Origin of the sequence: Rathayibacter tanaceti (assembly GCF_001634385.1) — a bacterium.
Classification (GTDB): domain Bacteria; phylum Actinomycetota; class Actinomycetes; order Actinomycetales; family Microbacteriaceae; genus Rathayibacter; species Rathayibacter tanaceti.
In genome coordinates, this window is record NZ_LIIN01000003.1 from 1 (window position 1) to 57217 (window position 57217).

The window sequence follows — 57217 nt, forward strand, 5'->3', positions numbered from 1 at the left end:
CCGGGCTCGCGATCGCGACTGCGGCGACGGCGTTCCCCTCTGGCGGGGCGCTCGCCGCGACGGCCCGACTCGGCCGGCTGCTCGTCGGCGGTCTCGACGGGCGCCGTCGACTCCTCGGGAGCCTCCGCTGCCCCGGCGGCGTCCGTCGCATCCTCGACGAGAGCGGCGGCCTCCTCGGCCGCCTGACGGACGGCCGGGGGCTGGATCGTGCTCGCCGCGATCTGAGCGAGGGCGTTCTTGGCGTCGTCGGTGATCGCGTGCGTGCTGATCGGCTTCGTCGCCGGCGCGGAGGAGCGACCGGAGGAGGCGGACGGCTGGTCGCCGCCCTTTCCCCGACGACGCTGTTCCTGCTGCGGAGCGGCGGCGGACCGGTGTTTGAGGACCGGATCGTGGTGCACGATCACTCCGCGGCCGGCGCAGACCTCGCAGTTCTCGCTGAAGGTCTCGAGCAGGCCCAGACCCAGCTTCTTGCGGGTCATCTGGACGAGTCCGAGCGAGGTCACCTCCGCCACCTGGTGCTTCGTCCGGTCGCGGCTGAGGCACTCGACGAGTCGACGCAGCACGAGGTCGCGATTGGACTCGAGAACCATGTCGATGAAGTCGACCACGATGATGCCACCGATGTCGCGCAGACGCAGCTGGCGGACGATCTCCTCGGCCGCCTCGAGGTTGTTCTTGGTGACCGTCTCCTCGAGGTTTCCGCCCGAGCCGACGAACTTACCGGTGTTGACGTCGACGACGGTCATCGCCTCGGTGCGGTCGATGACGAGCGAGCCGCCGCTCGGGAGCCAGACCTTGCGCTCGAGCGCCTTCTCGATCTGCTCGGTGATGCGGAACTCGTCGAAGGCGTCCCTGTCTCCGGTGTAGACCTCGACCCGCTCGAGCAGGTCGGGGGCAACCTGACTGAGATACAGCTCGATCGTCTCGCGGGCGTCGTCGCCGGCGATCACCATCTTCTCGAAGTCCTCATTGAACACGTCGCGGACGATCTTGATGAGCAGGTCAGGCTCGCTGTGCAGGAGCGCCGGCGCCTGCCCGGTCGCCGCCTTGGCGCTCAGCGCGGTCCACTGCGCGGTGAGGCGCTCCACGTCGACGGTGAGCTGCTCCTCGGTGGCGCCCTCGGCCGCCGTGCGGACGATGACGCCGACGTTCTCGGGGAGCACCTCCTTGAGGATCTTCTTCAGGCGAGCGCGCTCGGTGTCGGGCAGCTTGCGCGAGATCCCGTTCATCGAGCCGTTCGGCACGTAGACGAGGTAGCGGCCGGGTAGCGAGACCTGGCTGGTCAGTCGCGCACCCTTGTGCCCGACGGGGTCCTTCGTGACCTGGACGAGGACCCGGTCGCCCGGCTTCAGCGCGAGCTCGATCCGGCGGGGTCCACCGGCATTGTTCGCAGCGTCCCAGTCGACCTCGCCCGAGTAGAGCACGGCGTTGCGGCCTCGACCGATGTCGACGAAAGCCGCCTCCATACTCGGTAAGACGTTCTGCACGCGGCCTAGGTAGACATTGCCGATGAGGGACGCCTCCTGCGAGCGGGCGACGTAGTGCTCGGCGAGGACACCGTCCTCGAGCACGCCGATCCGGATGCTGTCCTCCTTGGATCGGACGACCATCACCCGGTCGACGGCCTCGCGGCGCGCGAGGAACTCGGACTCGGTGACGACTGTGCGTCGGCGCCCGGCGTCGCGGCCGTCGCGGCGACGCTGCTTCTTCGCCTCCAGGCGGGTCGAGCCCTTGATGCGCTGGGGTTCGGTGATCAGCTCGGGCTCGCGCGGTTCGCGGGGCTCGCGCGGCTGCCGCACACGGACGACGGTGTTCTGGGGGTCGTCGGAGCCGGTGCGCTCGCTCTCACCGCTCCGGCGGCGCGAACGGCGGCGGACGGAGCCCTGCTCCTCCGGGGAGCTCTCGCGCTCGTCCTGGAGGCCGAGGGGAACCCCGCGAGGGGGCAGCGGGGCCAGCTCGACATAGTCGGGCAGGATCGGGGCCTGGAACAGGAGCGACGTGCTCGGCAGAGCGGGGCGCCGCGGCTCCTCGGGCTCGACGCTCGACGGCAGGGCGTCGACGACGGCGGCGACCGTCGAGGCGTGGTCCGGCTCGTCCACGGATTCCGCGCCGGAGGGCTCGGCGCTCGTCCGCGCGGCCTCCACCGCTGCGTGCTGCTCACCCGCCGCGGCGGTCTCTGTCCGGTCGGTCTCGGTCTGGTCGGTCTCGTTGCTGTCGATGATCGTCTCCCCTGTCGCTGGCGCGCTCGAGTCGGTGCGCCGGGAAGCCCGGCGACCACCGAAGAGGCGGCTGATCTTCCTGGCCCCGCTGCGGGGCTCGTCGCGGTCCGGATCGGATCCGCTCGTACTGTTGTCTTCCACCATTCCTGGTGCACTCCTCGGCCGGGTCGTTCGCCGCGCCTTCTCCCCGGATGCTTCTCTCGTGCGAGGGGCCTCGGCCCGTCGCGAATCCTTCCGCTCCCCCGGTCCCGTCGCTCACAGGCGCGGGACTCCGGTTGCAGCTTCACTCGGAACTGACTATCCGACACGCGCTCCCCCGCGGTGCGACCGGTGGTCGTCTCGCAGTGGAGCGGAGACCCGGCGCGTCCATTCGCGGAACGCTGTCGATCTCCTGTGGCCCGGTGCTCGCCCGGTAAACCTTCTTCGCGTCGGTGCGGGATCCCCCGGACCGACGGCTCCGATTATCGCACGCATTCCCAGAGGCGCTGATCCGGCGCGTGCCATAATCCCCCGGTGTCCAGCGATTCCGGGGTGCGCGACGCCCCTACCCAGCCGCGCCCCGTCGTCTTCGCCGTCCTGCTGATCGTCCTCGGCGTCATCGGCTGGATCGCGGCGTTCGCCCTGACGAACGACAAGTTCGCGGCCCTGGAGAGCCCGGAGGCGGGCCTGGGCTGCGACTTCAGCCTGCTGGTGCAGTGCAGCGCCAATCTGGACTCGCCACAGGGCGCGATCTTCGGCTTCCCCAATCCGCTGATCGGAGTCGCCGCGTGGATCGCCCCGATCGTGGTGGGTGCCGGCCTGCTCGCGGCGCCCGTTTCGACCGCTGGTTCTGGGCTGTCTTCAACCTCGGCTTCGTGCTGGCGCTGGTGTTCGTCGGCTGGTTGATCGCGACGAGTGTCTTCGCGCTCGGGACGCTCTGCCCCTGGTGCATGCTGACCTGGTCGGTCGTGATCCCGGGGTTCTGGCTCGTGACGCTGCGCAATCTGCGTGAGGGCGTGTTCCCCGTCCCTGCCGCTGTCCGCCGGGCCGCAGGCGCCGCCTACGGCTGGATCCCCTTCATCACTCTGGTCTGCTACCTCGGGATCGCGGTCATCGCGCAGCTCCGCCTGAACGTGCTCGCCTACCTCTGAAGCAGCGCTTCGGGAGGAGTGAGCGCGTCCTGCAGCGCGGGTCGCCGACGGCGGAGGGACTCAGGCGAACCAGAGTGCGAGCTCGCGCTCGGCGGACTCGACGCTGTCGGAGCCGTGGACCAGATTCTGCTGGACCGCGAGGCCCCAGTCGCGGCCGAGGTCACCGCGGATGGTGCCGGGAACGGCGGTCGTCGGGTCCGTCGTGCCGGCCAGAGCTCGGAAGCCCTCGATCACGCGGTCGCCCGCGATACGGAGGGCCACGATCGGGCCGCTCTCCATGAACTCGACGAGTGGCTCGTAGAACGGCTTCCCCTCGTGCTCGGCGTAATGGGCCGCGAGCAGCGCACGGTCGGCCTCGACGAGCTTCACGTCGACGAGCGAGTAGCCCTTCGCCTCGATCCGGCGCAGGATCTCACCGGTCAGGTTGCGGGCGACACCGTCGGGCTTGACGAGGACGAGGGTCTCCTGGGTAGCCATGGTTCAGCGTTCTCCTTCGATGGGGTCGGTGGGCTCCCCCGCCCGACGCGCCTGGGCGTCGAGACGGGTGCCGGTCACCATGCAGTACGTCCACAGAGCGACGAAAGCGGCGCCGATGACGTACATGATGGGTACCAGCAGGCCCGACGCCACGATAACGAACTGCAGCGCCCAGCCGAGGCGGAACCCGAGCGGACGGCTCAGCAGCCCCAGGGTGGCTACGAGCGCGAGACAGACCACCGCGCCTCCCACCAGGACGATCACCGGATCGGCGACCTTCAGACCGAAGGCGACGAGCGTCGCGAGGAAGACGATGACCGACTCGAAGCCGAGCACGATCGAGCCCAGGCTCTCTCGCACGGTCCGGGCTCGGCGTGGGCGGCCGGCCCTCACGAGCCCAGCCAGCCCTCGTCGCGGGAGACGGTGAGCGTGTGGCCGACAAGGGTGATCGAGCCGGTGACCAGGAGAGCGCCCTTCTCGGTGCGGGCCGCGAGGAGCCGACCCGCCGTGAGAGCGCCGCGCGGATCCTCCGCGACCCGCACCGCGTCCGCGGGGAAGATCGTGCGTGCCAGGGCGGCGAGGTCCTCGGCAGGCAGTGCGCGCGCGCTCGGAGCCGTGGTGACGATCAGCTCATCCACGACCGGCAGGAGCTCTCGGAGGATCCCCTCGGCGTCCTTCTCGGCCAGCACGCCGAGCACGACCGTCACCCGGTCGAAGTCGAAGTAGCGGCCGAGTGCAGCGGCGAGCGACGCTGCTCCGTGCGGGTTGTGCGCGGCGTCGACGATCGTCCGCGGGGCGAGGCCGACGAGCTGGAGGCGCCCGGGCGAGCTCGCTGCCGCGAAGCCCTCGTCGAGCACATCGCCGGTGAGCTCCTGCGTACCTCCGCCGAGGAAGGCTTCGACCGCCGCGACCGCGACGGCCGCGTTCTCTGCCTGGTGGTCGCCGAAGAACGGCAGCAGCAGGTGCTCGTAGGTGGCCGCCAGGCCGCGGACGGTGACCACCTGGCCACCGACGGCGACGGTCGTCGAGTCGACGTCGAAGTCGGCGCCCTCGATCGCGATGGTCGACTCGGTGACCGCGGCCGCGTGTCGTAGCACCGCCTCCGCCTCGGGCGCTGCCGTGCCGAGACGACGGACGCGAGCGGCTTCACGATGCCCGACTTCGTCCGCGCGATCTCCTCGACGGTGGAGCCGAGCCGATCGGTGTGGTCGAGCGCGATCGGCGTGAAGACGGCGACCTGCGCATCGGCGACGTTGGTGGAGTCCCACTCGCCCCCCATGCCGACCTCGATGACGGCGACGTCGATGGGAGCATCGGCGAAGGCCGCATAGGCGAGGACCGTGATCGCCTCGAAGAACGAGAGCGGAGCCTCGTCCTGCTCCGCGAGCTCGGCATCGGTCATGCGCAGATAGGGCTCGATGTCCTGCCAGTTGTCCGCGAGGCTGCGGTCCGAGATCGGCTCGCCGTCGATCACGATGCGCTCGTTGACGCGCTCGAGGTGCGGGCTGGTGAAGAGGCCCACGCGGAGCCCGTGAGCCCTCAGCAGGCTCTCAATCATCCGGCTGGTGGAGGTCTTGCCATTGGTGCCGGCGATCTGGATGACCGGATAGGCGCGCTGCGGGTCTCCGAGGATCTCCACGGCGCGACGGGTCGGCGCCAGGCGCGGGCGGACGCTCGCCTCGCCGAGGCGATCCAGGAGCGCCGCGTAGACGGCGTTCGCGGCGTCGCGGTCGGCGGAATCGCCCTCGACCGGATCAGACATCGGCGGCCTCGACTTTCTCGACGCGGATGATAGCGGTGCCCGCGGGTCCGAACGTGATCGCACCCTCGCCGCCCTCGAGCGCGACAGTGAGCGGGGTGAACGAGCAACCGGTGGCGAGGGTCTCCTCGGCGATCCAGAGCGCGTGCGGCTCGAGTGCGCGCAGGCTCGGCTCGTCCAGCACGACCTCCAGGACGATCCGATCGCTGACCTCGAAGCCCGCCGCCTTGCGAGCGTCCTGCACGGCGCGGATGAGATCGCGGGCGAGGCCCTCCGCCTCGAGCTCGGGCGTGGTCGCGGTGTCGAGCAGGACGAAGCCGCCGTGCGGCAGCAGGGCGATGGCGCGGTCGTCGCCGGCCGAGCCGCCGACCTCGAGCGTCAGCTCGTACTCCCCCTCGACCAGGTCGACGCCGCCTGCGGTGACGACACCCTCCGTCTCGCTCCAGTCCCCCGTCTTCGCCGCGCGGATCACGGCCTGCACCCCCTTGCCGAGTCGTGGACCGGCAGCGCGCGCATTCACGGCGAGCCGGGAGGTGACTCCGTAGGCGGCGGCGCTGGAGTCGACGAGCGGCACCAGCGACACCTGCTTGACGTTCAGTTCGTCGCGGAGGATCGCCTCGAAGGGCGCCAGCTCGGCGGCGTCGGTGACCACGACCGTCAGGCGCGCGAGGGGCAGCCGGACGCGGAGCCCGGCCTGCTTGCGGAGCGAGAGGGCCGTCGACGAGATGGCGCGCACGGCATCCATCGCGTGCACGAGCGCGTCGTCGACGGGGAACTCGTCCGCCTCTGGCCAGTCGGTCAGGTGCACGCTGCGACCGCCCGTGAGGCCCTGCCAGACTTCCTCGGTGACGAGCGGGAGGAGCGGCGCGGCGACCCGGCACACGGTCTCGAGGACCGTGAAGAGGGTGTCGAACGCCTCAGAGCCGCGGCCGTCGGCGTCGACGCCCTGCCAGAACCGGCCGCGCGAGCGGCGGACATACCAGTTGGTGAGTACGTCGGCGAAGTCGCGCAGCGCGGCGGCCGCGAGTGTCGAGTCGAGGCCCTCGAGGTGTGCGGTGACCGTGGCCACGAGGTCGTGCGTCTTGGCCAGGAGGTAGCGGTCGAGCACATCCTCGGAGTCGGTGCGCCGGGTCGCCTGGTAGCCGCCGCCCGCCGAAGCGTTGGCGTAGAGCGAGAAGAAGTACCAGGTGCTCCACAGCGGCAGCAGCACCTGGCGCACGCCCTCGCGGATCCCTTCCTCGGTGACCACGAGGTTGCCTCCGCGCAGCACCGGGCTCGACATGAGGAACCAGCGCATCGCGTCGGAGCCGTCGCGGTCGAAGACCTCCGCCACATCGGGGTAATTGCGCAGCGACTTCGACATCTTCTGTCCGTCTTCGCCGAGGACGATGCCGTGGCTGACCACGTTGCGGAATGCGGGCCGGTCGAAGAGCGCGGTCGACAGCACATGGAGCGTGTAGAACCAGCCGCGGGTCTGCCCGATGTACTCGACGATGAAGTCGGCCGGGTTGTGGGTGTCGAACCAGTCGGCGTTCTCGAACGGGTAGTGCACCTGCGCGAAGGGCATCGATCCGGAGTCGAACCAGACGTCGAGGACGTCGCTGATCCGCCGCATGGTCGAGCGACCGGTGGGGTCGTCCGGGTTCGGCCGGGTGAGCTCGTCGATGAACGGGCGGTGCAGGTCGTCGGGGCGCACGCCGAAGTCACGCTCGAGCTCGTCCAGGGAGCCGTACACGTCGATCCGCGGGTACTCGGGGTCGTCGCTCTTCCACACCGGTATCGGCGAGCCGAAGTAGCGGTTGCGGCTGATGGACCAGTCGCGCGCTCCCGAGAGCCACTTGCCGAACTGGCCGTCCTTGACGTTTTCGGGGACCCAAGTGATTCCCTGGTTGAGCTCCTCCATCCGGTCGCGGATCGCGGTGACCCGGACGAACCAGCTCGAGACCGCCTTGTAGATCAGCGGATTGCGGCAGCGCCAGCAGTGCGGGTAGGAGTGCTCGTAGCTGGCCTGGCGGAGCAGGCGGTGCCCTGCTCGCAGCAGCTGCGTGAGCGGCTTGTTCGCCTCGAACACCTGGAGGCCCGCGACCTCGGCGATCTGCGGCAGGAATCGCCCACCGTCGTCGACGGAGATGATCACGGGGATGCCCGCCGCCTCGCACACCTTCTGGTCGTCCTCGCCGTAGGCAGGGGCCTGGTGCACGATGCCCGTGCCCTCGCTCGTGGTGACGTAGTCGGCGACGAGGACTCGCCACGCGTTCTGCGTGCCCCAGGCCTCGGTGTCGGCGTAGTGGTCCCACAGGCGGTCGTAGCTGATCCCCTCCAGCTCGGAGCCGCGGTGGGTGCGCGAGACGGCGGCCAGGGCCGACTCCGGGTCCGGATAGCCGAGGTCCTTCGCGTAGGCGCCGACTGGTCGATGGCCAGGAGGTACTCAGCCGAGAGCTCGCGCTCCTCGGGCTCGCCCCTGCCGTCGGCCGCGCCGTCCGGGCCGGCGGGCACCACGGCGTACTCGATGTCGGGGCCGACGGCGAGAGCCATGTTGGTGGGCAGCGTCCACGGAGTCGTGGTCCACGCCAGCGCGCGCACCGCCGTGAGCTGCAACGCCTCGGCCGTCTCGCCCACCAGGGGGAAGGTGACGGTGACCGTCTGGTCCTGGCGGGCCTTGTAGACGTCGTCGTCCATCCGCAGCTCGTGGTTCGACAGCGGGGTCTGATCGCGCCAGCAGTAGGGCAGGACCCGGTGGCCCTCGTAGGCGAGGCCCTTGTCGTAGAGCTGCTTGAACGCCCAGATCACCGACTCCATGAAGGAGGGGTCGAGCGTCTTGTAGTCGTCGTCGAAGTCGACCCAGCGCGCCTGACGGGTGACGTACTCCTGCCACTCCCCCGTGTAGCGCAGCACCGACTCCTTCGCCGCGGCGTTGAAGGCCGCGACGCCCATCTCCTCGATCTGGGACTTGTCGGTGATGCCCAGCTGCCGCTCCGCCTCGAGCTCGGCGGGCAGCCCGTGGGTGTCCCAGCCGAAGCGGCGGTGCACCTGCTTCCCGCGCATCGTCTCGAAGCGGGGGAAGACGTCCTTCGCGTAGCCGGTGAGGAGGTGCCCGTAGTGCGGCAGACCGTTGGCGAAGGGCGGGCCGTCGTAGAACACCCACTCCGGTGCGCCCTCGCGCTGTCGGATCGACTCCCGGAAGGTGTCGTCCGCCTTCCAGTAGGCCAGCACATGCTCCTCGATCTCGGGGAAGCGCGGCGACGGAGTCACCCCGAGGCCGAACGCGGAGCCCTCGGCGGGCTCGGCACCGTGCGGGGTGGGCGGGGTCAGGGGGTAGGTCACGTGCGGTCTCCTGGCAGTGCTGCTGGTCTGCACGAGGACGGCCCGCCCGGATCTCAGACCCCGGGCCGGGTCGCGGTACCACCTCGCTTGGACCGGTCGGCCGGATCCTCCCGGAGGAGCTCCCGCTGACGCGTTCCCACTCGATCGGCTGTCACGGGCCGCACCCGTCCGGTTCTACTGGGCGCAGGCCGGGACCGGCGCCGTTCTTCCGGAGACTCGCCGGTGATGGCCGGGTCGAAGTCGTCCAGTCGATATCCTAGCGCGTCGACGGATGCGGAGCAGGAGCGGTCATGGTGCCAGGAATGCAGCGGGGACGGCCGCGCGCGTCGTCGCGCTCGATGCTCGAGGACGCGGCGCTGGACCTGTTCGTGGAGCAGAGCTACGCAGGCACCACGATCGAGCAGATCGCCCAGCGCGCCGGGGTCTCACGGAATACGTTCTTCAATTACTTCGACTCCAAGAGCGACGTCTTCTGGGTTCTGGTCGACGACAGGCTGGCCGAGCTCCCGGATGCTCTCGCCGCGGTCCCGACGGAGCGTCCGGTGATGGAGGCGCTCCGCGAGGCCCTGCTCGCGATCGGCGCCGGCTTCGGACCCGCGACGGTGCCGTGGGTGCTCACGCAGTCCGAGCTGATCGGGAGTGTGCACGAGCTGCAGGCGTCCGCCCTCTCGAGGCTCGCGCGGCAGGCCGCGGTCATCGCGCGGTTCGTCGAGGAGCGCGCGGCGCGTCCGCTGCCCTCCCACCTCACCCGGGCGATCGCCTACGCGAGCGTCGGAGCCGCCGTGGCGGCCGTGCAGGCGTGGGCCGGCGCGGGAGCGACCCGCGGGGAGCTGGTGCCCTACCTCGACGAGGCGCTCGCGCCCGTGTGCGCCGGCTTCGCCGCTTCGCTCGGCTGAACTCCCTCCCTCGCTCGCCCGACCCGCCTCGGGAGGCGACTCCGAGGCTCGCGGTAGGATCGGGACGGCCGGTGAGCGCCCCGCTCCGGAGCCACCATCCAGGCACCATCACCACCGACACGGTGCCGCCCATAGCGAACCGGAGCATCATGAACCACGCCGACCGCCTCCCTGCGAAGCCCGCCCTCGAAGGCCTCGAGAGCACGTGGGGGCTGCGCTGGCAGACCGACGGCACCTACCGGTTCGACCGCACCGGGCTCACCCGCGAGCACGTGTACTCGATCGACACCCCGCCGCCCACCGCGTCCGGCTCGCTCCACATCGGGCACGTGTTCTCCTACACGCACACCGACGTCGTCGCACGATTCCAGCGGATGAGCGGCAAGCACGTGTTCTACCCGATGGGCTGGGACGACAACGGCCTGCCCACCGAGCGCCGCGTGCAGAACTACTACGGCGTGCGCTGCGACCCGACCCTGCCGTACGATCCCGGATTCACACCTCCGTTCGAGGGCGGCGACACCAAGAGCAGCAGGGCCGCGGATCAGAAGCCGATCTCGCGCCGCAACTTCATCGAGCTCTGCGAACGCCTCACCGTCGAAGACGAGAAGCAGTTCGAGGACGTCTGGCGAACGCTGGGGCTCTCGGTCGACTGGTCGCAGAGCTACCGCACCATCGGAGACGAGTCGCAGGCCGCCTCCCAGCGCGCCTTCCTCCGCAACCTCGCCCGCGGCGAGGCGTACCAGGCCCAGGCTCCCACCCTCTGGGACATCACGTTCCGGACCGCCGTCGCGCAGGCCGAGCTCGAGGACAAGGATCAACCCGGCGCCTACCACCGGCTCGGCTTCCACCGCGACGGAGCCGAGGACGTCTTCATCGAGACGACCCGACCGGAGCTCCTGCCCGCCTGCGTCGCGCTCGTCGCGCATCCCGACGACGAGCGGTATCAGGCGCTCTTCGGCACGACCGTCCGCACGCCGCTCTTCGACGTCGAGGTGCCGGTGCTCGCCCACCACCTCGCGCAGAAGGACAAGGGCTCGGGCATCGCGATGATCTGCACCTTCGGCGACATCACCGATGTCGTGTGGTGGCGCGAACTCGACCTGCCGAACCGCGCGATCATCGGCTTCGACGGCCGGCTCGTGTCGGAGGCGCCCGCGGTGATCACCAGCCCGGCCGGCCGCGAGGCCTACTCCCAGCTCGCCGGCAAGACGGTCTTCTCGGCCAAGCAGGCTGTTGTGGCGCTGCTCACCGAATCGGGCGAGATGGTGGGCGATCCCCGCCCCATCACCCATCAGGTGAAGTTCTTCGAGAAGGGCGACAAGCCGCTCGAGATCGTCTCGACCCGTCAGTGTACATCACCAATGGCGCACGTGACGCCGCCCTCTCGGAGCGTCTGCTGGAGCTCGGCCGGGACGTACGCTTCGTGCCCGAGTTCATGCGCGTGCGCTACGAGAACTGGGTGAACGGACTCTCAGGCGACTGGCTGATCTCACGCCAGCGCTTCTTCGGCGTGCCGATCCCCGTCTGGTATCCGCTCGACGGCGACGGCAACCCCGTCTTCGACTCGCCGATCGTGCCGGACGAGGCGGCTCTGCCGGTCGATCCGTCCAGTGACCCGGCCCCCGGCTACTCCGAGGACCAGCGCGGAGTCGCGGGTGGGTTCCAGGGCGAGCTCGACGTGATGGACACCTGGGCGACCTCCTCGCTGACCCCGCAGCTCGCAGGCGGCTGGGAGCGCGACGACGAGCTCTGGCAGCTCGTCGCTCCCTACGACCTGCGCCCGCAGGGTCAGGACATCATCCGCACCTGGCTCTTCTCGACCCTCCTACGCTCGCAGCTGGAGGACGGTAGGGCGCCGTGGCGCACCGCCACCGTCTCGGGCTTCATCGTCGACCCCGACCGCAAGAAGATGTCGAAGTCGAAGGGCAACGTCGTTACCCCCGCCGCGATGCTGGAGCAGCACGGCTCCGATGCGGTGCGCTACTGGGCCGCCTCCTCGCGTCTGGGAACCGACGCCGCGTTCGACCCGCAGAACCCGACGCAGATCAAGATCGGCCGCCGCCTGGCGATCAAGATCCTCAACGCCGCCAAGTTCATCCACGGTTTCCCGCTCGCCGAGAGCGCCGGAGTCGCCGACCCGCTCGACCTCAGCATGCTCGCCACGCTCGACACAGTGATCGCCGAGGCGACGAGCGCTCTCGAGAACTACGACCACGCCCGCGCTCTCGAGACGATCGAGGCGTTCTTCTGGACGTTCTGCGACGACTACCTCGAGCTGGTGAAGGAGCGCGCGTACGGCGAGGACGGTGTCTCCGCTGCCGCTGCCCTGCACCGGGCGCTCGACGCTCTGCAGCGCCTGTTCGCGCCGTTCCTGCCCTTCGCGACGGAGGAGACGTGGTCGTGGTCGCACGACGACTCGGTGCACCTGCGACCGTGGCCGACCGTCGCAGGCCTCGGCGGCGACCCGGCCGTGCTCGCCGCGGCGAGCACCGTCCTCACCGCCGTCCGCCGAGCGAAGACCGACGCGAAGGCCTCGCAGAAGACACCGGCACGCTCGGCCGTGGTCACCGCTCCGGCGCCGCTGGTCGCCTCTCTGCGCCTCGCCGCAGGCGACCTCGCCGCCGTCGGACGGATCGCGCAACTCGAGTTCGCCGAGGGCGACGAGCTCACGGTGAGCGTCGAGCTCGAGACCGAGGCGTAGGAGGCTCCCCCGGGAGGCGGGACGACCCGCCTCCCCCCGCAGCGACGAGAGGAAGACCGATGCAGCTCGGAACCCGGTGGACGCTCGGCGGCACGCCGCCGCAGACCCTGCCCGAGATCGTGGTCACCGCGATCCGCGATGTCGAAGGAGAGCTGGCCGCGGCCGGCACCACGACGACCGACTGGCACTGGACGCTCACGTGGCTCGAGGGCCGCCCGGTGCTCGAGCTCGATGACGGCACGACCATCACCCACCGCGCCGACGAGGATGCCGCGTACATCACGCAGCCGCAGGGGCGTGTCGATGACGAGGACGACGACTGGGGCTGAGCCCCACGGCGCGGGGCCGCGCCGTCCGCCTCCCTCGCAGCCCTAGGCTCACAGGGTGAGCGCTCCCGATCCCGTCGCCGTCCTGCTCGAGCCCAGCGTCCTCCCGCACGGCCTCCCCAACTTCGCCTCCGTCGATCCGGAGGCGTACCGGCCGGCCTTCCTTGAGGCGATGCGGAGGCACCGGGCCGAGATCGAGGCCATCGCCGGGTCGTCCGAGTCCCCGTCCATCGAGAACACTCTCGTCGCCCTGGAGCGCGCGGGCCGCGAGCTGCGCCGAGTGAGCGCCGTCTTCTTCACCGTCAGCGCCTCAGACCGCACACCGCTGACCGACGCTCTGGAGGCGGAGCTCGCGCCGCTCCTGTCGGCCCACGACGACGCTGTCACTCTCGAACCCCGCCTCTTCTCGCGCTTGCGCGACCTCGCCGACAGGGCGCCTCGCTCGGGCTGGACGCCGAGACCGCCTACCTCCTCGAGCGGCGGCTCGCCGGATTCGAACGGGCGGGTGCCCTTCTCGACGACGACGGCAAGGCGCGGCTCCGCGAGCTCAACGAGCAGCTCTCGAGCCTCACCACGCGCTTCGAGAAGAATCTGCTCGCCGAGTCGAACGATCGCGCCGTGCTGATCACCGACCCGGCCGAACTGGACGGGCTCGACGCCTCCGACCTTTCGTCCGCCGCGCGCGCGGCCGAGAGCCGCGGCGAGACGGGATGGCTGATCGCCCTCCCCCTCTACTCGGGGCATCCCTGGCTGTCGCGACTGCGCGACCGCGGCGTCCGCGAACGTCTCCTGCGCGCCTCGACGGGTCGCGCCTCCGAGGGCGGACAGCACGACAACGCCGCTCTGGTGCAGCAGATCGCCGGGCTCCGCGCCGAACGGGCCGGACTGCTCGGCTTCTCCTCGCACGCGGACTTCGTGATCTCGGGACAGACCGCAGGCTCACCCGAGCGGGTCCTCACCCTCCTGCACACGCTCGCTGCTCCTGCCGCTCGCAATGTTCGCGTAGAACTCGAGCGCATGCAGGAGCTCGCCGACGCCGAGCAGGACGCGGCGGGCAGCCCGCGCTTCACGCTCGAGCCGTGGGACCGTGCCTACTACGAGGAGCGGGTGCGCACCGAGAGCTATGCGGTGGACTCAGGGGCCCTCCGCCCCTACTTCGAGCTGGAGCGCGTGCTGCACGACGGCGTCTTCGCCGCCGCGACGGCCCTCTACGGCATCCGCTTCGTCGAGCGGCCCGACCTCCTCGGCTACAGCGCGCACGTCCGCGTCGTCGAGGTGCTCGAGGAGGACGGTGCGCCGCTGGGACTGTTCCTGTTCGATCCGTTCACCCGCGACAGCAAGCGAGGAGGCGCGTGGATGAACTCGCTCTCCTCGCGGACGTCGCTCCTGGGCGACTCGGCCGTCGTCGTCAACAACCTCAACCTGTCCGCCCCGGCCCCGGGCGAGCCCGCCCTGCTCGGCCTCGACGAGGTCAGGACCCTCTTCCACGAGTTCGGCCACGCGCTGCACGGGCTCTTCGCGAGCACGCGCTATCCGCGTTTCGCCGGCACCGCCGTCTTCCGCGACTTCGTCGAGTTCCCGAGCCAGGTGAACGAGATGTGGGCGCTGCGGCCCGAACTGCTCGAGTCGTACGCCCGGCACGTCGAGACCGGCGAGCAGCTGCCGTCCGGGACCGTCGAGCGGCTGGAGGCGGCCACCCTCTGGGGCGAGGGCTTCTCGACAAGCGAGTACCTCGCCTCTGCCCTGCTCGACCTCGCCTGGCATGCGCTGCCCGCCCCGGTCGAGCCGCGTGACGTGGCTGCCTTCGAGGAGGAAGTACTCGCCGGAGCCGGACTCCTTCTGCCTGCGGTACCGCCCCGGTACCGCAGCACCTACTTCGCCCACGTGTTCTCGGGAGGCTACTCGGCGGGGTACTACTCGTACATCTGGAGCGAGATACTCGACGCCGACACCGGCGAGTGGTTCGAGGAGACCGGGGGCCTGACGCGCGAAGCCGGGGAGCGGTTCCGACGAGGGCTGCTCGCGCTCGGCGGATCCCGCGACCCGCTCGACGCGTACCGTGCCTTTCGTGGCCGTGACGCTCGCACCGAGCCCCTTCTCGAGCGGCGCGGGCTCGTCTAGAGACGACGCGCGGGGACGACCCAGGCGAGGACCACGAGTCCGACGACGAGTCCCCAGAACGCGGATCCGATCCCGGCGATCGACGTGCCTGAGGCGGTGACCAGGAGAGTGGCGGCGGCTGCGAGCCGCAGCCGGGGCTCCTCGACCGCGGACTGAACGGCAGAGACGAACACTCCCAGGAGCGCGAGTCCGGCGACCGCTTCGATCAGCAGAGGGCTTGCCGACGAGACCAGTGCGGCGGCCGCTCCCGCCACGAGGCCCAGCACCAGATAGGAGGCGCCCGCCGACACCGAAGCGATCCAGCGCTGTTCCGGCCGCGGCGAGGCCTCGGGCCCTGCGGTCAGAGCCGCGCTCAGAGCAGCGAAGTTGACCGGTACTCCCCCGAACACGGCGGCGACGCCCGAAAGTGCTCCCGAAGACACGATGCCCGCTCGGGCGTGCGCGTCGTAGCCGAAACTCGACAGCACGGCGATCCCCGGGATGTTTTGCCCCGCCATCGTGACGACGTAGAGCGGCAGACCGACGCCCACCATCGCCCCGATCTCGAACACCGGTGCGACGAACTGCGGCACAGGGAGAAGCGGCGCACCCGCCAGTGCGGAACCGTCGGTCACCAGGAGCAGCACGATCGCGAGCGCGATCGCGGCCGGTACCGCCCAGCGCGGCAGCAGCCGCACGAGCAACAGCCAGAGCACGATCACCGGGACCGCGAGGACGGGGATCTCGACTGCGGCACGGACCGGCGCCAGAACGAGGGGGAACAGGATGCCGGCGAGCATCGCGGTGGCGAGCGGTCGCGGGATGCGCGCCACGAGCCTCCCGAGTGCCGGCCAGAGCCCGGTCACGACGAGCAGGGCGGAGGCGACGAGGAATGCGCCGACCGCGCGGTCGAACCCGCCGGGCAGCGTCGCCGTGGCGGCGAGGAGGGCTGCTCCCGGGGTGCTCCACGCGAAGGTCATCGGCACTCGGTAGCGCAGGCTCAGCAGAATGCAGAGCAGTCCCTGCAGCACGCAGACCGCAAGGAGCCCCGAGGCCGCCTGCGAGTCGGTGGCACCGACCGCGACGACTCCCGCGAGGACGATCGCGAACGAGCTCGAGAAGCCGGTGAGGGCGGCGACGACTCCGGCGAGCAGCGGCTGGACGATGGCGGAGCCTCCGGTCGGGACGAGCCGCGGCCCTCGGCCGTCGGGCGCACCGGGGGCGCGCCCTGCCAGAGTAGGGACGGTGCCGCGCCGGGCTCAGCGATCAGGCGGGCCAATCTCGGCCAACTGGCGCGCAGCCGGACGTGCTCAGCGCCGGGTTTTGCGGTTCAGGCGCTCTTCTCCTGGCGGCGCGGAGCGTGCGGCACGATCGTCGGAGCGGCGTTGTCGAGCACGGCCTCACGGGTCACGACGACGCGGGCGACCTCGTCCGACGAGGGCACCTCGAACATGATCGGCCCGAGGACCTCCTCGAGGATCGCGCGGAGCCTCGGGCCCCGGTCTGGCGCAGCACGGCCAGATCTGCGATCGCTTCGAGCGCGCCGCGGTCGAACTCGAGCTCGACTCCATCGATCTCGAACATCCGCTGGTACTGCTTCACGAGCGCATTGCGAGGTTCGGTGAGGATCTGCATCAGCGCATCCTGATCGAGCTGCGTCACCGTGGTCACCACGGGGAGGCGGCCGATGAACTCGGGGATCAGCCCGAACTTGTGCAGGTCCTCCGGGAGGACCTCGCTGAAGATGTTGATCTCGTCTTCCTTGTTGTGCAGGGGGGCACCGAAGCCGATGCCGCGCTTCCCCGCTCGAGAGGAGATGATGTCCTCCAGCCCGGCGAACGCTCCCGCCACGATGAAGAGGACGTTCGTCGTGTCGATCTGGATGAACTCCTGGTGCGGGTGTTTGCGCCCGCCCTGCGGCGGCACCGAGGCGACCGTCCCCTCAAGGATCTTGAGCAGCGCCTGCTGCACGCCCTCACCGGAGACGTCACGGGTGATCGAGGGATTCTCGGCCTTCCGCGCGATCTTGTCGACCTCGTCGATGTAGATGATGCCGGACTCTGCCCGCTTGACGTCGTAGTCTGCGGCCTGGATGAGCTTCAGGAGGATGTTCTCGACGTCCTCGCCGACGTAGCCCGCCTCGGTGAGGGCCGTGGCGTCCGCCACCGCGAAGGGCACGTTCAGCCGCTTCGCCAGGGTCTGCGCGAGGTACGTCTTGCCGCAGCCCGTCGGGCCGATCAGCAGAATGTTGCTCTTCGCGATCTCGACCTCGTCATGGATCGCGTCGGCCGCCGTGATGGTGTTGCGGGCGCGGACACGCTTGTAGTGGTTGTAGACCGCGACCGCGAGCGCCCGCTTGGCCTGGTCCTGCCCGATCACGTACTCCTCGAGAAAGCCGTAGATCTCCTTCGGCTTCGGCAGATCGAACTCGTGGCTCGTCTCTTCGCTCGACTCCGAGAGCCGCTCCTCGATGATCTCGTTGCAGAGCTCGACGCACTCGTCGCAGATGTAGACACCCGGCCCTGCGATCAGCTGCTGGACCTGCTTCTGGCTCTTGCCGCAGAAGGAGCACTTCAGCAGGTCGGCGCTTTCGCCAATACGTGCCACGGGGATGCCCCACTTCCTTGTCGTGCGTTGATCGGTCGTGCGTCGGTCGAGTCGTGCGCGGAGCGACGACGCCCCGGCAGTGAGAACAGTGCCGTCCCACCGAGCTGTGCTCCGAGCCTAGCCGCTGAGGCACGACGCCTCGGCAGGCGGGCCGGATTGGCCGCGCCTTGCGCTGAGTGTGGCGCTTTGCTACGGCACGACAGCAGACACGGAGGGGCCGGGCGGCGGATCGCTCCGACGCCCGGCCCCTCCGAACGGTGCTCAGACCGTGAGAGCCGGAAGGCTCTTGCGGCTGGTGAGGACCTGGTCGATCAGTCCGTACTCGAGCGCATCGCTCGCGCCGAGGATCTTGTCGCGGTCGATGTCCTTCTTCACCTGCTCGATCGAGCGGTTCGAGTGACTCGACAGGGTCTCCTCCAGCCACTCGCGCATACGCATGATCTCGGCCGCCTGGATCTCGATGTCCGAGGCCTGGCCTCCGCCCTGCTGGACGGCCGGCTGGTGGATCAGGATGCGCGCGTTGGGTAGAGCGAGCCGCTTGCCGGGCGTTCCCGCGGCGGTCAGCACAGCAGCGGCCGAAGCGGCCTGGCCGAGGACCACGGTCTGGATGTGCGGACGGATGTACTGCATCGTGTCGTAGATCGCCGTCATCGCGGTGAAGGATCCGCCGGGCGAGTTGATGTACATCACGATGTCGCGGTCCGGGTCCTGGCTCTCGAGCACGAGGAGCTGGGCCATGATGTCGTCCGCGGACGCGTCGTCGACCTGCACTCCGAGGAAGATGATGCGGTCTTCGAAGAGCTTGGCGTACGGATCCTGGCGCTTGTAGCCGTAGGCCGTGCGCTCTTCGAAGGTGGGGAGGATGTAGCGCGAGGACGGCGCGGCTCCCGAGCCGAAAGCCGTTCCGCCGAAGGTGGGTGTGGTCATTGTCTGTTCCTGATCTCTCGGCGCGTTCGCTGGACTAGTCGGCGATGGCGGTTCCGCCACCGCCGGCGACGTCGGTCGCCGAGGAGCGGATGTGGTCGACGAAGCCGTACTCGAGAGCCTCCTCGGCACTGAACCAGCGGTCACGGTCACCATCCTCGTTGACCTGCTCGACAGTCTTGCCGGTCGCCTTCGCGGTGATCTCGGCGAGGCGCTTCTTCATGTCGAGGATGAGCTGCGCCTGGGTCTGGATGTCGGAGGCGGTGCCACCGAAGCCACCGTGCGGCTGGTGCAGGAGCACGCGGGCGTTGGGCGTGATGTAGCGCTTGCCCTGGGTACCGGCGGTGAGCAGGAGCTGGCCCATCGAGGCCGCCATCCCGATGCCCACGGTCACGATGTCGTTCGGGACGAACTGCATCGTGTCGTAGATCGCCATGCCCGCGGTGATCGAGCCACCGGGCGAGTTGATGTAGAGGTAGATGTCCCGCTCGGCGTCCTCAGCCGCGAGCAGCAGGAGCTTCGCGGCGATCTCGTTGGCGTTCTCGTCGCGCACCTCGGAACCGAGCCAGATGATCCGGTCCTTCAGGAGGCGGTCGAAAACACTGTTGGGCATAACCATGTCGGCCATGTATTGCTCCGTTTCAGTTGTCGCTTCGGAGGCGAATCTATCGGACGCCGCCAGGCCGATCCGCCCGTGTTCGCCGGGGGCGGAGCGGGAGGGGTCCGTGTTCGCCCGGGGCGGACCGAGCATCCGGAAACGGCAGGAGCCGCCCTCCGACGGATCGGGGGCGGCTCCTGGTCGTGCTCGCGGCGACTACTCCGCGGCCGGGGTCTCCTCGGCGGGAGCTGCGGCCTTCTTCTTGGCCGGCGCACGCTTCTTCTTCGGAGCCGGGGCGGGCTCCTCCTCGGCGGCGATCTGCTCGGCGTCGGGCTCGGCGGGCACCTCGCGTCGGCGGCGGCCTGGGCCTCCTCGACGACCTCGGCCTCGTCCGAGGCGACGGCCTCGTCGGCGGAATCGCCCGCCTCGCCGTCGCCCGGCACCGCGGTGAACGCAGTCAGGTCGACGGCGTTGCCCTCGGTGTCGGTGACCTTCGCCTTGCCCAGGACGATCGCGAGTGCCTTGTTGCGGGCGACCTCGCCGACCATCTGGCCGATCTGGTTGTTCTCGGAGAGGATCTTGATGAACTCGTTCGGCTCCATGCCGTACTGCGCCGCACCCTGGATGAGGTACTGCGTCAGCTCGTCCTGGCTGACCTGGACCTTCTCCTGCTCGACGATGTGGTCGAGGAGGATCTGGGTCCTGAAGGTCTTCTCGCTGGCCTCGGCCACCTCGGCGCGGTGCGCCTCGTCCTCCAGGCGGTTCTCGCCCTCGAGGTGGCGGTGCACCTCGTCCTCGACGAGCGCCGCCGGGACGGGGATCTCGACGAGCGCGAGGAGAGCGTCGACGAGCTTCTCGCGCGCCTCGCCGCCCTGGCTGAAGGTCTTCTGTTGAGCGGCCTGCTCCTTGAGCGACTCGCGCAGCTCGGCGATGGTGTCGAACTCGCTCGCGATCTGCGCGAAGTCGTCGTCGGCCTCGGGGAGCTCGCGCTCCTTCACCGCTGTGAGCGTGACGGCGATCTCGGCCTGCTCGCCGGCGTGGTCGCCGCCGAGCAGCGGCGCGGTGAAGGTGGTGCTCTCGCCCGCGGTCAGCGAATCCAGCGCCTCGTCGATGCCCTCGATCAGCTCGCCCGAGCCGAGCTCGTACGAGATCGCGTTGGCGGTGTCGACCTCGACGCCGTCGATCGAGGCGACCAGGTCGATCTGCGCGAAGTCGCCGGTGGTGGCGGGGCGGTCGACGGTGACCAGCGTGCCGAAGCGGCTGCGGAGCTTGTCGAGCTCTGCGTCGACGTCGTCGTCGGCGATCGCGGCCGCCTCGACGGTGAGCGCGATGCCCTCGTACTCCGGGACGGTGATCTCGGGGCGCACGTCCACTTCGATGGCGAGCTCGAGGTCGCCGGTGAAGTCCTTGTCGTTCGGCCAGGTCACGATGTCGGCCTGGGGGCGGCCCAGCGGGCGCACCTCCGACTCGCGGACGGCCTCGCGGTAGAAGCCGTCGAGGCCCTCGTTCACCGCGTGCTCGAGCACGGCGGCCTTGCCGACGCGCTGGTCGACGATCGCCGGCGGGACCTTGCCCTTGCGGAAGCCGGGGACGTTGATCTGCTCGGCGATGTGGCCGTAGGCGTGGGTGATGCTGGGGCCGAGCTCGTCCGGGGTGACCGAAATCGCGAGCTTCACGCGCGTCGGGCTCAGCTTTTCTACCGTGGTCTTCACGTGAGGGGATCTCCTGTGCTGGTTGGTGTCGGCGCCGGATGACCGGTCGTCACGGGTCGATGTCGTCACGATGAGTTCTCGTGGTCGGGGCGACAGGATTCGAACCTGCGACCTCCCGCTCCCAAAGCGGGCGCTCTAGCCAAGCTGAGCTACGCCCCGGATGCGCGGGCCTGGGGACCGTGCGGTGAGACTCTCGTCGAGCCGTCCCCGCACGTCCGCTCGCGCGACACGCCGAAATGGCCTTCGCAAGTGTACTGCACAGCAGCCGCGGCGGCCGGAACTGCGCGACGGCTCCGGCAGCGGGCGTGTGCGATGTCGGCGACGGCCGACGGATGTACTACTGTGTTCTGGTGCCCGTTCGCGAGAGCGGGTCATCCAATCCGAGATCCGGAGCCTGAGGCTCTCGGCCTCGCGATTCGGGGCTGTAGCTTAGTGGTAAAGCCTCTGTCTTCCAAACAGATGATGCGAGTTCGATTCTCGTCAGCCCCTCCGTTTTCCTCTTGCCTGGCACGAACGGGTCCGCGCGCGAGCGGGTCTTTCTGGCACGAACGGTTCCGTCTGGCACGAACAGAGCCGCTGTGCACGAACGGGGCTGCCCGGCGCGACCGTGTTCGGCAAGAACGGCCTCCTTTCCTCGAACCGTCCCTCACCCTCCCGCGTCAGTGGTCCGCTTCCCGGTGCTCCTGCGCGAGTCCGAGGTAGGAGGCGGCGTTCCGGCGGATGTCCGCCCGCTCCTGCTCCGTCAGCTCCCGACGAACCTTCGCCGGGGACGCCGGCGACGAGGGAGCCGGGCGGCACGACCGTCCCCTCCAGCACCACCGCGCCGGCGGCGACGAGGGAGCCGGTGCCGATGACGGCGCCGTTGAGGACGGTCGCGTTCATCCCCACGAGCACCTCGTCCTCGACGGTGCAGCCATGCAGGACCGCGTTGTGACCGACCGAGACGCCCGCACCGATGACGGCGTCCCTGCCCGCGTCGACGTGCACGACCACCCCGTCCTGCAGGTTGCTGCCCTCTCCCACCTCGATCCGCGCGTGCTCGGCGCGCAGGACGGCGCCGTACCAGACGCTCACGCGCTCGCGGAGGCCGACCGAGCCGACGAGCGTCGCGCCGGGGGCGATCCAGGCGGACGGCGCGATCTGCGGTGTCCGGCCGCCGGGCAGGGAGAGCACGCGTGCGCCCTCGGCGGGAATCGATGCCATCTCGATGGTCCTCTCGGGTCGTGAAACGTGGACCACGGCGTCAGCGCCGGGCGCGGAGCCAGGCCAGGACGGCCAGGACGCGCCGGTGGTCGGAGCCCGAATCCTCGAGCCCGAGCTTCTGGAAGATCGCGGTCACGTTCTTCTCGACAGCCCCCACTCCGACGAAAAGAGCGGAGGCGATCCCCGCGTTGGTGCGGCCCTGCGCCATCTGCTCGAGCACCTCTCGCTCGCGAGGCGTGAGCGCGGCCAGTGGGTCGCGGTTGCGCTGCAGCAGGGAGGCGACGACCTGCGGGTCGAGGACCGTCCCGCCTGCCGCGACCCGCTCGACAGCGTCGCGCAGCTCCTCCAACGAGGCGACGCGGTCCTTGAGCAGGTAGCCGAGGCCGCCCTCGCCCGAGCCGAGCAGCTCCTGTGCGTAGGTCACCTCGACGTACTGGCTGAGCAGAAGAACGGCGATGCCCGGGTGGCGACGACGGATCTCGAGCGCAGCACGGACGCCCTCGTCACGGAAGGTCGGCGGCATCCGCACATCGAGCACGGCGACATCCACGGAGCCCGGGTCGCGGACGAGGACCGCGAGCAGGCTGTCTGCGTCGCCGAACGCGCCGACCGAGGCGAAACCGGCGTCCTCGAAGAGACGGACCAGGCCCTCGCGGAGAAGCACAGAATCCTCGGCGATGGCGACGCGGATCACGGACACCACCTCAGGATAGGACGGGCCGGTACGGCACGTGGACGCCGATCGCGGTGGGGCCGCCGACTGGGGACTGGACGGCGATCACCCCGCGCAGTCCCCGCACGCGACCGCTGACCCCCTCGAGGCCGTGTCCTGTGACCGGTACGGCACCGCCCACTCCGTCGTCGACCACCCATGCATCGAGCCAGCGCTCCCCCGCTGCACCCGCCTCCCGGGAGTCGAGGTGCACCTTGATCGAGCGCGCAGACGCATGCTTGGAGGCGTTCGCGAGCAGCTCTGCGATCACGAAGTAGACGCTGCGCTCGACCTCCGGGGGCAGATCGGTCACCGGGTGCTCGGTGACGACCTCGACCGGGGCCGGGCTGAGGGCGGCGAGCGACTGCACGGCGGCCTCGAGGCCTCGGTCCTGGAGGATCGGCGGCGCGACTCCGCGGGAGAGTGCGCGCAGCTCGTCGAGGGCGGTCCCCACGTGCTCGCGCGCCTCGTCGACGAGCCGGGCGGCCGAGTCCGGATCGCTGGCGAGGCGGTTCCGAGCGGAGGCGAGATCCATCTGCACGCGGATCAGACGCTGCTGCGGGCCGTCGTGGATGTCGCGCTCGAGCTGCCGCAGCCCCCGGTCCTCGGCGGCGACGGCTGCGCCGCGCGACGCACTGAGCTCGGCGACCTCGCGCTGCAGCGCCTCCGACTCCCAGGGCCCGAGCAGCAGGCGATCGACGAGGTAGCGCGCCAGGGTGAGCCCGCGGGTGGCGAACGGGAGGGTGGAGATGAACAGGACCGTCATCGCGACCGCCGCCGCCGAGACGAACCCGGCCGGCGGCCCCGGCAGGCCGAGGACGGAGGTGCCGACACCGAGGACGAGTTCGACCGGGCTCACCGCGGCGGTCCCGTCGAGGGCGGAGACCAGCGTGCCGATCCCCGTCCAGCTCCACAGCGCGAGAACGGCGCCGAAGACGAGGGCGAGCATCGGGGCGACGAGGATCGTGTGCAGCAGTGCCAGCCAGTAGTGCCCGTCGATGACCGGGCCGTAGAAGGCGAAGGTGGCGGGCGAGACCGAGGCGGGCGGACGGCGCCACTGCGGATCCGGCACCGCCGGTCTGCCTGCCAGGACATCGAGCCGCCGAGCTCCGCGCGAGAAGAAGCGACCGGTGTGCAGGGCGGCGGGGAAGAAGGCCAGGCCGATCAGCACTCCGACGAGACCGACCGCGAGAGCGAGCGCGACGGTGGCGCAGAAAGAGCCGACCAGTGCGAGCGGAACCGCGAGCACCAGCGAGAGCGCCTCCCGCGGCATCCGACGCCAGAGCTGCAAGTACCCGCGGATCGCCTCACCGAGGGCCGTCGGTGCCGCGCTCATCCGATCCTCCTCGCACCCGCGACCGCCGCGGTGACCGCTCGAGCGTAGCGGCGGAGGCCGCGCGAGACCCGGGGTGGGCCGCCGGATCAGTGCTCCTCGCGGCCAGGTGAGCCTCTCCTTCTCCCGACTGAGCCGAGCCTGCGCTTGCTTGCGACGCCCCAGGATCTGCGTACTGTTGACGATCAGTCACCCCCTCTCGAAAGGAACAGACGATGTCCACCACATCCGTCACGTCGCTCACCTCGTCGAACCCGGATGTCGCATCCGGAGTCGCGCAGTTCCTCAGCCCCGTCGTCGTCGAGATGACGGCTCTCGCGGTCAACGGCAAGCAGGCGCACTGGCACGTCCGTGGCGCCAACTTCATTGGCGTGCACGAGCTGCTCGACACGATCGTCGCGCACTCGATCGAGTGGGCCGACCTCGCGGCCGAACGGGTCGTCGCCCTCGGCCTGCCCGTCGACGCACGCATTCAGACGGTCGCGTCCGCTACGCAGTCCGAGCCGCTCACCCCAGGATTCCAGCGCTCCGAGAACGCGATCGTCGAGATCATCCGCCAGATGGACGTCGCGATCGCGACCGTCAACACGGCGATCGCCGAGCTCGCCGAGATCGACGCGAGCAGCCAGGACGTCGCGATTGAGATCGGCCGCGGCCTCGAGAAGGACCGCTGGTTCCTCTTCGCTCACGTCAGCGAGAGCTGAGAACCGGTCCCCCGCACGGCCCGCTGGATCCACGGATCCGGCGGGCCGTGCGTCGTTCCAGGACGTGCCTGGCGCGGTGAGCGGCCACCCGCGCCGCTGGTGCGTCGCCCGAGGCGACAGTTCGCTCCCCGCGGGACAGCTCGAGGGATGCTCCGTCAGTCTCCGTGGGTGAGGCGTCCCGCCAGCAGGGTCGCGGCGACCGGCATCGAGCGCAGGCCCTCCGCATCGGCGCTGAGCGGATCACGGTCGAGCACGACCAGGTCGGCGGGATCGCCGGCCCGCGGGCGGAGACGGCGCACCCGCGTGGAGGACACGATCGCCTCTTCGACGCTGACCCGCTGTTCCGGGTGCCACGGCTCCTCCCCCGGCCGCGCCCGAGCGACCGCCGCCGAGACAGCGACCCAGGGGTCGAGCGGGGCCACCGGCGCATCCGAGCCGAACACCACGCTCGCACCGGAGTCGAGCAGGGAGCGCAGCGCGAAAGCGCGTCCCGTGCGCCCCGGCCAGTAGTGCTCCGCCACGTCGCGATCGTCGAGGGCGTGCGCCGGCTGGACTCCCGCCTCAACGCGGAGCGCGGCGAAGCGCGGCAGATCGGCGTCGGCGACCAGCTGGGCGTGCTCGATCCGGCCGCCGCCGATCCGCCCCAGGGCGTCGAGCGCCACCGTCGCCGCTGCGTCTCCGATCGCGTGGACGGTCGCGCGGATGCCGCCGTCCGCGGCACGGGCGAGCAGGGCGTCCAGCTCACCGGGGTCGACCGTGAGCGTGCCGCGGCTTTCGTGCCCTGGGTAAGGGTCCGCGCAGTACGCCGTCCGCGTGTTCAGAGAGCCGTCGATCAGGACCTTCAGCGGGCCCATCCGGAGCAGCCCCTCTCCGGCCGGCAGTTCGTCGCCCGAGCGCAGCCCCTCGGAGAGCGCGCGGTCGAGATGGTCTCGGTACACGCCCGTCTCGACCCGGAGGGCTCGGGTGCCCCGGGCGACCCGACGCGTCCAGTCTCCGACGTTCCACCGCATCTCGAGGTCCACGACTCCGACGACGCCGCGCGTCGCCGCTCGACGCGCCGCCTCGTCGACGAGGAGGTCGAGATCGTCGTCGCTGAGGGCGCCGAGCGCCGTGACCAGTTCGAAGCACGGATCCTCGCGGAGCAGATCGTCCTGCCGCCCGAAGCCGTAGCGGTGGTAGGCGGCCGTGTTCAGCCAGGCGCAGTGCAGGTCCCCGCTGATCAGCACGATCGGGCGCTCGAACGACACCTCGTCGAGGAGCGCCGTCGTCGGCGGCTCCGGCCACAGGCCGTCGCGGAACCCGAAGCCGACGAGCGTGGCCGGCCCGCTGGTCTCCGCCAGCCGACGGCGCACCGTGACCGCCACCTCGCGGGCGGAGGAGGCGGCAGACAGGTCGAGTCGCGGTGCCGTCATCGCCCACTGCGAGAAATGCACATGCTCGTCCCAGAGGCCGGGCATCAGCCAGCGCCCGTCGAGCTCGCGCACGTCGTCTCCCGGTGAGGCCTCGGCAGCGGCGCCGACCGCCTCCACCCGGCCGCCCCGCAGAAGCACGGGCACCGGTCCGGAGGAACCGAGCAGGCGCGCGTCGCGCAGCAGGAGCCCGGGGGTCATCGCTCGTCCCGCCCGTTCGCCCAGTGGTCGTCGTGGAGCATGCGGTCCTCTCCTCGTGCTCAGCCGGTCACGACTGGCACACCGGGCACCAGTAGAGCTTGCGCGCGCCGATCTCCTCGAGCAGGACGTGCGTGCCGCACACTCGGCACGGCAGTCCCTCGCGCTTGTAGACGTAGTTGCGCTCGGCATGGCTGCGCACGGCCTTCGCGCGCTCCGGCGCGGTCAGGTCGCGCCGGGTGATCATCATCCCCGTTCGGATACCGTCCTCGAGCAGGTGCGCCCAATCGCTCCAGAGCTCGCGGGCGACATCAAGCGGCACCTGCTTGCCGGGGGTGTGCGGATCGAGCCCGGCGCGGTAGAGCAGCTCGGCACGGTAGATGTTCCCGATCCCGCTCACGATCGACTGGTCCATCAGCACCAGACCGACGGGCGTCGCCGTCCGGCGCAGCCGGTTCACGAAGCGGTCGCGGGCCTCGTCGGAGTCGTCCGCCGCCGGGTCCGGTCCGAGCCGGGCGAGCAGAGCGTCGACCTGGGCGGGGTCCATCACCTCGCAGGCGGTGGGGCCGCGCAGGTCGGCGACCGTCTCCTCCGTCCGGATGCGCACGCGCACAGCGCCGACGGGGGGGCGGCGGGAACTCGTCGAGGTCGCCGTCGGTCTCATGCTCGGTCTCGGACAGGCGCACAGCCCGGCGGCGGCGGGGCGCTCCGATGCTGCTGCCCGCCGTGCCGTCCGGGAACAGCGGCGACACCCTGCCGAGGAAGTCCCAGGCGCCGTAGAGGCCGAGGTGGACGTGCAGCGTCAGCTCGCCCTCGAAGCGGAGGAGGAGGTGCTTGCCGACGGCTGTCGACTCCAGCACCAGGCGGCCGTCGAGCAGCGCCGCCCCTTCGGCGAAACGGCCCTGGGGGCTGCTCGTGGCGACGCGGTGCCCGACGACGTCGCGCTCGAACTGGAGTGCGATCCGGTGGACGGAGTGCCCCTCGGGCACTCAGCGGCCCTTCTCGGCGGAGTCGATCACGCGACCCGCGATGGCGCCGGTGGCCTCGTACTCGGCGAGCTGGGCGATCCGGCGCGCGTGACGCTCCTCGAAGCTGAAGGGCTCGGCGACGAACGCGTCGATGAAGCCGGTCGCTTCCTCGACCGAGTGCTGGCGGGCACCGATGGAGATGACGTTCGCGTCGTTGTGCTGGCGAGCGAGGACCGCGGTGCTCAGATTCCACACGAGGGCGGCGCGCACGCCCGGGACCTTGTTCGCCGCGATCTGCTCGCCGTTGCCGGAGCCGCCGAACACGACGCCGAGCGCCTCGACGCCCGCCTGCTGATCGCGCACGACGGCGGCCGCCGCGTTGATACAGAACGAGGGATAGTCGTCGAGCGGGTCGTACGACGTGGGGCCGTGGTCGATCACGTCGTGACCGGCGGCGCCGAGGTGCTCGATCAGGTGCCGGCTGAAGTCCAGCCCTGCGTGGTCCGTGGCGATGTGGATGCGCACGCGCTCGTCCTCCCGGAAAGCCGTCTGAGGCCCGTGATGCCGGGGCCGGGAGTCAGAGTACCGCGGGTCGGCTCAGTCGAACTGCGGGTCGCGGGTGCGCGAGCGCTTGAGCTCGAAGAAGCCGTCGTAGGAGGCCGCCGCCACGACGCCGTCCCAGAGCGCCAGTGCCTGCTCACCACGGGGAGCGGGCGAGATGACGGGACCGAAGAAGGCGACGTCGCCCAGGGCGATCACGGGAGTCCCGACGTCCTGGCCCACCCGGCCGATGCCGTCGAAGTGGGACGCACGCATGGGCCCGTCGTACTCGTCCGAGTCGGCGTAGGCGGACAGCTCGGCGGGGAGGCCGACCTCGGCGAGCGACTCCGCGATGATCGCCTCGGCGTCGGAGCGTCCGCCGACGTGGATCCGCGTGCCGAGAGCGTCGTACAGCGGCTTCACGTGCTCGCGGCCCTCGCGCTCGGCGACGGCGGAGACGAGGCGGGTGTAGCGCAGCGCCCGCGGGAAGAAGGCGCGGTAAGCCTCGTCGACGTCGTTGTCCTCATTGAGGACCGCGAGGCTCATGATGTGCCACTGCACGTCGAGCTCGCGGGCGGGGGTCACCTCGTCCACGAAACGCGAGGTCATCCAGGCCCAGGGGCAGGAGGGATCGAACCAGAAATCCACGGAGGTCATGCCTCCACGGTACGCCGCCGTGCGGGGCCGCGGTGACGCTCAGGGACCCCCTGGGCGATCGGACGGTCCACGCCTCCGGAAACCACCGACGGCTCTAGGGTGGATCGGCGGCGTCCGCACCCAGGCGCCCGCGGCAGCGCCCGAGACGAACGGATGGAGCACCCCGTGCCAGGAGACAACCTCACCCGGAGCGAGGCGCAGGAGCGCGCCTCGCTGATCCAGGTCCACGACTACGACATCGTCCTCGACGTGACGCGAGGACCGGAGACCTTCCTCAGCACCACCACCGTGCGCTTCTCAGCGACCGAGGGGGCGTCGACCTTCCTCGACGCGATCACCAGGACCGTGCACTCCGTGACGCTGAACGGAGCGGAGCTCGACCCCGCGGACGTCGCCGACGGCGTGCGCATCCGCCTGGACTCGCTCGCCGCCGACAACGAGCTGACGGTCGTGGCGGAGGCGATGTACACGAACACCGGGGAGGGCCTGCACCGCTTCGTCGATCCGGTCGACGGCGAGGTCTACCTGTACTCGCAGTTCGAGGTGCCGGACTCGCGTCGCGTCTTCGCGGTGTTCGAGCAGCCCGACCTCAAGGCGGCCTTCCGCTTCACCGTGACGGCGCCCGAGGCGTGGCAGGTCGTCTCGAACCAGCCGACGCCGGAGCCGGTTCCCGCGGGCGAGGGGACGGCGACCTGGCGCTTCGCGCCCACCCCGCGCATCTCCTCGTACGTCACCGCCCTCATCGCGGGACCCTACGTCGTCGAGAGGGACTCGCTGGTCTCCTCCGACGGGCGCACGATCCCGCTGGGTGTCTTCGCGCGTGCCTCGCTCGCGCCCTTCCTCGACGCCGGCTACGTGTTCGAGAAGACCAAGCAGGGCTTCGCCTTCTACGAGGAGAAGTTCGGAGTCCCCTACCCGTTCGCGAAGTACGACCAGCTGTTCGTCCCCGAGTTCAACGCCGGGGCGATGGAGAACGCCGGAGCGGTCACCTTCACCGAGACGTACGTGTTCCGCTCGAAGGTGACCGAGGCGGTCAGGGAGCGCCGGGTCGTCACGATCCTGCACGAGCTCGCCCACATGTGGTTCGGCGACCTCGTGACGATGAAGTGGTGGAACGACCTCTGGCTGAACGAGTCGTTCGCCGAGTACGCCTCCACCCTCGCAACGGCCGAGGCGACCGAGTGGACCGAGGCGTGGACCACTTTCGCGGCGATGGAGAAGAGCTGGGCGTACCGTCAGGACCAACTGCCGTCGACGCACCCGATCGTCGCGACGATCAACGATCTGGAGGACGTCCAGGTCAACTTCGACGGCATCACCTACGCGAAGGGCGCCTCGGTTCTGAAGCAGCTCGTCGCGTGGGTCGGCGAGAAGGAGTTCCTCGCGGGCGTGCACGAGTACTTCGTGAAGCACGCGTTCTCGAACACCGAGCTGAGCGATCTGCTCGTCGAGCTCGAGGCCACGAGCGGGCGCGATCTCACGCAGTGGTCGGCGCAGTGGCTCGAGACCGCCGGGGTGAACACGCTGCGTCCCGAGATCGTGGTCGACGAGAGCGGATCGATCGCGTCGTTCGCGATCCTGCAGAGCGCTGTCGAGGACTATCCGACGGTCCGCCCGCACCGCCTCGCGATCGGCCTCTACGACTTCGAGGGCGACCGCCTCGTGCGGGTGCACCGCCTGGAGCTCGACGTCGACGGCGAGCGAACCGAGGTGCCCGAGCTGATCGGCCGGACCCGGCCGGCGCTCGTCCTGCTCAACGACGACGACCTCGCCTACGCGAAGATCCGTCTCGACGACGCGTCGCTCGCCGTCGCCATCGAGCATCTGGCGAGCATCGAGAACCCGCTCGCCCGCTCGCTGGTCTGGGGTTCGGCCTGGGACGCGACCCGGGACGCAGAGTCAGCGCCACGCGACTTCGTGCGCCTGGTGCTGGGGAACATCGCGACCGAGACCGAGTCGACCACGCTGCGCACCGTGCTGAACCAGCTGGTGACCACCGCCGGCCAGTACGTCGCCCCGGAGCACCGGGCCGAGGTCGTCGAGGAGGTGGGCGACCAGCTGTGGACGCTCGCCCAGCAGGCGGAGGCCGGCAGCGACGCGCAGTTCCAGTTCGTGAGGTTCTTCGCGGCGATCGCCTCGACGCCCGCTCACCTCGAGGCGGTCCAGGCGCTGCTCGACGGCGGCACGGCGCTCGACGGGCTCGACATCGACACCGACCTCGGCTGGGAGCTGCTGATCGCGCTCGTCGCGGGCGGGCGGGCCGGTGCGAACGAGATCGACGCGGCACTCGACTCCGACACCACTGCCAGCGGGCAGCAGTCGGCCGCGCACGCACGCGCGGCGCTGCCCACGGCGGAGGCGAAACTCGCAGCCTGGGAGTCGGTCACCGCCGACGACTCGGCACCGAACACGATCGTCCGCTCGACAGGGCTCGGCTTCCAGCGGGTCGCGGACCCGCACCTGCTCGAGACGATGGTCCCGGTGTACTTCGGCGCACTGCGCTCGCTGTGGGAGTCGAAGAGCTACAAGATCGCGGAGTACCTGGTCGTGGGGTTCTACCCGGCAGCCGCACCGTCGCAGGAGATCGTCGACGCGACGCGGGCGTGGCTCGACGCGAACCCCGAGGTACCCGCGCTGCGGCGCCTCGTGATCGAGAACCTGGCCGGTGTCGAGCGCGCGCTGCGGGCGCAGGCGCGCGACGCGCAGAGCTGACCCGCACCACCGGCCCCGTCTGCTCGACGCTCAGGTGCTCGCGCAACCGGGGCGGGTCGAGGCTCCGGTCGGCTCGGTGCTCCGATCGGGTCAGATCCCCGGCACGGAGCGCCGCGCCGGCCCGTCGTACGCGGACAGCGGTCGGATGAGCGCGTTCGAGGCGCGCTGCTCGATCACGTGCGCCGTCCACCCCACCACCCGTGCTGCCACGAACAGCGGTGTGAAGATCTCGGTGTCGAAGCCGATCAGCCGGTACGCGGGTCCGGACGGGTAGTCGAGGTTGGGCAGGATCCCCGTGCGCTCCGCCATCGCGGCGGCCAGCGCGTCGTACAACTCGATCAGCTCGGCGGCGCCCTCGTGCTCGGCGAGCCGGCGCAGCGCCGCCTCCATGGTGGGCACCCTCGAATCGCCGGACTTGTAGACCCGGTGCCCGAAGCCCATCACCTTGCGGCGCTCGCCGAGGGCGCCGGCGAGCCACTCCTCCGATCGACACGCCGCGTCGGGACCCTGTCCGATCTCGTCGAGAACGTGCAGCACAGCCTCGTTCGCGCCTCCGTGCAGCGACCCCTTGAGCGCGCCGACCGCGGCCGTGACCGCGGAGTACACGTCCGAGAGGGTGGAGGTCACCACGCGCGCGGTGAAGGTAGAGGCGTTGAACGAGTGCTCGGCGTAGAGCACGAGCGAGACCCGGAACGCATCGACGACGACCGGGTCGGGAACCGCGCCGAACGTCATCCAGAGGAAGTTCTCGGAGTAGTCGAGATCATCGCGGGGCTCGATCGGCCGCAGCCCGCGTCGCCGGCGCTGCGCCAGGGCGACGATGCCGGGCAGAGCCGCCCACAGGCGCACCGAGCGCTCGAGCACCGCCTCCGGCGCGTCAGCGTCCGGATCCGGGTCGAGCGCGCCGAGGACGCTCACTGCGGTGCGCACGACGTCCATCGGATGCGCGGAGACCGGCAGCAGGTCGATCACCGCGCTGACCTCCGGTGCCGGCGCCCGATGCGCCCGCTCGACGGCGGCCAGCCCGGTCGCCTGCTCGCGGGTCGCAGCTCGCCGTTCCAGAGCAGCCAGGCGACGTCCTCGAACGCCTCGCGGCGGCCAGCTCCTGCACCGGGTAGCCGCGGTACAGCAACGAGTTCGACGCCGGGTCGACCTTCGAGACCGCCGTCGTGTCGACGACGACCCCCACGAGGCCTTTGCGGATGTCCTGGTCTGTCGTGCTCATCCTTCGCTCCTTCGCGAGAGGGGACGTCGGCGCCGGGGAGCGCCGCCGGGTCATGCCGGACGCCCGTCCGACGGGCGCCGACGAGTTCAGGCGCCGTAGTGCTCGGCGAGCGAGAAGTCGAACACGCCCTCGTCGAAGCGGCTGTAGGAGGCGTAGTCGAGCAGCTCGTACAGCTCGGCGCGCGTCTGCATACCCGGCACCTCCGCGCGGAGGGACCCCTCGGTTTTCAGCGTGTCGAGCGCCCGCATGGCGGCGCCCATGGCGATCCGGAGCAGCGAGACCGGATGGATCACGACGTTCACGCCGATGTCGGCGAGCTGACGAGCGGTGAAGAGCTCGCTCTTGCCGAACTCGGTCATGTTGGCCAGGATCGGCACGTCGATCGCGGCGCGGACTGCCTCGAACTCGGCGAGATCGCGCATCGCCTCGGGGAAGATCGCATCGGCACCGGCGTCGACGAGGCGCTGGGCCCGCTCGATCGCGGCCGGCAGGCCGTCCAGCGCGCGGATGTCGGTGCGGGCATGATCACTAGATCCGGGTCGCGCCGAGCGTCGACCGCGGCGGCGATCCTCCTGACCGACGTCGCCTCGTCGACGACCGCCTTGCCGTCGAGATGACCGCAGCGCTTGGGGTTCACTTGGTCCTCGATGTGCAGGCCCGCGACTCCCGCGTCCTCGAGCGTCTGCACCGTGCGCGCGACGTTGAGCGGCTCGCCGAAGCCGGTGTCGGCGTCGACGAGGACCGGCAGATCGGTCATCCGCGCGATCTGCTGAGACCGGGCGGCGACCTCGGTGAGTGTGGTGAGGCCGATGTCCGGGAGGCCCAGCTCGGCCGAGAGGACGGCGCCCGAGACGTAGACGCCGTCGAAGCCCTTCGCCTCAATCAGGCGCGCCGAGAGCGGAGTGAAAGCGCCGGGCAGCTGCAACAGCTCCTGTGACGCGAGGCGCTCACGGAACAGGCGCCGCTTCTCGGCGGGAGTCCGGGTGGAGTGCAGCATCGGGCGTCCTTCCCCTGGGGGCGGTTCGTGGGGCCGGGCGGGCCCTGCTCTGAATCTATATGGCGGCGACGGCGGGGGCTCGGACCGCCTGCGCCCAGCCTCGCGCTCGCACTCCCGCGGGAGGCGTCCCGTAGCCTGGAGGAGTCATGCTGCTTCTCGAGACCTCGACCCCGGATCCTGTCGCCGCCACCGTGTCGTTCTTCGACTCCCCCGCCTTCTGGAAGGTGGTCTGGGTCCTCGCGATCGTGCTCGGCGCGCTGATCGTGCGCGTCATCGCGCACGTCCTCATCGGGCGCGTGGTCGATCAGATCGTGTCGGGAGTGAAGCGCCGTCAGCGCGTGGAAGACACGCAGGCCATCGCGGCCTCACCGCTCGCCGCGGTCCGGGTGGTGCAGCGCACCCGAACCCTGGGCTCGATCCTCAACAACATCAGCTCGATCCTCATCGTCGTGATCGCCCTGGTGATGATCATCAGCACCATCGACAAGGACCTCATCGGCTCCTTCGCGCTGCTCACCGCCGCGCTCGGCGCGGGGCTGGGCTTCGGTGCCCAGAACATCGTCAAGGACGTGCTCAACGGCCTCTTCATGGTCGCGGAGGATCAGCTCGGGGTCGGCGATGTGGTCGACACCGGGCAGGCCACGGGGGTGGTCGAGTCCGTCGGGGTGCGCGTGACCCAGATCCGCGACGTCAACGGCGTGCTCTGGTTCGTCCGCAACGGCGAGATCGTTCGCGTCGGCAACATGTCGCAAGGCTGGTCGCGCGTCATCGTCGATCTCGCCGTTCCGTACGAGACCGATCTCGAGCAGGTGCAGTCGACGGTCCTCGCCACGGCGAACGAGCTCGCGGCGAGCAGCCGGTGGCGAGCACGGATCATCGACAGGCCCGAGCTCTGGGGGCTCGAGTCGATCGCCGACGACGCCCTCGTCGTCCGGGTGGTCGTCAAGACCCGCACCACTGCGAAGGACGATGTGGCCCGCGAGCTGCGGCTCCGCGTGAAGAAGGCGCTCGACGCGCTCGACGTGAAGCTGCCCTCGCTCTCGACCGTCGTCCTCGAGGGCTTCGACGGCGCGACGAGCGTCGGAGGCGCGAAGCCGCCACGGACGACGCCGTCGCCCACGATCACCACAGAGCACGGTAAGCCGGTGCGCCTGCCCCGCGCCGTGCGGCGACCCAGGGAGCAGCGCCCGCCCGGCGACAGCGGCGCGACGTCTCCCGTGCAGGGGCCGCAGTCGTGAGCGGCCTGCAGATCGGCGGCACGCCTCCGCTGCGCAGCTTCTGGGAGCACGTGGGCGGCAGGCCCACCTTCGAGCGTCTTGTGCGCCGCTTCTACGAGGGCGTCCGCGAGGACGACCTGCTCTGGCCGATGTACCCGGCGGAGGATCTCGAGGGAGCGATCCAGCGGCTGACCGGCTTCCTCGAGCAGTACTGGGGCGGGCCGGGCACCTACAGCCAGGAGCGCGGGCACCCGCGGCTGAGGATGCGGCATCAGCCGTTCCGCATCACTCCCGACGCGCGCGACCACTGGCTCCAGCACATGCGGGTCGCGGTCGACGAGCTCGAACTCGCGCCCGCTGACGAGACCCTGTTGTGGGACTACCTGGAGCGGGCCGCACACGCGATGGTGAACAGCATCGGCCAGTAGCGTCGTCAGCCGGGCGTGCGCACCAGAACATGACCGCGACGCGACGTGAGGCGGCGCCAGGATCCGCTCTCGAGCAGTGCCACGGGATCGTCCCCTCCGAGGAAACCGAGCGCGAAGAGTGCGAAGGCGGCACCGGCGGGCACGTCCTCGAGACCCTCCATCGGCCGCCCCCAGACCGTCGTCCGCACGCGCCCCACGATCTGCTCACCGGTCTCGGAACCCACTGCGGCGGCGATCTCGTCGATGCCCGCTCGGGCGACGGCCTCGAGGACGGCGGGGTCCACGGGCTCACGGCGCGTCCAGCCACCCCGCGGAGGCGAGATCCCCGCCCAGGCCCCGGCCGTCGCGTCATCGCCGTCGGGCAGGACGACCGGCTTGCCGTCGGCACCGCCCGGCTCCCACTGCAGGCGGGCGAGGCGGTCCGAGAGAGCGCGAATCGGGACGACCCGGTCGAACCCGGCGGCCTCCTCGAGCGCGAAGACCCGCAGCCCGAGGATCGTCGCCGAGCGGTCGAGCAGCCCCCTCGGCTGCAGCACGGCTGTGTAGGCCGCGAGCACGTGATCCTCGGCGAGGAGGCGGACGGCGCCGTCCTCGACCCGTGCCGATCGGCCGAGGAAGACGCGCAGATCCGAGAGGCTCGGCGGATCCGCCAGGGAGAAGGACGAACTCATCGCGTCGGTAAACTTACCCGGAGGCCGCCCGGCCCGCCGTCCGACACCCCGGAGGTACCGTGCCCGATCCCCTGTCCTCCTTCCTCGCCGCACTCGATCTGACCGACACCGGTGCACGCACCAGCGAGGACATCTCGACCGGCCCCTCCCAGTGGACGCCGGAGGGACGGGTCTTCGGCGGCCAGGTGCTCGCCCAGTCGCTCGTCGCAGCGGGGCGCACCGTCGAGGAGCGCCCGGTGCACTCGATGCACGGCTACTTCCTCCGCCCGGGCGACGTCAGCCTCCCGATCACCTTCTCCGTCGACCGGATCCACGACGGCCGATCCTTCTGCACCCGACGGACGCAGGCCTACCAGAACGGTCAGCCGATCCTGTCGATGATCGCGTCGTTCCAGACCGAGGACGAGGGGCTCGAGCACCAGGCACCGATGCCGGAGGGAGTTCCCGAGCCGGAGTCGCTGCCGAGCACTGCGGAGGTCCTCGCCGGCATCGACCACCCGGTGGGCAACTTCTGGGCGACGCAGCGGCCCTTCGACGTCCGCCACGTCGAGCAGCCCGTCTACCTCCGCGCCGATCCGCAGCGAGTCGCGCACCAGAGCATCTGGATGCGCTCGCTCGGAGCACTGCCGGACGATCCCCTGCTGCACCGCGCCGCCCTCGCGTATGCGAGTGACTACACGATCCTCGAGTCGACCCTCCGTCGCCACGGCATCGCCTGGACGACACCGGGCCTGCGAATGGCGAGCCTCGACCACGCGATGTGGTGGCACCGACCGGCACGGGTCGACGAGTGGCTCCTCTACGTCCAGGAGGCGCCGAGCGCGTCCGGCGGCCGCGGACTCTCGCTCGGCAGGATCTACGCACGGGACGGCCGGCTCGTGGCGAGCGTCGCCCAGGAGGGCATGGTGCGCGTCCCGGGACGCTGATCCCTCAGCTCCGCTTCGAGAAGGCGATCGTCTCCTCGACGTACGGGTCCCAGGCCTCACGGAGCGCGTCCGAGATGCGCTCCGGGCGCCCGGTCGCCGCCGTCACCATGACGAGTGTCGTCATCGCCCGGGTGTAGAGAACCCGAGGCGAGACGCCGTCCGGTGAGTACAGCTCATAGCAGACCTCGAGGCTCGCGCCGCCGATCCGCCCGATCCACAGCTCGACGTCGATCGGAGCCTTCATGTAGGGGATCGGTGCGACGTACTCGACCTCCTGTCGCGCGATCAGAGTGATGGTGGGCGCACCCGGCCTGGCGTCGAGCACCGCCGTCGCCTGCCCGCCCTCGCCCGGCGAATCGGGCCGCCAGAACGCCTGGATCCGCGCTTCCTCGAGCAGGTGCAGCATCTCGGCGTTGTTGACGTGCGCGTAGGCGTCGAAGTCCGACCAGCGGAGCGGAATGGCGACGTGCAGGCGCATCAGTCGCGGGTGAGCTTGCGGTAGGCCGAGCGGTGCGGCTTCGCGGCGTCGGGGCCCAGGCGCTCGATCTTGTTCTCCTCGTAGGCCTCGAAGTTGCCCTCGAACCAGTACCAGTTCGCGGGGTCCTCCTCCGTGCCCTCGTAGGCGAGGATGTGCGTCGCGATCCGATCGAGGAACCACCGGTCGTGGGTGATCACCACGGCGCAGCCGGGGAACTCGAGCAGCGCGTTCTCGAGGCTGCCGAGGGTCTCGACGTCGAGGTCGTTGGTCGGCTCGTCGAGCAGGAGGAGGTTGCCGCCCTGCTTGAGCGTCAGGGCGAGGTTGAGGCGGTTGCGCTCTCCACCGGAGAGCACGCCCGCCTTCTTCTGCTGGTCGGGCCCCTTGAAGCCGAACTGCGAGACGTAGGCGCGCGAGGGGATCTCCGTCTTGCCGACCGTGATGTAGTCGTGGCCGTCAGAGACGACCTCCCAGAGGTTCTTGCTCGGATCGATGCCGCCGCGGCTCTGGTCGACGTACGAGATGTCGACCGTCTCGCCGATCTTGAGGTCGCCGGAGTCGAGGGGCTCGAACCCGACGATCGTCTTGAACAGCGTGGTCTTGCCGACTCCGTTGGGGCCGATGACGCCGACGATGCCGTTGCGGGGCAGGGTGAAGCTGAGGTCCTCGATGAGGACCCGCTCGCCGAATTGCTTGTGCAGTTTCTTCGCATCGATCACCTGGGCGCCCAGTCGAGGGCCGACCGGGATCACGATCTCCTCGAAGTCGAGGACACGCGTCTTCTCGGCCTCGGCCGCCATCTCCTCGTAGCGGGCAAGGCGGGCCTTCGACTTGGCCTGACGGCCCTTCGCATTGCTGCGGACCCAGTCGAGCTCTGTGCTGAGGCGCTTGGCGAGCTTCGCGTCCTTCTTGCCCTGCACCTCGAGACGCGCCTGCTTCTTCTCGAGGTAGGTGGAGTAGTTGCCCTCGTAGGGGTAGAGGTGACCGCGATCGACCTCGGCGATCCATTCCGCGACATTGTCGAGGAAGTACCGGTCGTGGGTGACGGCGAGCACGGCGCCGGGGTACTTCGAGAGGAACTGCTCGAGCCAGAGCACGCTCTCGGCATCGAGGTGGTTCGTGGGCTCGTCGAGCAGCAGCAGATCGGGCTTCTGGAGCAGCAGCTTCGTCAGCGCCACTCGGCGCTTCTCGCCTCCGGAGAGGTTCGTGACGAGGGAGTCCCCCGGCGGGGTCCGTAGCGCGTCCATGGCCTGCTCGAGCTGGGAGTCGAGGTCCCACGCGTCCGCGGCGTCGATGGCCTCCTGGAGGGTTCCCATCTCGGCGAGCAGGCTGTCGAAGTCCGCATCCGGATCCGCCATCGCCAGGGAGATCTCGTTGAAGCGATCGATCTTGGCCTTGATCTCGCCGACGCCCTCCTGCACGTTCTCGAGTACAGTCTTCGTTTCGTCGAGCTCGGGCTCCTGCATCAGGATGCCGACGGAGTAGCCCGGGCTGAGCCGCGCCTCTCCGTTGCTGGGGGTGTCGAGCCCCGCCATGATCTTGAGGATCGTCGACTTGCCGGCGCCGTTGGGGCCGACCACGCCGATCTTCGCGCCCGGCAGGAACGACATGGTGACGTCGTCCAGGATCAGCTTGTCGCCGACCGCTTTCCGAGCGCGCACCATCGAGTAAATGTATTCAGCCACACCAAATCCTCACGTTCCGAAGGTCTGCGCGGAGTCGCGACGCCCGCTCGCCGCACGCTCCGCGCCACAGGGCTGTCGGAGTCTGGGGCGGGGAAGCAACGCCGGCCTGGCCCCGACGCGGTACGCGGGGCGCGTGACCGTCCGCACGTATCGAGGATAACGGGAAGTCGGTGTCGTGCGTCGGCCGCGCGGGCCGCCTCCGCCCACCCCTCCGGCGCAGGTCGGCTGGGCGGGCGGAGGCCCGTCATCGACAGGAGGAGCGTCTCAGCCGCAGGGCGTCAAAGCCGCGACGGAGTCGGACAGTGTCGCAGCGCTGCCGAGCAGGATGACCTCGGTGGCGCCGGACGAGGTGATGTCGGCCAGCACAGCACGGGGCACGCAGGTCGGCTGGACAGCGAAGAGCGGGCTGCTCGTGTATCCGGCCGCCGCTGCTCCGGCGAGGGCGTCGGGGAACTTCTCGCCGGTGGCGAGGTAGACCGTCTTCGCCGAGGTGAAAGCCGCCCTGTTCAGCTTCTCGGAGGTGTCGTACCGGTCGATTCCGCCGATGCGCGTGATCGTCGGCACCGGCAGCGAGCTCTCGATGCCCGCGCTCACCGAGAGCTCGGAGCCCGCGATGGTGAGGGTCATCACCCCCAGACCGCTGACGATCCCGCGGGTGACTGGGTCGGCAGCGCTCAGAGTCCCGTTGACGAGGACGACCGGGGAGTCGACCGAGCCCGCCGCCGCGCTGGCGCTCAGAGCATCCGGGAACTTCTCGCCCGTCGCGAGCCAGGCCCTCGACGATCCGCCGGAGAACGCGTACTGCATGATCAGCTTCGACGTGTCGTACCGGTCGACGCCGCCCAGGCGCCTGATGTCACGGTTCTTCGCATAGCCCGCGAGCTCCGCGTAGACCTGGTTGCCGACGCTGAGTTCGGATCCGACGACGACGATCTTCGCGGGCTTCAGGCGGATGAGCTCATCCCGCACCACCTGGCTCATCGATCCGCGATCGACGAGCAGCAGCGGCCCGCCCTGCTTCGCGGCGGCGGGACCTGCGCTGAGCGCGTCGGGAAAGTTCTCGCCCGTGGCGATGTAGACGACGGGGACGTTCGACCCGAAGGTGCGCTTCGAGACGGCGACCGCAGTGCCCTGGCGGTCGGTCCCGGCGATGCGCGAGACGGTCGGCTTGCCGGGCACGGGCGTCGCGGTAGGCGTCGGCGTGGGCGTGGCAGTCGGCGTAGGCGTGGCGGTCGGCGTGGGCGTAGCAGTCGGCGTGGGCGGAGTCGTGGGCGGTGTGGTCGGACCCGCTCCCGTCACGCGGACGGCCGTATCGACGTTCACGGTGGCGCCTGCGGGCTGCGTGCCGCCCCGGCTCACGCCGGACACCTGCACTGCACTGCCCGTCCTGCCGGCGAAAGCGCTGTAGGCCTCGGCGGGTATGGTCACCGCGATCGAGGACTTGTCACTGTCGACGACGGCCTGCGCCGGCACCCGCTCCGACCTGCTGGGACCGACGTTCGCGCTGATGCCCTGCAGATCGAAGAAGCCGGGCACGCTGGTCTCGAGGACGACGACGTCGCTGCCCGCGATGTCGGTCGCAGAGGCGTTGCCGCCCCAGAACGATCCGCCCCGCTGGAGAGATGCGGCGTCGGCCGACAGGTCGACGCGTCCGAGCGTGCCCCCTGTGCCAGGTCCGATGGTCAGGATCGCGGTGGTGAACAGGTCGTACCCGATGTCGAACGGCTGGCCCAGCGGCAGCGTGACGGAGCTGAGCGGCTCCTTCTGCGCGCTGATCCGCAGTGGGACGGTCCCGCCTCCGAAGGAGGAGAGCGTGCGGTTCATCGAAATGCGGAACGTCCGACTGCCGCCGGTCAGGGTGCTCGTGCCTGTCAGGGCACTGCCCCCGAGCGCCCACTGGACCTGGGAGAAGTCCGGGTAGGGCGTGCTCGGTCGCGCCGACGAGGAGAGGGTGACCTCGAGCTCGGTCGCGTTGCCCGCGACCGGGGCGACCTGCGCGGCCGCGTAGTCCTCGGTGATGGACCAGTCGTACGGCGAACCCGCCACGAAGACGGAGCGGGTGACCGCGGAGGCCGTCCCTGCTCCGCTGGTCACGCCCGCGGCGACGAGAGCGGCGACGCCTGCCGCCGCTATCGCCGTGCGCAGCCATCTCGCTCGGGGCGTCCGGTGCGATCGGTCAGCGGTCATACGGTGGCTCCCCCGTCGTCGTGGTGCACCGACGTCAGCCGTCGGAGCGTCGATCTCGCGAAGCGCCGCACAGGAGCTCGCCACTGATCAGACATCGAATCCTATCCGGCACTGCAATTCCCCGCATCGCACGGCGGAGATCGACGGGTGAAGAGGTTCGGAGAATTCTTCGGAACACTCCTCTTCGCTGGAGAGATCATTCGGCGACTCGACGGAGAGCCGGTGAGCGGTTCTCCGACTTCCCAGTGAACATCATCGAGCGCGCTGATGATCGGGATGCTTCCGACTATCGCGCGAGAAGACCCCGCCGACCCGCGGAGCGTCCGCATCTCCGGCCCTCGAGATCGCTCGACCGGCCGCGGATCACTGCGGATCAGCCGTCGACAGGAACAGTGCGTCCGATCAGGCAGGCACCCGTCGCGATCGGCGCCGCGACGACCGCACGCACGCCGCCGCTGCGCGGACCGTACTGACCGACCAGGCAGGAGTCGCCGAGCTTCACCGCAACCTGGACCGAATCGGCGTCCAGGCCTACGGAGGTCTCATCGGCCGTCCTTTGCATCGAGTCGCGGGGGAAGCCCGCCGCGACGAGTGCGTCGACGACCGCAGAGCCCGCCACCTGCGGATCCGCTTCGGCGACATCGCGCAGTGTCCGATCGAAGACCGGGAGGTTCTGCTCGGCGGTGCCGCCCGCGAGGTAGGCGACCGGTGCGGGGGCCGCACTCGAGGCCTCCGCGGAGCTGGGGGTGGTGAGAGGCTCCGTCACATCCGACTCCGTGCAGCCGACGAGGACGAGGGTCAGGGCGCCGATCGCGAGTACGAGCCGGAGCCGTTGCGTCTGTGTCCTCACCCGGTTCCTCCTGACAGGAGCGGACCTCGCTCCGACCCCTCAGAACGGGGTGTCACCGGATTCTAGCGAGGGCGTCGCACCGCCCTCCTCCACGCCGGCCGCCGTCGGCGCACTCTCGGGGGCAGCGCCCCAGTCCTTCGGTGCCTCGTGACCATTCGGCTGGTCCTCACTCCACCCGGGCGTCGTGGCGGAGGCGTGAGGAGCGGATGCGCGCGCGATGGTCTTCGTGTAGCGCGTCGTTCCCCAGGCGAGATCGTGGCCGATGCCCTCGGCGGTGACCACGACGTCGGTGCCCGTCCTGCCTCCAGAGTCCCACGCCTTCACCGCGAGACGCCCGGTGACGACCACCCGGTCGCCTCGCGCGAGCGAGGCCAGGGCGTTTCCGGCCAGGCCGTTGAAGGCGGTGATGGTGTACCAGTTCGTCGAGCCGTCCACCCAGCGCTGCTCGGCGCGGTCGTAACGCCTCTGCGCGGAGGCGAGGCGGAAACTGGTCATCGCGGCACCGCTCGTCGTGTCGATGCTCCGTGGCTCCGTGCCGATGACTCCGATGACGGTCAGCGTGTCGGTCATGGTGGTGTCCTCTCGTTCTGGGCACCCGCCGCTGATGCGCCGGGTGCGACGCCCGAGTGGAGGGGGCTGGTACCACTCGGGCGCCGCAGGAACAGTGTCATGACGAAGGGCCCGCCTCCGGGGTGGAGAAGGGCCCTTCTGGGGAGGGATCGCAGATATCGGCCCCTGTGGAGGAGGCCTATGAAGCCCTGATGTACGTCGAGTAGGACTTCCGGATCTTGTTCACCTTGGGCAGAGCGACAGCGAGGCAGTACCCCTGACCGGGGTTCTTCGCGAAGAAGTCCTGGTGGTAGTCCTCCGCCGGGTAGTACACGCCGAGCGGGGATATCTCCGTGACGATCTGGCCGTCCCACCACTCCGATGCGCGATCTCGGGCGGCCTCGAACAGCTCCTTCTCTTCGTCGGTCGAGTAGAACATCGCCGAACGGTACTGCGTGCCGACATCGTTGCCCTGCCGGTTGAGCTGCCGCGGGTCGTGGAGGGTGAAGAAGACGTCGAGGATGACCTGCTCGGGGATGACATCGGGATCGAAGGTGACCGCGACGGCCTCGGCGTGCCCGGTGCGTCCGGAGCAGACGTCCTCGTAGTCGGGCTCGGTCGTGCGTCCGCCGGTGTAGCCGGAGACGACCTCGGTCACGCCGTCGAGGACGCGGTACACGGCGTCCAGACACCAGAAGCATCCTCCGGCGAGTACGAATGTGCGCATTGCGTGGTCACTCACTTCCTGTCGCGTCGACGCGGCCGGGGCGCCGGGCACGTCCTTGAATCAAACACCCTCGGGAGCCGCCGCATTCCGCGCGCGGCTCCGACTCGATTAGAGTCACGGCGTGAGCTACGCCGCCGCCCCCACCCGCTACGACCGCATGGACTACCGACGCACCGGACGGAGTGGCCTGCAGTTGCCCGCCCTCTCCCTCGGGCTCTGGCACAATTTCGGATCCGACCGCTCGCTCGACACGCAGCGTGCCATCCTCCGCCGCGCCTTCGACCTGGGGATCACCCACTTCGACCTCGCCAACAACTACGGCCCCCCCTACGGCGCCGCCGAGACGGCGTTCGGCCGGATCCTCGCCGAGGACCTTCGGCCGTACCGCGACGAGATCGTTCTCTCCTCGAAGGCCGGCTACGACATGTGGCCCGGTCCGTACGGAGACGGCGGCTCGCGGAAGTACCTGCTCTCGTCGCTCGATCAGAGCCTCCAGCGGCTCGGCGTCGACTACGTCGACGTGTTCTACTCGCATCGACCCGATCCCCAGACACCCGTCGAGGAGACGATGGGCGCACTCGCCACGGCGGTCCAGCAGGGTAAGGCCCTCTACGTCGGCGTCTCGAACTATTCTCCCGAGCAGACCCGTGCGGCGGAGGCGGCGCTCGCCGCTGCCGGTGTCCCCCTCCTTCTGCACCAGCCGCGCTACTCGCTCTTCGACCGCGGACCCGAGGACGGCCTCTTCTCCGTGCTCGACGAGCTCGGCACCGGCTGCATCGTGTTCTCGCCCCTCGCTCAGGGCCTGCTGACCGATCGTTATCTCGACGGATCCGTGCCGGAGGGGTCGCGCGCGGCGACCTCACGCTTCCTCTCCTCGGAGCGGATCGACGAGGACTACCTCACCCGCGCTCGCGGCTTGAATGCCCTCGCCCGGCAACGCGGGCAATCCCTTGCACAGCTCGCGCTCAGCTGGGTGCTGCGGGTCCCGACAGTGACGAGCGCGATCATCGGAGCCTCGAGTGTCGCGCAGCTCGAGCAGAACGTCGCCGCTCTCGACGCCGGACCACTCTCCGCTGACGAGATCGAAGCGATCGAGGAGTTCGCGGTGCACGGGACGACCCTCCGCTGATCGCCGGCGGGGATGTCGGAGGTCGGCCGTAGTCTGCGACAGCACTCGGCCGAGGGGTGCTCCGAGACTCGAGCAGGAGGAACCGATGTCCTTGTCCACGCTGCAGGCGACCCGCACACCGCCGACTCTCACCCGGGTCAACTCCCGTCTCTGGCGCGTCAGCACGGGTTCCGGAGCCGTCGTCGGCCACATCGAGCTGGTCGACGATCCGCAGGGCGAGCGCTACCGGGCCCGGCTGCTGCGCGCCGGAATGCCGGCGGGTGCCCAGCTCGGTGAGTTCTGGAACGTCAACGACGCCGTCGAGGTCTTCCGGGTCGCCTGAGCGCAGCGCGACCGTGCCCACCGGGGTGATGAGCGGGCGCGAGATCCCCCGTGGCCGTCCGGGCCCGCGCCGCAGGAGGTCGATCCCCCGCCAGGCGGCGTGCCGACGCCGTTGCGCAGGTCGCCGCGGCTAGCGTTCGCCTCATGCAGTGGAACGAGTTCTTGTCCTGGATCCGCACGAGCGACGGGCATCAGGCGATCTTCACCGCCGCGGTCATCCTGCTCGCGGTGGTGATCGGCGTCGTCGTCACCGCGTCGGTGTTCCGCGCGTCGATCGCACGGCTGATCCGCCAGCAGGACCACGAGCGCAAGAACGCGATCATCGCGACGCTGGTGGATGCAGCGGTCGACGCCTCCGCCTGGAACGTGCTGAGCCAGTCCGAGCGGGTGTTGAGCGATCGCGCCTCTGCTCAAGCGGAGACCCATCTCAGACTGCTGCCGGTCAAGGGCTCCGGCGTCGCCGCCAACTGGGCCGCGCACGAACTGGCCGAGCTGAAGCACACGTCGAGCACCGGCGGCTATCAGACGCAGGCGAGCGTGGGAGAGTTCCGCGACCGTCTCGTGCAGTGGCGGGACAGGCCCGGCCGTGCACGCAAGGCTTTTCTCGCCGACCTCGAGCGTTGGCGCTTCTCCGAGACCGGCCGCGACCACGAGGCCGAGGCCACCGACGCCGAGCAGCTCCTGATGCCGGACCGACCTGTCGCTGGCCAGCAGCCCCCGGCCGCCGTCGCGGACACGGCAGCCCCGGCCGCGTCGCCCGTCGTCGTCGGAGCCGCCCCGGCGCGACCGGACGAGTACCAGCGACCCACCCCGACCATCGTTCTTCCGCCGGCAGACGCCGACCCGTCGCAGGACGAGACCAGCCGGCTCCTCGCCGATGTCGACCGCCTGGAGGTGACGTCTCGGGAACGTCCCGTCGAGGAGCTCCCTCCCGTCGAGACCAACCGGACGGCTCCTGTCGAGGGCTCGCAGCAATCGTCGCCGGCGCCCGCCGAGACGCCCGAGCCGACGGAGCTACCCAGGACCAGGGGCCGAGCAGCCTTTCAGCGGACGAGGACGATGCGGTCGTCCGAGCCGACGAGGCGCGCTTCGCGAGGTCCAGCGCCGACGATGCTGGAAGGCCCTCGGTCGACGACGGCCGTCCCTCCGACTGAGCCGGTCTCTGCGACCGACCCGATCTGAGCGAGCTCCCGAACGGAGGATGCAGAGAGGGCCCCGACTGCTGACGCGGTCGGGGCCCTCTCTGTCGTGCGGGTGGTGCATCTCGTACGGTTCAGCTGTGTGCATCTCGTGCACGGGCAACTCGGCCGACCAGCACGGCGAGTGGCGCCGCGACGATCGTCCACGCGACGGCGATTCCACCGAGGATGGCGAGGAGCAGCATGGTCGTACCTCCGTTCGTTACGTCGTTGTAATTCCGGTCACCCCAAGACTAGGTGCCTGAACGACACTCAAACGCCATCGGGTGGGAAACACGCCGGTGTTGCCTCTGATTTACCGGTGTGTTAGTGGTGCACGACCCGCGATTCCTCATCCGAAGGGCAGGGCAGCGGAGGAACTCCCGTATCTGGACACGATGACCCGACAGTGCAGCCGGAGAGGGTCTGACCAAGAGGAGGCAAAGGTCATCGTGCAGCGCTCCCGATCGGGACCGGAGAAACGGGTCGGGAGGAATCGTGCGTACTCTGCCGGAGAGGGAGAAGAGCAAGGGCGAACAGCCTTCGCCAGCGTGGTGCCCCCGGCAGGAATCGAACCTGCGACCAAGAGATTAGAAGGCTCCTGCTCTATCCGCTGAGCTACGGGGGCGTGCGTCGATCAGGATACCGGGCGACGGGAGTGCGGCGTCCTCGTCGTGGGACGGTCAGGCGCCCCGCACCAGGCCGAGGACGCCCACCACCAGGGAGATCGCGGCCAGGGCGAGCGAGATCCCGATCAGGACGGTGTGAACCCGCAGGAAGGTCGTCGCGCGACCGTCCACACCGCGGGCGCGCGGGTCCCTGCGCACGCGGCGGAGGAACGGCGGCCAGACGACGGCGTTCCACACGGCGTTGACGATCAGGGTCCAGCAAACGAGCGTCATCACGAGGGTCCAGTGTAGGAGGCTCCACCGGCTCCGGACGCCGCTGTCCGTGCCCGCGGATAGACTGCCGCCATGAGTAGCGCCCCCGACCGTCTTGTCTGGATCGACTGCGAGATGACGGGGCTCGACCTCTCCGTCGACGAACTCGTCGAGATCGCCGTCATCGTCACCGACTTCGATCTCGAGCCCCTCGATGAAGGCCTCTCCATCGTGATCCGGCCCGACACGACCGCGCTCGAGAACATGGGCGATTTCGTGCGCAGCATGCACGAGACATCGGGTCTGCTCACTGAGATCCCCTCCGGCGTGAGTGTCGCCGAGGCGGAGTACGAAGTGCTCGAGTACGTGCTCAAGCACGTGCCCTCCGAACAGCACGCCCCCCTCGCCGGCAATTCGATCGGCACCGACCGGGCCTTCCTCGCGAAGTTCATGCCCCGGCTCGATTCCCACCTGCACTACCGCAACGTCGACGTCAGCACGATCAAGGAGCTGGCCCGCCGCTGGTTCCCGCGCATCTATTTCAACGCGCCGGCGAAGCACGGCGGTCACCGTGCCCTCGCGGACATCCTTGAGAGCATCCGTGAGCTCCGCTACTACCGTCGTGCCGTGTTCGTGGCGGAGCCAGGCCCGACGACAGCCGAGGTGCAGGCCGTCTCGGCCGCGGTGGTGGACGAGTTCGCTCCTCGGATGTAGTACTCTCGTACAGTTGCTTCGCGGGGTGCGCCTCGCGGAACGCACTCCTGGTGGGTATAGCTCAGTTGGCAGAGCGCCTGGTTGTGGTCTAGGAGGCCGCGGGTTCGAGCCCCGTTACTCACCCCAGTGGCTGTGTATGCAGCGGAAGAGGCCCGGAGTCGCAGACTCCGGGCCTCTTCGCATCCCGGCCCGGAAGCGCTCCCGTGCCATGCGCCGGATCTCCCGGAGAGAGGTGAAACCGATGCTCGACATCGATGAGGCCGCCTTCGAGGCGCTCGTCGTCGCCGAGCTCGACGCGCTGCCGGACGACATGGTCGACGGACTGGACAACCTCGTGTTCGTCGTCGAAGACCGGCCTGAAGACGGCTCGCTCGATCTGCTCGGCATTTACGACGGCGTCGCCCTGACCGAGCGCGAGCGCTACGGCTTCGGTGAGATGCCCGACCGGATCGTGCTGTTCCGCGAACCGCACCTCGCGGCGTGCGAGGACCTCGACGAACTCCGGGAGGAGATCCACGTGACGCTCGTGCACGAGATCGCACACTTCTACGGCATCGACGACGAGCGCCTGCACGAGCTCGGCTGGGCCTGACGCAGGCTCCCGTCGTCGCTCGTGTCGAGGACGATGTCGGCTCCCTCGCGGGGCTGCTCTCTGGCGCAGTAGTCGCGGAAGCTCCTGTCCCAGGCGTCCCAGTGCGGCGCGAACAGCTCGCCGTCCCGCGCGAGGGCACGCGCCCTCCGCAGCACGTCGTCCGCCTCGACCCAGACCACGAGGTCGGCGTGTCTGCGCGCCGCTTCTCCGGCGGCTCCGCAGCCTTCGAGCAGGAGGAGCGGGGCGCGGACCGTCCTGCGTCCGGCGGTCGTTCCGCTCGCCCAGTTCCAGGGTCGCCAGTGAGTCGGGAGTCGAAGAGCGTGCGGGCGGATCAGATCAGCGGCGGACGCCTGCACCGCGGCGTCGAGGCCGGTCCACCCAGGGTAGAGGTCGTCCATCTGCACGAGGTGGACGCTCGGCACCCGTGGCCGTGCGCGCAGCTCAGCCATGAGGCTCCGAGCGACGGTCGATTTACCGGATCCGCTCGGTCCGTCGATGAGCACCGTGCGCATCTTGCGCGCCACGATCAGCCGGGCGAGCCCGCGCACCACAGGCAGCGACACCTTCTGCTGTCCGCGCGGCCGCTCTGCACGATCAACCATGCAGGACGAAGCTCCACGACCCGGTGATGACGGCCGCAGCGACCGACGCCGCAGCGATCCCGACGCCACCGCCGATGAGCAGCACATCACCGGCGGAGAGTCGGGACCGGCGCGCCCACGTCCTCGGCAGACCGGACCCGAAGCCCTTCGCCTCCATCGCCGTCGCCAGACGCTCCCGCGGCGGATCGCCAGCACGAGGAGCGAGAAGGTGCGAGAACCGAGACTCCGCAGCGCCCGCACCGGGCCCCGGCCGTCGGCGACGCCCCGCGCACGACGGGCCATCGAGAGAGCCCGCCAGTCGTCGACGAGAAGACCTACGAGCCGCATCCCCGCGAGCGCCCCGAGGACGAAGCGGGCCGGGAGGCGCAAGATCTGCGCGAGACCGTCGGCCAGGTCGGTCGGGTCGGTGGTGGCGATCAGGACGACGCTCGGCAGCCCGATCGCGAGGACCCTCAGGGCGATCGCCGTTCCGAGCGCGACGGAGCCCTCGGTGACGGAGACGAACAGGAACTCGCCGTACAGCCCCCCGCTGTCGCGGCCGTAGAGAACGGTGGACACGCCCGCCAGCGGCGCGGCGATCCAGACCGGCGCGGTCCTCCGGAGAAGCTCTCTCGCGCGCAGCCCAGCGAAGGGCAGCACCAGAAGTTCCAGAAGCAGCGCTGTCGCCGCCGAGACGGCGTCGACTGTCAGGACGAGGACGAGTGCGATGACGAGGCTCGCGAGGAGCTTCGCCACCGGGTTCGCACGGGCGATGCGCCCGCGTGCGGGCACGGAGTCGAGCAGCGTCATCCCGGTACCGCTTCCCGCGCACCGAGGGACACGACAGCGTCGGCGAGCGCGGTGACCAGCGCCTCGTCGTGCGTGACTGCCAGCACAGCCTGCCCGTCCGCGCGCAGCTCGGCGAGGAGGTCGACGACGACCTCCCAGGTCAGTCGGTCCTGCCCGAATGTGGGCTCGTCGAGGATCACCACCGGCGGCCTGCGGGTCAGGGCAGAGGCGACCGCGAGGCGACGCTTCTCGCCGCCGGAGAGAGTGAACGGATTCGCGTCGGCCAGGTGGGCGAGGCCCAGGCGCTCGAGCAGGTCCTCCGCCCGTCGCCGCTCCGCTGCGTCGCGTGCCCCCAGCGCGAGCTCGGCCCGGACCCTCGCGGTGAGGAATTGGTGCTCCGGCTCCTGGAACACCATCGCCACACGCTCGGCGAGCTGTCGGGAGCTCCACCGGTGCGGATGCGCGCCGGCACCGGAGCGCACCGAGGCGGAGGCGACGACCTCCCCCGCTGCCGGAGCGAGCAGGCCGGCGAGGGTCAGTGCGAGAGTCGACTTGCCGGCGCCGTTGGGCCCCAGCACCGCGGTCACGCGGGCTGAGTCGAGGTCCATCTCGAGCCCGGAGGCGAGGGGCGTCGGTCGCACGCGCCCGAAGACCGGCCTGGCGATCGCGAGATCCCGAGTGCTCAGCGCCGCGGGCGAGGGCAGAGTGCTCGAGGAGGGACGCTGTGGAGCCTCCCCCGGCAGCCAGACGCCCGCCGTTCGCAGTACGGAGCGGGCGTCCTCGAGCACGACAGCAGGATCGCCGTCGGCGACGACCGCGCCGTCCCGCCCGAGCACGACGATCCGATCGACGAGATCGACCCAGACGTCGACCCGGTGCTCCACGACGATCAGCGTCGAGCCGGTGCGCTCGGTGGTGCGCTCGACGGCGGCGCGCACCTCCTGCACACCGACCGGATCGAGATTGGCCGTGGGCTCGTCGAGCAACAGCAGACGGGGGCGCATCGCGAGCACGCCGGCGAGCGCGAGCCGTTGCTTCTGGCCGCCGGAGAGAGCAGAGGTCGACCGCCCGAGCGGCACATCGAGTCCGACGTCCTCGAGCGCGTTCCGAACGCGCGCCGGGATCTCGCCGGGAGCGACGCCGAAGTTCTCGCAGGCGAAGGCGACGTCGTCGCCGACACGCGCGAGGACGGCCTGCGTGTCGGGGTCCTGGAGGACGAGGCCGGCGACTCCGCGGCGGGTGAGCGGCGCGCCGCCGTCGAGCTCGAGCTCGCCCGCGGCAGCGCCGTCCTCCACACTGCCGAGCACACCGGCGAGGGCGTGCAGCAGGGTGCTCTTACCCGCCCCGGACGGACCGAGCAGGAGAACCCGCTCACCCGGCTGGAGGTCCAGGTCGAGCCCCGAGACGGCCGCACGGGCGCGACCGGAGTGCCGCCAGCTCCAGCCCCGTGCCCTGACCGTGGCGCCGCTCATCGGACGCCCGGGCCCGCTCCCTCGATCACCCGGCCCTCTCGGCCCGACGCGAAGCGGTCGAGCGCCCCGGAGGCGGCCAGCCCTCGCACCGCCAGCCACGGGAGCAGACCCGCCAGGACCGCTCCGGACACGATCGACGACAGCACGTAGACCGTGCGGAACAGATCGTCGTTCGCGGGGTAGTAGAACAGCAGGTCGTTGATTGCGAGGGCGAGCCCGGCACCGCCTCCGGCGAGGATCGCGACCAGGGGTCGGCCGCTGCGATAGAGGAAGAGCGCGAGCACGATCTCGGCCCCGAGCCCCTGAACGAGGCCGGAGAGCAGGACCAGGAAGCCCCACTGGGTGCCGATCAGCGCCGACACGGCCGCAGCGACCAGCTCGGTGTAGACGGCCGCTCCAGGCTTGCGGATGATGAGGCCGCCGAGGACGCCGGCGAAGAGCCAGCCGCCGCCGAGAAGTCCGCCGAGCCCCGGAAGGAACTCGAAGGCGAGGCCGAGCACGTTGGTCGCCAGGCCCCACGCCCAGAAGACGATGCCGCTCGCGACAGCGACGACGCTCGCCACCACGATGTCGACGACGCGCCAGCGCAGATCGCGGCGGGCCGGAGTGGAGGAGGTCGGCGCGGATGGACTCTGCGCCCGCGGGTTCTGCCCCTGCGTGGTGTTCTGCCCTGTGTGTTGTTCTGCACTGACGTGCCCTTTCGTGGAAGCGAATGGAGGGCACGGGTTGGAAAGAGGAGATCGAAACGTTCCTTCGCTGGCATGACCCAGATCAGGTTCGACGGTCGAAGGCTGCTGCCTTCCTCTCAGTCCGGTGCACCGGACTCCCGTGTTCGTCGGCAATCATAGACGTCATGTCGTGGTCGGTGGTCGTCGTCCTGGTCGTGCTGCTCCTCGTGCTGCTGCAGGTCCTTCTCTGGCAGCGCCGGTGGCGGATCCGCCGAGAGTTGCTGACCTACGGCACCCGGGTGCCGGCCCGCGTCGTCGGGCACGACCCCACGCGCGGTGACCGCGCTGCCGCACAGGACCTGGGCCGCCTCCTGGTCGTCTACCGCACGACCGAGGGCGAGGAGAAGCGAGCGCTGAAGGTGCCGCAACGCCGGGGTGACGCGTGGATGGCCGGCGAGCCCGCCTCCGTCATCTACGACCCGCGGCGCCCGAACGACGCCGAGCGGCTGATCGTCGGCTTCGGCCGGACGAAGAAGAAGTGGTTCGTCGCGCGCCAGCAGCGCGCCAGCTGAGGGCTGCCTTCCGACTCGGTCGTGCCGCGGACCACGCCGAACGGGAATGCCTACTTCTTGAGGGCGCGGATCACGCGCGCGAGAGCCTTCCCGCTCACCCACACGAGAGGGATGCCGACAGCGAGGACGGAGATGACGTTCGGCTGGAAGCGCAGGCCGAGATCGTCCTTGATGTAGGCGCCGATGGGGATGACCGTAGCGCCGCCGCCACCGCCGCCACCCTCCTGGCCGTCCTCGGAACCGCTGCCGCCACCGAACCCGAACCAGCGCAGGGCCACCGGGACGAGAGAGACTCCGTCGACGGTGACCGGCTCACCGTAGATCGCCGCGGTACCCGCGGTGGTGACGGTGTCGGCCAGGGAGACTGCGATGTTGGGCATGCTGCGACCGTACTCCGCGGGTCTCCGCGGCGACAAGCGGCAGGCCGGGGCGCACAGGACTCGCGCATGTCCTCCCGGCATCGGGCAGTCATAATCGTCGGATGCCCTCCTCCCGCCGCCGCCCCGCGCGGTCGGCCGTCGTGGCGGTCGCGAGCCTCATCTTCGCTGCATTCCTGGCGTTCCACCGGGTCCTGCCCGACCCGATCGGCTGGCTGTCGGTGCTCGAGGTCGGGATCCCGTGGACGGGGCTGATCGTCCTCGCGCTGATCGCGGCCGTGGTCCCGCTCCGTTCGCGGAGGGCGGCGGCCGCGGTCACGGTGCTCGCGATGGTCTACGGGGTCCTGGTGCTGCCGGTCGCTCTGCCGGCGCCCGCTGTCCGCTCCGGCTCCTTCACCGTGGTCAGCCAGAACGTCGAGACTAGCGAGGACGCGGGGGGTGTCGCCGCTGCACTCGCGGCTGGGCGGCCGGACGTGATCGCACTGCAGGAGCTGGACAGCCCGGCCGAGCGCGCCGTGGACGCCGAGCTCGCCGAGGAGTATCCGTACTCGTTCGTCTCGAGCACGGTCGGCGTCTGGAGTCGCACCGAGCTCGCCGACGAGGAGCCGCTCGACCTCGGGCTCGGCTGGGAGCGCGCACTCGCCGTCGATGTGGGGACCCCGATCGGCAGGACCCGTCTGTTCGTCGTCCACCTCGCGTCTTTCCGCCCCGGCGACCACCAGGAGCGGGACACGATGCTCACGAACCTCGCTTCGGCGCTGCGCGAGGACGAGTCCGCGCGCACCCTCGTGATCGGCGACTTCAACACGCCGACCGACGATCATCTGCTGGCGCCGGTTCTCGCGGAGGCCGGGCTCGTGCGCACCGGCGGGTTCGGCTTTCCGGCGACCTGGCCGGCGCTCCTGCCCGTCGTCTCGCTCGACCATGCGCTGGCCGACGGCGTGCCCGCCGCGACCCTCAAGGTCCTGCCGCCGAACGGCTCAGACCACCGGCCCGTCAGTCTGACGATCGGCTCCGCGTAGCGAGCGTGTCGCTGAGGTCGATCCCCTTGGCCGACTCGGGCGCCGAGCGCGAGAGAAGGGAAGCGGGCCGCACGGCTCCGGAGCCGAAACGGGCGGAGACGCCGTCAACGGCGAGCTCCGCATCACGCCAGTCGTCGGAGTCGCTCCAGAGCGAGAACGCGACATCGTCGCCCTCGACCAGCTGCTCGCCGCGCACGCCGATGAGGCGGACCGGTCGACGGAGCGGATTCGCTGCCTCGAGGAGCGCGGAGGACGCCTCGTAGAGCACGCGGGCGACGTCGGTCGCTTCGGTCAACGTGCGCGAGCGCGTCACGGTGCTGAAGTCTCCGAAGCGGACCTTCACGGCGACCGTCCGGCAACGCACGCCCGACCGGCGCATCCGCACGGCGACCTTGTCGCAGAGGCGGAGCATTTCGCGGCGGACGAGCTCGTCATCGGCGACATCGTCGGCAAAGGTGATCTCGTGGCCGGCGCTCTTCTCGATCTGGCGGGTGTCGACCGGCCTCGGGTCCACTCCGTTGGCGAGGGCGTGGAGGCGGCGGCCCGTCGCCTCGCCGAGCGCCGCAACGAGGGACGCCAACGGAGTCGTCGACACGTCGCCCACTGTCCGAAGCCCGCGGCGCATCAGGGCCTCCTCAGTGCTCGCTCCGACGCCCCACAGAGCGCTCACGGGCAACGGATCGAGGAAGTCGCGCACGCCGTCCGAGGGGACGACGAGCAGCCCGTCGGGCTTGGATCGGCTAGAGGCGAGCTTCGCGACGAACTTGGTGCTCGCTATGCCGACGGAGCAGGTCAGACCCAGCTCGGCGTGCACCCGACGCCTGATCTCGGTGCCGATCGCGAACGGCGAGCCCGAGAGGCGCCGTGCTCCGGCGACGTCGAGGAACGCCTCGTCGATGCTGAGCCGCTCGACCAGCGGCGTGAAGGAGTCGAAGATCGCCATGACCCGGCGCGAGGCGTCACGGTATCGCTCCATGTGCGGCTCGAGCACCACCGCCTGCGGACAGCGCCGCAGAGCGACCGCCATCGGCATCGCCGAGTTGACCCCGTACCGCCGGGCCTCGTACGTGGCCGCGGTGACGACCGAGCGGGCCCCGACGTGGCCGACGATGACCGGCCGTCCCCGCAGATCCGGCCGCTCGAGCAGCTCGACGGAGGCGAAGAACGCATCCATGTCGATGTGCAGGATGCTGGCGCGGGGGTCGTCGAGCGCTTCGGCGGTGATCCGCCGCCCTGTCCCGTCCTGCTTGCTCACGCTGTGCCGTCCTGCTCGCTCACGCCGTGCCGTCCATCCGGTTCCCATGCTCGCACGCACCTCAGACATCGGTGCCGTGGGGAATGGCCGCCGCCTGGTCGCGGTTGACCCGAGCATCCACGACGCTCCGGAGAGACACATGACGCACGAGCAGCCCGACTCCCCCACCGCCACCGAGATGAGCCGCTGGCTCGCCCTGCAGGACCGCGCCCACAGCGCCTTCGAGCTCCGGCTCGTCGCTGTCGAGGACTGGACCGCCCCCACGCCGGACACCGAGTGGGACGTGCGCGCCCTCGTACTGCACGTCGTCCGCGAGCAACAGCGGGCGCACACCCTCCTGTCGGGGGGCGACGAGTCGCCGATCCGGCTCGAGCCGGTCGCCGCTGATCTGCGCGGCGAATGGCGACGCGTCACAGACCGTCTGAGTTCGACCGCGCGCGCCGTCGATCCCGCGTCCGCGGTCCGCCTCGGCCGCGACACCGTGAGCGCTCTGGAGCTGCTGCAGGAGCAGGTGGCTGATGTGACCGTGCACGCGTGGGACCTCGCCCGCGCCACCGGAAGCGATGAGCGCCTCGACGACGACCTCGTCGCCGCCGTGTGGGAACTGTTCGCCCCGCAGGAGGACACACTGCGCGCCAGCGGACTCTACGCCGCTCCGGTCCCGGTGGACGAGACCGCCCCCCTCCAGAGCCGCCTGCTCGCGATCACGGGGCGCGACGACCGGCTGGCCGCCTGAACGCTGTCAAGGCCTGGGCCGCTCAGGTGGCCGAGGCAGGATGGGAGGACCACTGACCAGGGGCGACCCGCCCCGACGAGGAGAGGAACATCCATGACACGCATCGCCGTCATCGGAGCCCACGGCAAGGTCGGCCAGCAGATCCTGCACCTGCTGTACGACGCCGGCCACGAGTCGGTCGGAGTGATCCGCAACCCCGAGCACGCGGAAGACATCGTCCGCCTGGGCAGCGAACCGCTGGTGCACGACCTGGAGGACACGACTCCCGAGGCGTTCGCGGAGGCCCTCGGCCACGTCGACGGCATGGTCTTCACGGCGGGCGCCGGTCCGGATTCGGGCCCGGACCGCAAGAGGACCGTCGACCTGGGGGCGTCGGTTCTCAGCCAGAGGGCCGCCGCGCTCTCCGGTGTGCAGCACTTCGTGCAGATCAGTGCGATCGGCGTCGACGAGCCGCTTCCGGATGACACCGAAGCGGGTTGGAAGGCGTACGTCGAAGCGAAGCGGGACGCGGACGCGGCGCTGCGCGACTCCGGACTGGCCTACACGATCCTCCGCCCGGGCGGCCTGACCAACGACGAGGGCATCGGCAGGATCACTCTGGGAACCGCCGTCGAGAAGGGCAGCATCCCGCGCGCGGACGTCGCGGCCACTGTCCTCGCGGTGCTCGCACAGCCCACCTCGATCGGGAAGTCCTGGGAACTCGTCTCGGGGAGCACGCCCATCGACGACGCTGTCGCGCAGGGGGCCTGAGCAGCGCGCGCCTCCTAGAGTGGGGCGGGTGAGCACCCACCCGCCCCGCCCCTGGATCCGCAGCTACGCACCCGGCGTGCCGACGGAGCTGGAACTGCCCTCCGGCTCGCTCGTCGACATCGTCACCGAGTCGGCGCAGCGGTATCCGCACCACGTTGCACTCGAGTTCTTCGGCCGGTCGACCAGCTACTCGCAGCTCGCCGACGAGGTGGAGCGGGCGGCGGAGGGCCTGCGTCACCTCGGTGTCCGGGCCGGGGATCCGGTCGCGCTGGTTCTGCCCAACTGCCCGCAGCACGTCGTCGCCTTCTATGCGGTGCTCCGGCTGGGCGCTGTGGTGGTCGAGCACAACCCGCTCTACACGCCGCGGGAGCTGCGCCACCAGTTCGAGGATCACGGCGCCCGCGTCGTGATCGCGTGGAGCCGCGTCGTCCCGCTCGTCCAGGACCTCCCGGCGGATCTCGGGGTCGGGACCGTGATCACGGTCGACCTCACCCGGGCCATGCCCGCGCCGATGCGCGCCGCGCTGCGCCTTCCGCTCAGAACGGCACGGGAGTCGCGCGCCGCACTGACCGGTCCGGTGCGCGGCGCTGTCGACTGGGAGTCGCTTCTCGACCGTCGGATCGACCCGGCGCATCCGCGCCCCACCGCCACCGACCTCGCCGTCATCCAGTACACGAGCGGCACAACCGGCACGCCCAAGGGCGCCGAGCTGACCCACGCGAACCTGACGGCGAACGCCGCGCAGTCGCGGGCCTGGGTGCCCCAGGTGCGTCGCGGCGACTGCGTCGTGTACGCCGTCCTGCCGATGTTCCACGCCTACGGGCTCACGCTCTGCCTGACCTTCGCCATGAGCATGGGAGCGCGCCTCGTCCTGTTCCCGAAGTTCGATCCGGACCTCGTGCTCAAGGTGGTGCGGAAGCATCCCGCGACGTTCCTGCCCGCGGTACCACCGATCGCCGAGCGCCTCGCGCGCCGGGCGGAGGAGCGCGGCGTCTCGCTTCAGGGCATCGAGATCGCCATCTCGGGAGCGA

41 protein-coding genes, 4 tRNA genes, 11 pseudogenes and 1 riboswitch (1 of these 57 cut by a window edge) are annotated in these 57217 nt (G+C 70.2%); of the genes and pseudogenes, 22 read left to right on the forward strand and 34 right to left on the reverse strand.

The genetic code is table 11. The features are described from left to right. A partial coding sequence (locus ACH61_RS00640; RefSeq protein WP_236713476.1) for an Rne/Rng family ribonuclease occupies positions 1–2363 on the reverse strand: 2363 nt, incomplete at its 3' end. Positions 2364–2750: 387 nt separating this feature from the next. On the opposite strand from ACH61_RS00640, the pseudogene ACH61_RS00645 reads away from it, so the two are divergent. Continuing rightward, a pseudogene (locus ACH61_RS00645) lies at positions 2751–3349 on the forward strand (vitamin K epoxide reductase family protein). 60 nt (positions 3350–3409) lie between these two features. Here the strand turns inward: ACH61_RS00645 and ndk are convergent. From ndk to ileS, 4 genes and pseudogenes are all read right to left on the reverse strand, one after another. Next, the gene (ndk, locus tag ACH61_RS00650) at positions 3410–3826 is read right to left on the reverse strand and encodes a nucleoside-diphosphate kinase (protein ID WP_068207332.1); all 417 of its coding nucleotides are present in this window, start codon (positions 3824–3826) and stop codon (positions 3410–3412) included. Positions 3827–3829: 3 nt separating this feature from the next. Beyond that, entirely contained in the window at positions 3830–4186 is a 357-nt protein-coding gene (locus ACH61_RS00655) for a DUF4233 domain-containing protein (RefSeq protein ID WP_236713477.1), read from the reverse strand. A gap of 29 nt (positions 4187–4215) precedes the next feature. Continuing rightward, a pseudogene (locus tag ACH61_RS00660) lies at positions 4216–5588 on the reverse strand (bifunctional folylpolyglutamate synthase/dihydrofolate synthase). After that, a pseudogene (ileS, locus tag ACH61_RS00665) lies at positions 5581–8909 on the reverse strand (isoleucine--tRNA ligase). Before ileS ends, ACH61_RS00660 begins: the two co-directional pseudogenes overlap by 8 nt. Before the next feature lie 290 nt (positions 8910–9199). Here ileS and ACH61_RS00670 point away from each other — a divergent pair. The 4 genes and pseudogenes from ACH61_RS00670 (at position 9200) to ACH61_RS00685 (ending at position 14956) form a co-directional block, all read left to right on the forward strand. Continuing rightward, a complete protein-coding gene (locus ACH61_RS00670; RefSeq protein WP_068207338.1) occupies positions 9200–9805 on the forward strand; it encodes a TetR/AcrR family transcriptional regulator in 606 nt (201 codons plus the stop codon). A gap of 149 nt (positions 9806–9954) precedes the next feature. Further along, positions 9955–12509: pseudogene (valS, locus tag ACH61_RS00675) on the forward strand (valine--tRNA ligase). A 59-nt stretch (positions 12510–12568) separates the two neighbouring features. Continuing rightward, complete coding sequence (locus ACH61_RS00680; RefSeq protein WP_068207341.1) at positions 12569–12838, forward strand: hypothetical protein; 270 nt, start codon at positions 12569–12571, stop codon at positions 12836–12838. 169 nt (positions 12839–13007) lie between these two features. Further along, positions 13008–14956, forward strand: a pseudogene (locus ACH61_RS00685) (M3 family metallopeptidase). Here ACH61_RS00685 and ACH61_RS00690 read toward each other — a convergent pair. The 6 genes and pseudogenes from ACH61_RS00690 to ACH61_RS00715 form a co-directional block, all read right to left on the reverse strand. After that, positions 14953–16170, reverse strand: coding sequence for a benzoate/H(+) symporter BenE family transporter (locus tag ACH61_RS00690; protein WP_082844905.1), 1218 nt, complete (start codon positions 16168–16170; stop codon positions 14953–14955). The pseudogene ACH61_RS00685 and the gene ACH61_RS00690 sit on opposite strands and share 4 nt — an antisense overlap. A gap of 95 nt (positions 16171–16265) precedes the next feature. Next, positions 16266–17542: pseudogene (gene clpX / locus ACH61_RS00695) on the reverse strand (ATP-dependent Clp protease ATP-binding subunit ClpX). Positions 17543–17803: 261 nt separating this feature from the next. Then, entirely contained in the window at positions 17804–18469 is a 666-nt protein-coding gene (locus tag ACH61_RS00700; RefSeq protein ID WP_068207347.1) for an ATP-dependent Clp protease proteolytic subunit, read from the reverse strand. Between the two features lie 34 nt (positions 18470–18503). Then, complete coding sequence (locus ACH61_RS00705; protein WP_068207349.1) at positions 18504–19094, reverse strand: ATP-dependent Clp protease proteolytic subunit; 591 nt, start codon at positions 19092–19094, stop codon at positions 18504–18506. Positions 19095–19280: 186 nt separating this feature from the next. Next, positions 19281–20776: pseudogene (gene tig, locus ACH61_RS00710) on the reverse strand (trigger factor). 81 nt (positions 20777–20857) lie between these two features. Beyond that, positions 20858–20935, reverse strand: a tRNA-Pro gene (locus ACH61_RS00715). Between the two features lie 259 nt (positions 20936–21194). Here ACH61_RS00715 and ACH61_RS00720 point away from each other — a divergent pair. Beyond that, positions 21195–21265, forward strand: a tRNA-Gly gene (locus tag ACH61_RS00720). Positions 21266–21435: 170 nt separating this feature from the next. On the opposite strand, the pseudogene ACH61_RS00725 reads toward ACH61_RS00720, so the two are convergent. From ACH61_RS00725 to ACH61_RS00735, 3 genes and pseudogenes are all read right to left on the reverse strand, one after another. Further along, positions 21436–21979: pseudogene (locus tag ACH61_RS00725) on the reverse strand (gamma carbonic anhydrase family protein). 40 nt (positions 21980–22019) lie between these two features. Continuing rightward, positions 22020–22679 (reverse strand): response regulator transcription factor, encoded by a 660-nt coding sequence (locus ACH61_RS00730; protein WP_068207436.1) that lies wholly within the window; start codon positions 22677–22679, stop codon positions 22020–22022. A gap of 4 nt (positions 22680–22683) precedes the next feature. Then, positions 22684–24027, reverse strand: a complete 1344-nt coding sequence (locus ACH61_RS00735) for a sensor histidine kinase (protein ID WP_068207351.1) — start codon at positions 24025–24027, stop codon at positions 22684–22686. Between the two features lie 212 nt (positions 24028–24239). Here ACH61_RS00735 and ACH61_RS00740 point away from each other — a divergent pair, with 212 nt between their 5' ends. Then, positions 24240–24728 carry a Dps family protein gene (locus ACH61_RS00740; protein ID WP_068207354.1) on the forward strand — a complete coding sequence of 163 codons (489 nt, stop codon included), beginning with the start codon at positions 24240–24242 and terminating at the stop codon, positions 24726–24728. Between the two features lie 155 nt (positions 24729–24883). Here ACH61_RS00740 and ACH61_RS00745 read toward each other — a convergent pair whose 3' ends face one another. The 4 genes and pseudogenes from ACH61_RS00745 to ACH61_RS00760 form a co-directional block, all read right to left on the reverse strand. Beyond that, the gene (locus ACH61_RS00745) at positions 24884–26338 is read right to left on the reverse strand and encodes an amidohydrolase (protein ID WP_068207357.1); all 1455 of its coding nucleotides are present in this window, start codon (positions 26336–26338) and stop codon (positions 24884–24886) included. 67 nt (positions 26339–26405) lie between these two features. Next, positions 26406–27324: pseudogene (locus ACH61_RS00750) on the reverse strand (Fpg/Nei family DNA glycosylase). Then, a complete protein-coding gene (locus ACH61_RS00755) occupies positions 27325–27828 on the reverse strand; it encodes a ribose-5-phosphate isomerase (protein ID WP_068207360.1) in 504 nt (167 codons plus the stop codon). A gap of 72 nt (positions 27829–27900) precedes the next feature. Beyond that, positions 27901–28500: a mycothiol-dependent nitroreductase Rv2466c family protein gene (locus ACH61_RS00760; protein WP_068207362.1), complete on the reverse strand. Its 600-nt coding sequence runs from the start codon at positions 28498–28500 to the stop codon at positions 27901–27903. A gap of 165 nt (positions 28501–28665) precedes the next feature. On the opposite strand from ACH61_RS00760, the gene pepN reads away from it, so the two are divergent. Next, positions 28666–31212, forward strand: coding sequence for an aminopeptidase N (pepN, locus tag ACH61_RS00765; protein WP_068207439.1), 2547 nt, complete (start codon positions 28666–28668; stop codon positions 31210–31212). Between the two features lie 90 nt (positions 31213–31302). On the opposite strand, the pseudogene ACH61_RS00770 reads toward pepN, so the two are convergent. Then, positions 31303–32437, reverse strand: a pseudogene (locus ACH61_RS00770) (bifunctional 2-methylcitrate synthase/citrate synthase). Positions 32438–32523: 86 nt separating this feature from the next. Beyond that, a pseudogene (prpB, locus tag ACH61_RS00775) lies at positions 32524–33434 on the reverse strand (methylisocitrate lyase). A gap of 146 nt (positions 33435–33580) precedes the next feature. On the opposite strand from prpB, the gene ACH61_RS00780 reads away from it, so the two are divergent. Beyond that, positions 33581–34672 (forward strand): mechanosensitive ion channel family protein, encoded by a 1092-nt coding sequence (locus ACH61_RS00780; RefSeq protein WP_068207365.1) that lies wholly within the window; start codon positions 33581–33583, stop codon positions 34670–34672. After that, positions 34669–35079: a globin gene (locus ACH61_RS00785; RefSeq protein ID WP_277871421.1), complete on the forward strand. Its 411-nt coding sequence runs from the start codon at positions 34669–34671 to the stop codon at positions 35077–35079. The genes ACH61_RS00780 and ACH61_RS00785 overlap by 4 nt, the downstream gene beginning before the upstream one ends. Positions 35080–35084: 5 nt before the next feature. Here the strand turns inward: ACH61_RS00785 and ACH61_RS00790 are convergent, their stop codons facing one another. Continuing rightward, entirely contained in the window at positions 35085–35750 is a 666-nt protein-coding gene (locus ACH61_RS00790) for a hypothetical protein (RefSeq protein WP_068207368.1), read from the reverse strand. 59 nt (positions 35751–35809) lie between these two features. On the opposite strand from ACH61_RS00790, the gene ACH61_RS00795 reads away from it, so the two are divergent. Next, complete coding sequence (locus ACH61_RS00795; protein WP_199220810.1) at positions 35810–36676, forward strand: acyl-CoA thioesterase; 867 nt, start codon at positions 35810–35812, stop codon at positions 36674–36676. Positions 36677–36680: 4 nt separating this feature from the next. On the opposite strand, the gene ACH61_RS00800 is transcribed toward ACH61_RS00795, so the two are convergent. The 6 genes from ACH61_RS00800 to msrA all read right to left on the reverse strand — a co-directional run bounded on the left by ACH61_RS00800 (position 36681) and on the right by msrA (position 43149). Next, positions 36681–37154, reverse strand: a complete 474-nt coding sequence (locus tag ACH61_RS00800; protein WP_068207371.1) for an acyl-CoA thioesterase — start codon at positions 37152–37154, stop codon at positions 36681–36683. Further along, the gene (gene ettA, locus ACH61_RS00805) at positions 37154–38836 is read right to left on the reverse strand and encodes an energy-dependent translational throttle protein EttA (protein ID WP_068207373.1); all 1683 of its coding nucleotides are present in this window, start codon (positions 38834–38836) and stop codon (positions 37154–37156) included. Before ettA ends, ACH61_RS00800 begins: the two co-directional genes overlap by 1 nt. Positions 38837–39100: 264 nt before the next feature. Beyond that, positions 39101–41023 carry a cell wall-binding repeat-containing protein gene (locus tag ACH61_RS00810; RefSeq protein ID WP_068207375.1) on the reverse strand — a complete coding sequence of 641 codons (1923 nt, stop codon included), beginning with the start codon at positions 41021–41023 and terminating at the stop codon, positions 39101–39103. A 373-nt stretch (positions 41024–41396) separates the two neighbouring features. Beyond that, complete coding sequence (locus tag ACH61_RS00815) at positions 41397–41873, reverse strand: DUF6993 domain-containing protein (protein WP_068207378.1); 477 nt, start codon at positions 41871–41873, stop codon at positions 41397–41399. A 39-nt stretch (positions 41874–41912) separates the two neighbouring features. Further along, entirely contained in the window at positions 41913–42443 is a 531-nt protein-coding gene (locus tag ACH61_RS00820; RefSeq protein ID WP_068207381.1) for a single-stranded DNA-binding protein, read from the reverse strand. A gap of 178 nt (positions 42444–42621) precedes the next feature. Continuing rightward, complete coding sequence (gene msrA, locus ACH61_RS00825; RefSeq protein ID WP_068207384.1) at positions 42622–43149, reverse strand: peptide-methionine (S)-S-oxide reductase MsrA; 528 nt, start codon at positions 43147–43149, stop codon at positions 42622–42624. Between the two features lie 121 nt (positions 43150–43270). On the opposite strand from msrA, the gene ACH61_RS00830 reads away from it, so the two are divergent. From ACH61_RS00830 to ACH61_RS00840, 3 genes are all read left to right on the forward strand, one after another. Next, entirely contained in the window at positions 43271–44278 is a 1008-nt protein-coding gene (locus ACH61_RS00830; protein ID WP_068207387.1) for an aldo/keto reductase, read from the forward strand. A gap of 85 nt (positions 44279–44363) precedes the next feature. Then, entirely contained in the window at positions 44364–44600 is a 237-nt protein-coding gene (locus ACH61_RS00835) for a hypothetical protein (protein WP_068207390.1), read from the forward strand. Positions 44601–44743: 143 nt separating this feature from the next. After that, positions 44744–45781, forward strand: coding sequence for a hypothetical protein (locus ACH61_RS00840; protein ID WP_068207392.1), 1038 nt, complete (start codon positions 44744–44746; stop codon positions 45779–45781). A gap of 548 nt (positions 45782–46329) precedes the next feature. On the opposite strand, the gene ACH61_RS00845 is transcribed toward ACH61_RS00840, so the two are convergent. After that, positions 46330–46405, reverse strand: a tRNA-Arg gene (locus ACH61_RS00845). A gap of 55 nt (positions 46406–46460) precedes the next feature. Beyond that, positions 46461–46679 carry an SCO4848 family membrane protein gene (locus ACH61_RS00850; protein ID WP_068207395.1) on the reverse strand — a complete coding sequence of 73 codons (219 nt, stop codon included), beginning with the start codon at positions 46677–46679 and terminating at the stop codon, positions 46461–46463. 72 nt (positions 46680–46751) lie between these two features. On the opposite strand from ACH61_RS00850, the gene orn reads away from it, so the two are divergent. From orn to ACH61_RS00865, 3 genes are all read left to right on the forward strand, one after another. Next, positions 46752–47372 (forward strand): oligoribonuclease, encoded by a 621-nt coding sequence (gene orn, locus ACH61_RS00855; RefSeq protein ID WP_068207398.1) that lies wholly within the window; start codon positions 46752–46754, stop codon positions 47370–47372. 50 nt (positions 47373–47422) lie between these two features. Further along, positions 47423–47498: transfer RNA gene (locus tag ACH61_RS00860), tRNA-His, on the forward strand. Positions 47499–47613: 115 nt separating this feature from the next. Beyond that, positions 47614–47964, forward strand: coding sequence for a metallopeptidase family protein (locus ACH61_RS00865; protein ID WP_068207449.1), 351 nt, complete (start codon positions 47614–47616; stop codon positions 47962–47964). On the opposite strand, the gene ACH61_RS19180 is transcribed toward ACH61_RS00865, so the two are convergent. The 3 genes from ACH61_RS19180 to ACH61_RS00885 are packed head-to-tail and all read right to left on the reverse strand — an operon-like array spanning position 47919 to position 51372. Next, positions 47919–49355, reverse strand: a complete 1437-nt coding sequence (locus ACH61_RS19180; protein WP_413784014.1) for a CbiQ family ECF transporter T component — start codon at positions 49353–49355, stop codon at positions 47919–47921. The two genes, ACH61_RS00865 and ACH61_RS19180, sit on opposite strands and share 46 nt — an antisense overlap. Continuing rightward, positions 49352–50806 carry an ABC transporter ATP-binding protein gene (locus ACH61_RS00880; RefSeq protein WP_068207403.1) on the reverse strand — a complete coding sequence of 485 codons (1455 nt, stop codon included), beginning with the start codon at positions 50804–50806 and terminating at the stop codon, positions 49352–49354. Before ACH61_RS00880 ends, ACH61_RS19180 begins: the two co-directional genes overlap by 4 nt. Further along, positions 50803–51372, reverse strand: a complete 570-nt coding sequence (locus ACH61_RS00885; protein ID WP_330220113.1) for an ECF transporter S component — start codon at positions 51370–51372, stop codon at positions 50803–50805. The genes ACH61_RS00880 and ACH61_RS00885 overlap by 4 nt, the downstream gene beginning before the upstream one ends. A gap of 165 nt (positions 51373–51537) precedes the next feature. After that, positions 51538–51645: riboswitch (TPP riboswitch) on the reverse strand. Between the two features lie 14 nt (positions 51646–51659). Here ACH61_RS00885 and ACH61_RS00890 point away from each other — a divergent pair. After that, positions 51660–52046 (forward strand): DUF3592 domain-containing protein, encoded by a 387-nt coding sequence (locus ACH61_RS00890; RefSeq protein WP_068207406.1) that lies wholly within the window; start codon positions 51660–51662, stop codon positions 52044–52046. Positions 52047–52096: 50 nt separating this feature from the next. Here ACH61_RS00890 and ACH61_RS00895 read toward each other — a convergent pair whose 3' ends face one another. Then, positions 52097–52426 (reverse strand): hypothetical protein, encoded by a 330-nt coding sequence (locus ACH61_RS00895; RefSeq protein ID WP_068207409.1) that lies wholly within the window; start codon positions 52424–52426, stop codon positions 52097–52099. Positions 52427–52527: 101 nt separating this feature from the next. On the opposite strand from ACH61_RS00895, the gene ACH61_RS00900 reads away from it, so the two are divergent. Continuing rightward, positions 52528–53445, forward strand: a complete 918-nt coding sequence (locus tag ACH61_RS00900) for an endonuclease/exonuclease/phosphatase family protein (RefSeq protein ID WP_068207412.1) — start codon at positions 52528–52530, stop codon at positions 53443–53445. On the opposite strand, the gene dinB is transcribed toward ACH61_RS00900, so the two are convergent. Beyond that, positions 53420–54700: a DNA polymerase IV gene (dinB, locus tag ACH61_RS00905; protein WP_082844907.1), complete on the reverse strand. Its 1281-nt coding sequence runs from the start codon at positions 54698–54700 to the stop codon at positions 53420–53422. The genes ACH61_RS00900 and dinB overlap by 26 nt on opposite strands. Positions 54701–54839: 139 nt before the next feature. On the opposite strand from dinB, the gene ACH61_RS00910 reads away from it, so the two are divergent. The 3 genes from ACH61_RS00910 to ACH61_RS00920 form a co-directional block, all read left to right on the forward strand. Continuing rightward, positions 54840–55436 carry a TIGR03086 family metal-binding protein gene (locus tag ACH61_RS00910; RefSeq protein ID WP_236713478.1) on the forward strand — a complete coding sequence of 199 codons (597 nt, stop codon included), beginning with the start codon at positions 54840–54842 and terminating at the stop codon, positions 55434–55436. 93 nt (positions 55437–55529) lie between these two features. Beyond that, on the forward strand, positions 55530–56186 hold the full coding sequence (locus ACH61_RS00915; RefSeq protein WP_068207415.1) for an SDR family oxidoreductase: 657 nt from the start codon (positions 55530–55532) through the stop codon (positions 56184–56186). Between the two features lie 28 nt (positions 56187–56214). Continuing rightward, on the forward strand, positions 56215–57217 hold the 5' portion of the coding sequence (locus ACH61_RS00920) for a long-chain-fatty-acid--CoA ligase (protein ID WP_068207418.1). The gene runs 683 nt beyond the window's last position; only the first 1003 of its 1686 coding nucleotides appear in the window; it begins with the start codon at positions 56215–56217; the stop codon falls past the right edge of the window.

What these genes read in the sequence shown, in the direction of transcription:
- ndk (WP_068207332.1), bottom strand. Translation starts at nt 3,826, where the DNA reads ATGGCTACCCAGGAGACCCTCGTCCTCGTCAAGCCCGACGGTGTCGCC.
- ACH61_RS00670 (WP_068207338.1), top strand. Translation starts at nt 9,200, where the DNA reads ATGGTGCCAGGAATGCAGCGGGGACGGCCGCGCGCGTCGTCGCGCTCG.
- ACH61_RS00680 (WP_068207341.1), top strand. Translation starts at nt 12,569, where the DNA reads ATGCAGCTCGGAACCCGGTGGACGCTCGGCGGCACGCCGCCGCAGACC.
- ACH61_RS00700 (WP_068207347.1), bottom strand. Translation starts at nt 18,469, where the DNA reads ATGACCACACCCACCTTCGGCGGAACGGCTTTCGGCTCGGGAGCCGCG.
- ACH61_RS00705 (WP_068207349.1), bottom strand. Translation starts at nt 19,094, where the DNA reads ATGGCCGACATGGTTATGCCCAACAGTGTTTTCGACCGCCTCCTGAAG.
- ACH61_RS00735 (WP_068207351.1), bottom strand. Translation starts at nt 24,027, where the DNA reads ATGAGCGCGGCACCGACGGCCCTCGGTGAGGCGATCCGCGGGTACTTG.
- ACH61_RS00740 (WP_068207354.1), top strand. Translation starts at nt 24,240, where the DNA reads ATGTCCACCACATCCGTCACGTCGCTCACCTCGTCGAACCCGGATGTC.
- ACH61_RS00745 (WP_068207357.1), bottom strand. Translation starts at nt 26,338, where the DNA reads ATGACCCCCGGGCTCCTGCTGCGCGACGCGCGCCTGCTCGGTTCCTCC.
- ACH61_RS00760 (WP_068207362.1), bottom strand. Translation starts at nt 28,500, where the DNA reads ATGACCTCCGTGGATTTCTGGTTCGATCCCTCCTGCCCCTGGGCCTGG.
- ACH61_RS00780 (WP_068207365.1), top strand. Translation starts at nt 33,581, where the DNA reads ATGCTGCTTCTCGAGACCTCGACCCCGGATCCTGTCGCCGCCACCGTG.
- ACH61_RS00790 (WP_068207368.1), bottom strand. Translation starts at nt 35,750, where the DNA reads ATGAGTTCGTCCTTCTCCCTGGCGGATCCGCCGAGCCTCTCGGATCTG.
- ACH61_RS00800 (WP_068207371.1), bottom strand. Translation starts at nt 37,154, where the DNA reads ATGCGCCTGCACGTCGCCATTCCGCTCCGCTGGTCGGACTTCGACGCC.
- ACH61_RS00810 (WP_068207375.1), bottom strand. Translation starts at nt 41,023, where the DNA reads ATGACCGCTGACCGATCGCACCGGACGCCCCGAGCGAGATGGCTGCGC.
- ACH61_RS00820 (WP_068207381.1), bottom strand. Translation starts at nt 42,443, where the DNA reads ATGACCGACACGCTGACCGTCATCGGAGTCATCGGCACGGAGCCACGG.
- msrA (WP_068207384.1), bottom strand. Translation starts at nt 43,149, where the DNA reads ATGCGCACATTCGTACTCGCCGGAGGATGCTTCTGGTGTCTGGACGCC.
- ACH61_RS00835 (WP_068207390.1), top strand. Translation starts at nt 44,364, where the DNA reads ATGTCCTTGTCCACGCTGCAGGCGACCCGCACACCGCCGACTCTCACC.
- ACH61_RS00840 (WP_068207392.1), top strand. Translation starts at nt 44,744, where the DNA reads ATGCAGTGGAACGAGTTCTTGTCCTGGATCCGCACGAGCGACGGGCAT.
- ACH61_RS00850 (WP_068207395.1), bottom strand. Translation starts at nt 46,679, where the DNA reads ATGACGCTCGTTTGCTGGACCCTGATCGTCAACGCCGTGTGGAACGCC.
- orn (WP_068207398.1), top strand. Translation starts at nt 46,752, where the DNA reads ATGAGTAGCGCCCCCGACCGTCTTGTCTGGATCGACTGCGAGATGACG.
- ACH61_RS00865 (WP_068207449.1), top strand. Translation starts at nt 47,614, where the DNA reads ATGCTCGACATCGATGAGGCCGCCTTCGAGGCGCTCGTCGTCGCCGAG.
- ACH61_RS19180 (WP_413784014.1), bottom strand. Translation starts at nt 49,355, where the DNA reads ATGACGCTGCTCGACTCCGTGCCCGCACGCGGGCGCATCGCCCGTGCG.
- ACH61_RS00880 (WP_068207403.1), bottom strand. Translation starts at nt 50,806, where the DNA reads ATGAGCGGCGCCACGGTCAGGGCACGGGGCTGGAGCTGGCGGCACTCC.
- ACH61_RS00890 (WP_068207406.1), top strand. Translation starts at nt 51,660, where the DNA reads ATGTCGTGGTCGGTGGTCGTCGTCCTGGTCGTGCTGCTCCTCGTGCTG.
- ACH61_RS00895 (WP_068207409.1), bottom strand. Translation starts at nt 52,426, where the DNA reads ATGCCCAACATCGCAGTCTCCCTGGCCGACACCGTCACCACCGCGGGT.
- ACH61_RS00900 (WP_068207412.1), top strand. Translation starts at nt 52,528, where the DNA reads ATGCCCTCCTCCCGCCGCCGCCCCGCGCGGTCGGCCGTCGTGGCGGTC.
- ACH61_RS00910 (WP_236713478.1), top strand. Translation starts at nt 54,840, where the DNA reads ATGACGCACGAGCAGCCCGACTCCCCCACCGCCACCGAGATGAGCCGC.
- ACH61_RS00915 (WP_068207415.1), top strand. Translation starts at nt 55,530, where the DNA reads ATGACACGCATCGCCGTCATCGGAGCCCACGGCAAGGTCGGCCAGCAG.